The sequence below is a fragment of the Rhodococcus opacus genome, assembly GCF_012396235.1.
GTDB classification, from domain to species: Bacteria; Actinomycetota; Actinomycetes; order Mycobacteriales; family Mycobacteriaceae; genus Rhodococcus_F; species Rhodococcus_F opacus.
Window position 1 is genome coordinate 1 of the sequence record NZ_JAAXPA010000031.1, and the last position, 55,950, is coordinate 55,950.

General features: G+C 67.9%; 58 protein-coding genes (1 of these 58 only partly in view). 27 read left to right on the forward strand and 31 right to left on the reverse strand.

The window, feature by feature from the left end:
- Positions 1-545: Rv0361 family membrane protein (locus tag HGB39_RS30640; protein WP_168442980.1), on the forward strand; the 545-nt coding region annotated here is incomplete at its 5' end.
- 59 nt (positions 546-604) lie between these two features.
- Here HGB39_RS30640 and fbaA read toward each other — a convergent pair.
- Positions 605-1,639, reverse strand: a complete 1,035-nt coding sequence (gene fbaA, locus HGB39_RS30645; RefSeq protein WP_005260044.1) for a class II fructose-bisphosphate aldolase — start codon at positions 1,637-1,639, stop codon at positions 605-607.
- Between the two features lie 204 nt (positions 1,640-1,843).
- On the opposite strand from fbaA, the gene HGB39_RS30650 reads away from it, so the two are divergent.
- The gene (locus HGB39_RS30650; protein ID WP_005238431.1) at positions 1,844-2,575 is read left to right on the forward strand and encodes a VTT domain-containing protein; all 732 of its coding nucleotides are present in this window, start codon (positions 1,844-1,846) and stop codon (positions 2,573-2,575) included.
- A 24-nt stretch (positions 2,576-2,599) separates the two neighbouring features.
- Positions 2,600-3,265, forward strand: coding sequence for a DedA family protein (locus tag HGB39_RS30655; RefSeq protein WP_005570052.1), 666 nt, complete (start codon positions 2,600-2,602; stop codon positions 3,263-3,265).
- Here the strand turns inward: HGB39_RS30655 and HGB39_RS30660 are convergent.
- The 5 genes from HGB39_RS30660 to HGB39_RS30680 form a co-directional block, all read right to left on the reverse strand.
- Positions 3,262-4,398 (reverse strand): GTP-binding protein, encoded by a 1,137-nt coding sequence (locus HGB39_RS30660; RefSeq protein WP_005570054.1) that lies wholly within the window; start codon positions 4,396-4,398, stop codon positions 3,262-3,264. The two genes, HGB39_RS30655 and HGB39_RS30660, sit on opposite strands and share 4 nt — an antisense overlap.
- A gap of 117 nt (positions 4,399-4,515) precedes the next feature.
- On the reverse strand, positions 4,516-5,871 hold the full coding sequence (locus tag HGB39_RS30665) for an LLM class flavin-dependent oxidoreductase (RefSeq protein ID WP_064080713.1): 1,356 nt from the start codon (positions 5,869-5,871) through the stop codon (positions 4,516-4,518).
- A 67-nt stretch (positions 5,872-5,938) separates the two neighbouring features.
- The gene (locus tag HGB39_RS30670; protein ID WP_005571735.1) at positions 5,939-7,057 is read right to left on the reverse strand and encodes a glycoside hydrolase family 76 protein; all 1,119 of its coding nucleotides are present in this window, start codon (positions 7,055-7,057) and stop codon (positions 5,939-5,941) included.
- 34 nt (positions 7,058-7,091) lie between these two features.
- Entirely contained in the window at positions 7,092-7,778 is a 687-nt protein-coding gene (locus tag HGB39_RS30675; protein WP_005260054.1) for a TrmH family RNA methyltransferase, read from the reverse strand.
- A 4-nt stretch (positions 7,779-7,782) separates the two neighbouring features.
- Entirely contained in the window at positions 7,783-8,382 is a 600-nt protein-coding gene (locus tag HGB39_RS30680) for a hypothetical protein (protein ID WP_043792684.1), read from the reverse strand.
- Between the two features lie 113 nt (positions 8,383-8,495).
- Here HGB39_RS30680 and HGB39_RS30685 point away from each other — a divergent pair, with 113 nt between their 5' ends.
- Positions 8,496-8,942, forward strand: coding sequence for a hypothetical protein (locus HGB39_RS30685; protein ID WP_005238418.1), 447 nt, complete (start codon positions 8,496-8,498; stop codon positions 8,940-8,942).
- On the opposite strand, the gene HGB39_RS30690 is transcribed toward HGB39_RS30685, so the two are convergent.
- Positions 8,926-9,654, reverse strand: a complete 729-nt coding sequence (locus HGB39_RS30690) for a lysoplasmalogenase family protein (RefSeq protein ID WP_043792680.1) — start codon at positions 9,652-9,654, stop codon at positions 8,926-8,928. The genes HGB39_RS30685 and HGB39_RS30690 overlap by 17 nt on opposite strands.
- Before the next feature lie 102 nt (positions 9,655-9,756).
- Between HGB39_RS30690 and HGB39_RS30695 the strand changes: the two genes are divergently transcribed.
- The gene (locus HGB39_RS30695; RefSeq protein WP_005571731.1) at positions 9,757-10,398 is read left to right on the forward strand and encodes a ScbR family autoregulator-binding transcription factor; all 642 of its coding nucleotides are present in this window, start codon (positions 9,757-9,759) and stop codon (positions 10,396-10,398) included.
- Positions 10,399-10,402: 4 nt separating this feature from the next.
- On the opposite strand, the gene HGB39_RS30700 is transcribed toward HGB39_RS30695, so the two are convergent.
- Positions 10,403-10,696 carry a hypothetical protein gene (locus HGB39_RS30700; protein ID WP_005260058.1) on the reverse strand — a complete coding sequence of 98 codons (294 nt, stop codon included), beginning with the start codon at positions 10,694-10,696 and terminating at the stop codon, positions 10,403-10,405.
- Between the two features lie 244 nt (positions 10,697-10,940).
- On the opposite strand from HGB39_RS30700, the gene HGB39_RS30705 reads away from it, so the two are divergent.
- The gene (locus HGB39_RS30705) at positions 10,941-12,209 is read left to right on the forward strand and encodes a benzoate/H(+) symporter BenE family transporter (RefSeq protein WP_005571729.1); all 1,269 of its coding nucleotides are present in this window, start codon (positions 10,941-10,943) and stop codon (positions 12,207-12,209) included.
- Between the two features lie 4 nt (positions 12,210-12,213).
- Here HGB39_RS30705 and HGB39_RS30710 read toward each other — a convergent pair whose 3' ends face one another.
- Together HGB39_RS30710 and HGB39_RS30715 are read right to left on the reverse strand one after the other, a co-directional pair.
- Entirely contained in the window at positions 12,214-12,708 is a 495-nt protein-coding gene (locus HGB39_RS30710; protein ID WP_005571728.1) for a DnaJ family domain-containing protein, read from the reverse strand.
- Between the two features lie 16 nt (positions 12,709-12,724).
- Positions 12,725-12,883 (reverse strand): hypothetical protein, encoded by a 159-nt coding sequence (locus HGB39_RS30715; RefSeq protein WP_005571727.1) that lies wholly within the window; start codon positions 12,881-12,883, stop codon positions 12,725-12,727.
- Between the two features lie 85 nt (positions 12,884-12,968).
- On the opposite strand from HGB39_RS30715, the gene HGB39_RS30720 reads away from it, so the two are divergent.
- From HGB39_RS30720 to HGB39_RS30735, 4 genes are all read left to right on the forward strand, one after another.
- Positions 12,969-14,516 carry a flavin-containing monooxygenase gene (locus tag HGB39_RS30720; RefSeq protein ID WP_005571726.1) on the forward strand — a complete coding sequence of 516 codons (1,548 nt, stop codon included), beginning with the start codon at positions 12,969-12,971 and terminating at the stop codon, positions 14,514-14,516.
- Entirely contained in the window at positions 14,513-14,968 is a 456-nt protein-coding gene (locus HGB39_RS30725; protein ID WP_005571725.1) for an SRPBCC family protein, read from the forward strand. Before HGB39_RS30720 ends, HGB39_RS30725 begins: the two co-directional genes overlap by 4 nt.
- A gap of 91 nt (positions 14,969-15,059) precedes the next feature.
- A complete protein-coding gene (locus HGB39_RS30730) occupies positions 15,060-15,503 on the forward strand; it encodes a MarR family winged helix-turn-helix transcriptional regulator (protein ID WP_005571724.1) in 444 nt (147 codons plus the stop codon).
- 34 nt (positions 15,504-15,537) lie between these two features.
- Positions 15,538-16,806 carry an MFS transporter gene (locus tag HGB39_RS30735; RefSeq protein ID WP_005571723.1) on the forward strand — a complete coding sequence of 423 codons (1,269 nt, stop codon included), beginning with the start codon at positions 15,538-15,540 and terminating at the stop codon, positions 16,804-16,806.
- Positions 16,807-16,864: 58 nt separating this feature from the next.
- Here HGB39_RS30735 and pyrE read toward each other — a convergent pair whose 3' ends face one another.
- The 6 genes from pyrE to HGB39_RS30765 all read right to left on the reverse strand — a co-directional run bounded on the left by pyrE (position 16,865) and on the right by HGB39_RS30765 (position 24,011).
- A complete protein-coding gene (gene pyrE / locus HGB39_RS30740; RefSeq protein WP_005238397.1) occupies positions 16,865-17,395 on the reverse strand; it encodes an orotate phosphoribosyltransferase in 531 nt (176 codons plus the stop codon).
- Between the two features lie 20 nt (positions 17,396-17,415).
- On the reverse strand, positions 17,416-18,210 hold the full coding sequence (locus HGB39_RS30745; RefSeq protein WP_005571721.1) for an SDR family NAD(P)-dependent oxidoreductase: 795 nt from the start codon (positions 18,208-18,210) through the stop codon (positions 17,416-17,418).
- A gap of 67 nt (positions 18,211-18,277) precedes the next feature.
- Positions 18,278-19,081 (reverse strand): TtfA family protein, encoded by an 804-nt coding sequence (locus HGB39_RS30750; RefSeq protein ID WP_168442982.1) that lies wholly within the window; start codon positions 19,079-19,081, stop codon positions 18,278-18,280.
- A 94-nt stretch (positions 19,082-19,175) separates the two neighbouring features.
- Positions 19,176-20,111, reverse strand: coding sequence for a DUF5666 domain-containing protein (locus HGB39_RS30755; RefSeq protein ID WP_054248075.1), 936 nt, complete (start codon positions 20,109-20,111; stop codon positions 19,176-19,178).
- Between the two features lie 144 nt (positions 20,112-20,255).
- Positions 20,256-22,808: an ATP-dependent chaperone ClpB gene (gene clpB, locus HGB39_RS30760; RefSeq protein ID WP_005574704.1), complete on the reverse strand. Its 2,553-nt coding sequence runs from the start codon at positions 22,806-22,808 to the stop codon at positions 20,256-20,258.
- A 168-nt stretch (positions 22,809-22,976) separates the two neighbouring features.
- A complete protein-coding gene (locus HGB39_RS30765) occupies positions 22,977-24,011 on the reverse strand; it encodes an alpha/beta hydrolase (protein WP_005256809.1) in 1,035 nt (344 codons plus the stop codon).
- 191 nt (positions 24,012-24,202) lie between these two features.
- Here HGB39_RS30765 and HGB39_RS30770 point away from each other — a divergent pair, with 191 nt between their 5' ends.
- The gene (locus HGB39_RS30770) at positions 24,203-25,423 is read left to right on the forward strand and encodes a globin domain-containing protein (RefSeq protein WP_050998683.1); all 1,221 of its coding nucleotides are present in this window, start codon (positions 24,203-24,205) and stop codon (positions 25,421-25,423) included.
- 60 nt (positions 25,424-25,483) lie between these two features.
- Positions 25,484-26,236 (forward strand): FAD-binding oxidoreductase, encoded by a 753-nt coding sequence (locus tag HGB39_RS30775; protein ID WP_005574700.1) that lies wholly within the window; start codon positions 25,484-25,486, stop codon positions 26,234-26,236.
- A 10-nt stretch (positions 26,237-26,246) separates the two neighbouring features.
- Here HGB39_RS30775 and HGB39_RS30780 read toward each other — a convergent pair whose 3' ends face one another.
- Positions 26,247-27,413 (reverse strand): FAD-binding oxidoreductase, encoded by a 1,167-nt coding sequence (locus tag HGB39_RS30780; RefSeq protein WP_005574698.1) that lies wholly within the window; start codon positions 27,411-27,413, stop codon positions 26,247-26,249.
- 111 nt (positions 27,414-27,524) lie between these two features.
- A complete protein-coding gene (locus tag HGB39_RS30785; RefSeq protein WP_005574696.1) occupies positions 27,525-29,102 on the reverse strand; it encodes an AMP-binding protein in 1,578 nt (525 codons plus the stop codon).
- 175 nt (positions 29,103-29,277) lie between these two features.
- Here HGB39_RS30785 and HGB39_RS30790 point away from each other — a divergent pair, with 175 nt between their 5' ends.
- The 5 genes from HGB39_RS30790 (at position 29,278) to HGB39_RS30810 (ending at position 33,527) form a co-directional block, all read left to right on the forward strand.
- The gene (locus HGB39_RS30790) at positions 29,278-29,772 is read left to right on the forward strand and encodes a CinA family protein (RefSeq protein WP_005574694.1); all 495 of its coding nucleotides are present in this window, start codon (positions 29,278-29,280) and stop codon (positions 29,770-29,772) included.
- Positions 29,773-29,830: 58 nt separating this feature from the next.
- Entirely contained in the window at positions 29,831-30,238 is a 408-nt protein-coding gene (locus HGB39_RS30795; RefSeq protein ID WP_005574692.1) for a ChaB family protein, read from the forward strand.
- Complete coding sequence (locus HGB39_RS30800) at positions 30,235-31,416, forward strand: zinc-dependent alcohol dehydrogenase (RefSeq protein ID WP_005574690.1); 1,182 nt, start codon at positions 30,235-30,237, stop codon at positions 31,414-31,416. The genes HGB39_RS30795 and HGB39_RS30800 overlap by 4 nt, the downstream gene beginning before the upstream one ends.
- Positions 31,416-32,894 (forward strand): FAD-dependent oxidoreductase, encoded by a 1,479-nt coding sequence (locus tag HGB39_RS30805; protein WP_064080338.1) that lies wholly within the window; start codon positions 31,416-31,418, stop codon positions 32,892-32,894. Before HGB39_RS30800 ends, HGB39_RS30805 begins: the two co-directional genes overlap by 1 nt.
- A 69-nt stretch (positions 32,895-32,963) precedes the next feature.
- Complete coding sequence (locus HGB39_RS30810; protein WP_005256793.1) at positions 32,964-33,527, forward strand: type 1 glutamine amidotransferase domain-containing protein; 564 nt, start codon at positions 32,964-32,966, stop codon at positions 33,525-33,527.
- Here HGB39_RS30810 and HGB39_RS30815 read toward each other — a convergent pair whose 3' ends face one another.
- From HGB39_RS30815 to HGB39_RS30825, 3 genes are all read right to left on the reverse strand, one after another.
- Positions 33,528-34,004: a DUF4383 domain-containing protein gene (locus HGB39_RS30815; RefSeq protein ID WP_005574686.1), complete on the reverse strand. Its 477-nt coding sequence runs from the start codon at positions 34,002-34,004 to the stop codon at positions 33,528-33,530.
- Positions 34,005-34,076: 72 nt separating this feature from the next.
- Complete coding sequence (locus HGB39_RS30820; protein WP_043794002.1) at positions 34,077-35,261, reverse strand: sensor histidine kinase; 1,185 nt, start codon at positions 35,259-35,261, stop codon at positions 34,077-34,079.
- A gap of 1 nt (position 35,262) precedes the next feature.
- Positions 35,263-35,889: a response regulator gene (locus tag HGB39_RS30825; RefSeq protein WP_025432069.1), complete on the reverse strand. Its 627-nt coding sequence runs from the start codon at positions 35,887-35,889 to the stop codon at positions 35,263-35,265.
- Between the two features lie 273 nt (positions 35,890-36,162).
- Here HGB39_RS30825 and HGB39_RS30830 point away from each other — a divergent pair, with 273 nt between their 5' ends.
- Positions 36,163-36,639 carry a hypothetical protein gene (locus HGB39_RS30830; protein WP_005574681.1) on the forward strand — a complete coding sequence of 159 codons (477 nt, stop codon included), beginning with the start codon at positions 36,163-36,165 and terminating at the stop codon, positions 36,637-36,639.
- 47 nt (positions 36,640-36,686) lie between these two features.
- Positions 36,687-36,833 carry a hypothetical protein gene (locus HGB39_RS30835; protein WP_009478761.1) on the forward strand — a complete coding sequence of 49 codons (147 nt, stop codon included), beginning with the start codon at positions 36,687-36,689 and terminating at the stop codon, positions 36,831-36,833.
- Between the two features lie 86 nt (positions 36,834-36,919).
- Here the strand turns inward: HGB39_RS30835 and HGB39_RS30840 are convergent, their stop codons facing one another.
- Genes HGB39_RS30840 through dnaK form a run of 4 tightly spaced genes read right to left on the reverse strand, consistent with a single transcriptional unit; the run spans position 36,920 to position 41,025 of the window.
- Positions 36,920-37,327, reverse strand: a complete 408-nt coding sequence (locus HGB39_RS30840; RefSeq protein ID WP_005238357.1) for a heat shock protein transcriptional repressor HspR — start codon at positions 37,325-37,327, stop codon at positions 36,920-36,922.
- Entirely contained in the window at positions 37,327-38,511 is a 1,185-nt protein-coding gene (dnaJ, locus tag HGB39_RS30845; protein WP_005238348.1) for a molecular chaperone DnaJ, read from the reverse strand. Before dnaJ ends, HGB39_RS30840 begins: the two co-directional genes overlap by 1 nt.
- A 22-nt stretch (positions 38,512-38,533) precedes the next feature.
- Entirely contained in the window at positions 38,534-39,184 is a 651-nt protein-coding gene (gene grpE, locus HGB39_RS30850; RefSeq protein WP_005256786.1) for a nucleotide exchange factor GrpE, read from the reverse strand.
- Positions 39,181-41,025 (reverse strand): molecular chaperone DnaK, encoded by a 1,845-nt coding sequence (gene dnaK / locus HGB39_RS30855; protein ID WP_064080339.1) that lies wholly within the window; start codon positions 41,023-41,025, stop codon positions 39,181-39,183. Before dnaK ends, grpE begins: the two co-directional genes overlap by 4 nt.
- A 297-nt stretch (positions 41,026-41,322) precedes the next feature.
- Here dnaK and HGB39_RS30860 point away from each other — a divergent pair, with 297 nt between their 5' ends.
- The gene (locus HGB39_RS30860; RefSeq protein WP_005574325.1) at positions 41,323-41,889 is read left to right on the forward strand and encodes a hypothetical protein; all 567 of its coding nucleotides are present in this window, start codon (positions 41,323-41,325) and stop codon (positions 41,887-41,889) included.
- 6 nt (positions 41,890-41,895) lie between these two features.
- On the opposite strand, the gene HGB39_RS30865 is transcribed toward HGB39_RS30860, so the two are convergent.
- Together HGB39_RS30865 and HGB39_RS30870 are read right to left on the reverse strand one after the other, a co-directional pair.
- Positions 41,896-42,156, reverse strand: coding sequence for a hypothetical protein (locus HGB39_RS30865; RefSeq protein WP_005238337.1), 261 nt, complete (start codon positions 42,154-42,156; stop codon positions 41,896-41,898).
- A gap of 70 nt (positions 42,157-42,226) precedes the next feature.
- Positions 42,227-42,547: a hypothetical protein gene (locus HGB39_RS30870; protein WP_240960663.1), complete on the reverse strand. Its 321-nt coding sequence runs from the start codon at positions 42,545-42,547 to the stop codon at positions 42,227-42,229.
- A gap of 132 nt (positions 42,548-42,679) precedes the next feature.
- Between HGB39_RS30870 and HGB39_RS30875 the strand changes: the two genes are divergently transcribed.
- Positions 42,680-43,222: a DinB family protein gene (locus tag HGB39_RS30875; RefSeq protein WP_005256776.1), complete on the forward strand. Its 543-nt coding sequence runs from the start codon at positions 42,680-42,682 to the stop codon at positions 43,220-43,222.
- Between the two features lie 193 nt (positions 43,223-43,415).
- Here HGB39_RS30875 and HGB39_RS30880 read toward each other — a convergent pair whose 3' ends face one another.
- The 4 genes from HGB39_RS30880 to HGB39_RS30895 are packed head-to-tail and all read right to left on the reverse strand — an operon-like array spanning position 43,416 to position 48,841.
- Entirely contained in the window at positions 43,416-45,635 is a 2,220-nt protein-coding gene (locus HGB39_RS30880) for an alpha-galactosidase (RefSeq protein ID WP_005574321.1), read from the reverse strand.
- Positions 45,632-46,567, reverse strand: a complete 936-nt coding sequence (locus HGB39_RS30885; RefSeq protein ID WP_005256772.1) for a carbohydrate ABC transporter permease — start codon at positions 46,565-46,567, stop codon at positions 45,632-45,634. Before HGB39_RS30885 ends, HGB39_RS30880 begins: the two co-directional genes overlap by 4 nt.
- Positions 46,567-47,490 carry a carbohydrate ABC transporter permease gene (locus HGB39_RS30890; RefSeq protein ID WP_005574318.1) on the reverse strand — a complete coding sequence of 308 codons (924 nt, stop codon included), beginning with the start codon at positions 47,488-47,490 and terminating at the stop codon, positions 46,567-46,569. Before HGB39_RS30890 ends, HGB39_RS30885 begins: the two co-directional genes overlap by 1 nt.
- A gap of 55 nt (positions 47,491-47,545) precedes the next feature.
- On the reverse strand, positions 47,546-48,841 hold the full coding sequence (locus HGB39_RS30895) for an ABC transporter substrate-binding protein (protein ID WP_005256767.1): 1,296 nt from the start codon (positions 48,839-48,841) through the stop codon (positions 47,546-47,548).
- A gap of 231 nt (positions 48,842-49,072) precedes the next feature.
- Here HGB39_RS30895 and HGB39_RS30900 point away from each other — a divergent pair, with 231 nt between their 5' ends.
- The 6 genes in view from HGB39_RS30900 to galE are tightly spaced (at most 38 nt apart) and all read left to right on the forward strand, a layout consistent with a single transcriptional unit that may run on beyond the window.
- Positions 49,073-51,169 (forward strand): beta-galactosidase, encoded by a 2,097-nt coding sequence (locus tag HGB39_RS30900; protein WP_005574316.1) that lies wholly within the window; start codon positions 49,073-49,075, stop codon positions 51,167-51,169.
- Positions 51,166-51,972 (forward strand): DeoR/GlpR family DNA-binding transcription regulator, encoded by an 807-nt coding sequence (locus tag HGB39_RS30905; protein WP_005574314.1) that lies wholly within the window; start codon positions 51,166-51,168, stop codon positions 51,970-51,972. The genes HGB39_RS30900 and HGB39_RS30905 overlap by 4 nt, the downstream gene beginning before the upstream one ends.
- Complete coding sequence (gene galT / locus HGB39_RS30910) at positions 51,959-53,125, forward strand: galactose-1-phosphate uridylyltransferase (protein ID WP_005256763.1); 1,167 nt, start codon at positions 51,959-51,961, stop codon at positions 53,123-53,125. Before HGB39_RS30905 ends, galT begins: the two co-directional genes overlap by 14 nt.
- Positions 53,122-54,312 carry a galactokinase gene (gene galK / locus HGB39_RS30915; protein WP_005574310.1) on the forward strand — a complete coding sequence of 397 codons (1,191 nt, stop codon included), beginning with the start codon at positions 53,122-53,124 and terminating at the stop codon, positions 54,310-54,312. The genes galT and galK overlap by 4 nt, the downstream gene beginning before the upstream one ends.
- Before the next feature lie 28 nt (positions 54,313-54,340).
- On the forward strand, positions 54,341-55,423 hold the full coding sequence (locus HGB39_RS30920; RefSeq protein WP_064080340.1) for an ABC transporter ATP-binding protein: 1,083 nt from the start codon (positions 54,341-54,343) through the stop codon (positions 55,421-55,423).
- Positions 55,424-55,461: 38 nt separating this feature from the next.
- On the forward strand, positions 55,462-55,950 hold the start of the coding sequence (gene galE, locus HGB39_RS30925) for a UDP-glucose 4-epimerase GalE (protein WP_005560815.1). 504 nt of this gene lie beyond the right edge of the window; the window shows 489 of its 993 coding nt (coding positions 1-489); its start codon is at positions 55,462-55,464; its stop codon lies off the right edge, out of view.

Consider the following 55,950-nt stretch of genomic DNA (forward strand, 5'->3'; position numbering starts at 1 on the left):
CTCCCCCGCGGCCGGCGCCCGCCCCGCCGAAGGCCGCACCGCAGCGGGTGCTGCCGCCCCAGCAGAGCGCGCCGCAGCGCGTCCCCGCGGCGCAGCAGCCCACGAAGAAGCACGGCAAGGCGTGGCTGTTCGCCGCGATCGCCGCCAGCGTCATCGTCGTCGCCGCCATCGCGGTCGCCGGTGTGATCGTCTACAACAACAACCAGGCCGAGAACTCCCCCGAGGCCCAGGTGCAGGGAACGATCGACACGTTCGTCGCGGCACTCACCCAGGGCGACCTGGCGACGCTGCGCACCAGCACCTGCGGCAGCCTCGCCGAGTACTACCAGGGCCTCTCGGATCAGGATTTCGCCGAGGTCCACCAGGTCGCCGTCACGCAGCAGAACATTCCCGTGGTCGGCGGCGTCGACGCCGTGCAGATCACCGGCGACACCGCCATCGCCCAGGTGAAGGCCCACACCGCCGCCAACCCCGGCGAGCAGTCGTGGCGCACGTTCAACCTCGAGAAGGTCGACGGCACCTGGAAGATCTGCGACCCCCGATAAACGACTGTGCGCCTTTCCGGTAGCGGTGGCTACCGGAAAGGCGCACGAGCGCGAAGCGCCTATCCCGAGACGGAACGTCCCGCGGACTTGAGGTCGTTGCAGGCCTCGACGACGCGGGCAGCCATGCCGGCCTCGGCCTTCTTCAGGTAGCTGCGCGGGTCGTAGACCTTCTTGTTGCCGACCTCGCCGTCGACCTTCAGCACGCCGTCGTAGTTGCTGAACATGTGGCCCACGATCGGACGGGTGAACGCGTACTGGGTGTCGGTGTCGACGTTCATCTTGACGACGCCGTAGTTCAGCGCAGCCTCGATCTCCGACTTCAGCGAGCCCGATCCACCGTGGAAGACGAAGTCGAACGGCTGCGAGCTCTCGGGCAGCCCCAGCTTGGCGGCGGCGACCTTCTGGCCGGTCTCGAGCACCTCGGGACGCAGCTTGACGTTGCCCGGCTTGTAGACGCCGTGCACGTTGCCGAACGTCGCGGCCAGCAGGTACTTGCCGTTCTCGCCGGTGCCGAGGGCGTCGACGGTCTTCTCGAAGTCCTCGGGCGAGGTGTACAGCTTGTCGTTGATCTCGGCTTCCACGCCGTCCTCTTCGCCACCGACGACGCCGATCTCGACCTCGAGGATGATGTTGGCGGCCTTCGCCTTCGCGAGGAGTTCCTTGGCGATCTCCAGGTTCTCGTCGATCGGGACAGCCGAACCGTCCCACATGTGGGACTGGAACAGCGGGTTGCGGCCCGCCTCGACGCGCTGCCGCGAGATCTCCAGCAGCGGGCGGACGAACGTGTCGAGCTTGTCCTTGGGGCAGTGGTCGGTGTGCAGGGCGATCGTGACGTCGTACTTGGCAGCGATCACGTGCGCGAACTCGGCGAGCGCGACCGCGCCGGTCACCATGTCCTTGACGCCCAGGCCCGAACCGAACTCGGCGCCACCGGTCGAGAACTGGATGATGCCGTCACTGCCGGCGTCCGCGAAGCCCTTGATGGCGGCGTTGATGGTTTCGGAAGAAGTGCAGTTGATGGCGGGGAAGGCAAAGGAGTGCTCCTTGGCCCGACCAAGCATCTCGGCGTAGACCTCGGGAGTCGCGATTGGCACGGCGGCAGTCCTCCATTAAGAGTCGATTTCGGCGCGCGCGATCAGCGCAGCGCGCGATGTGGTCCTAGCAGTATGGCAATACCGGTAGCGTACGTCTCCCGGTGGCTGTCGCGGCACCCCGTTTCGGCAGGCCCACGACCCGGCCGAAACTCCATGACCTGCAGTATTCCGTCAGTCGGGGAATACGCCGGTACGCTGAGGGCCGTGATTGTGCAGGCAGCATCGGATTCCGTGACCAACCTCGCGTTGTTGCCGGGATTCCTCGACCCGGTGAACCTCCTCAACTCCTTCGGCACGTGGGTGCTCGTCGGACTTCTCCTGGTCGTCTTCATCGAGTCGGGATTGCTGTTCCCCCTGCTCCCCGGCGACTCGCTTCTCTTCACCGCGGGACTCATCGCGGCGTCGAAGTCGACGGAGATCGAACCGTTCGCCCCCATCTGGGCGCTACTGGTTCTGATCCCCATCGCCGCGATCCTCGGCGACCAGGTGGGCTTCTTCATCGGCAGCAAGGGCGGTACCGCCCTGTTCAAGCACGACGACGCGCGGTTCTTCAAGAAGAAGTACATCGACGAGTCGCACGCCTTCTTCGAGAAGCACGGCCCGATCACCATCATCCTGGCCCGCTTCGTTCCGATCGTGCGCACGTTCGCGCCGGTCGTCGCGGGCGCGTCACGGATGAAGTACTCGCTGTTCCTGACGTACAACATCGTGGGCGGCATCCTGTGGGGCGCCGGCGTCACGCTGCTCGGCTACCTGCTCGGTCAGATCGAGTTCATCCGCGACAACGTCGACATCATCTTCCTGCTGATCGTCTTCGTGTCCGTCCTTCCGATCATCCTCGAGGTGGGCAAGCGCGTCGTGAAGTCGCGGCAGAGCGCGGGCGCCACGACCGAGGACGCGCAGCCGGTCACCACACCCACCGATCCGACCTCCTGAAGCCGATCGAGTAGCGCACTGACGATGGTCACCACGGCAGCAGGCACCTTCGGGCCTCTCGTCTCGGCCGGCCCAGCGCTGGTCTGGATCGTCGTCCTCGCGTTCGTGTTCATCGAGTGCGCGGTGATCCTGGGCCTGTTCCTGCCCGGCGACTCGATGCTGATCACCGCCGGAATCGTGCTGGCCAACCATGCGTCGGGCGCCGGCCACGTGTGGGCGTTGTCGGTCGGCGCGATGATCGCCGCCATCTGCGGAAACCAGGTGGGCTACGTCATCGGTCACCGCACCGGCAACCGCATCCTCGCCCGCAAGGGCGGGAAGTATCTCAACTACACCAACCTGCACAAGGTCAACGTCCTGCTGGAGAAGCACGGCTTCTGGGCGGTCCTCATCGCCCGCTGGATTCCGTGGGTCCGCACCTTGTGCCCGCTGGTCGCCGGTGCGGCCAAGATGAACCACACCAAGTACACGATGGCCAGCACCATCGGCGCCATCTTCTGGGCACCCGTCCTGCTGCTCATCGGCTTCTACTTCGGCTCTTTCCTGGACCGGGTGTCGTGGCTGATGCCGGCCGTGCTCGCCGGGATGGTCGCGCTGCTGGTGATCGGCACCGTGCTCGGGGTGTGGCACTACCGGCAGGAGATGGCGCGGCCGCCCGAAGAAGTGGCCGTCGAAGAAGTTCTGGACTAATGCCGATGCACCGCGTCCCACGCGGGCAGCGGGTCGTCGAACCGAACCCAGGCCGCCGGCCCTGACGCCAGCTCGTCGTCGGTGAGAAGCGCCGGATCCAGGATGCGCCGCGGACCGTCGGGGTCGAGGCGGACACCGATGAACACGATCTCCTGCCCCGGTGTCTCGTCCGCGGACGCCCACAGCTGGGCCGGCTCGATCACCAGGTTCGGACCGGCCTGCGACCAGACGGCGGCGAGGTCGGGGCGGCTCGCGATCCAGCAGAAGCCCTTGCTCCGGAGCAGGCCGGTGAACCGTCCCAGCGCCTGCTCGAGCCTGGCCGGGTGGAACGGCCGCGACGCCCGGTAGGTGACGCTGCGGATGCCGTATTCCTCGGTCTCCGGGATGTGGCCCCCGGCCAGTTCCTCGGCCCAGCCGGGTAGCTCGGCCGCGACGTCCGGGTTGTACAGGCCGGTCCCGAGAACCTCGCCGGGATCCACGACGCCGCGCGTGGTGCGCAGCAGTGTCGCGGTGGGGTTGAGCCTGCGCACGGTCGCCTCGACGGCACCGGCGGCGCCCTCGCTCACCAGATCCGTCTTGTTCAGCAGGATGACGTCGGCGAACTCCACCTGGTCGACGAGCAGGTCGGAGATGCTGCGCTCGTCGCCCTCCCCGGCTTCGAGGTTCCGGTCGTCGAGCCGCTCGCCGTTGGCCAGCTCACCGAGGAACGTCGATGCGTCCACGACCGTCACCATCGTGTCGAGGGCGGCCACCGAACCGAGACTGAACCCGTCCTCGAACTCCCAGTCGAACGTGGCGGCGACGGGCATCGGCTCGGAGATGCCGGTGGATTCGATGACGAGGTGGTCGAACCGGCCCTCCTGCGCCAGCCGCGCGACGGCCTCGACGAGGTCTTCCCGCAGGGTGCAGCAGATGCAGCCGTTGGTGAGCTCGACGAGTTTCTCCTGCGTCCGGTCCAGGTGCCCCTGCCCGGCGACGAGGGCTGCGTCAATATTCACATCGCTCATGTCGTTGACGATGACGGCGACGCGCCTGCCGTCCCGGTTCGCGAGGAGGTGGTTGAGCAGGGTGGTCTTGCCCGCGCCGAGGAAGCCGGACAGGACGGTGACGGGGAGCGGCCGGGTGACAGTCATCCCGAAATGATAACTGTTTTCATTAAGCCCGAGGCCCCGGGCTCCCGATGTCACATCCGTCCACTCGAACTGAACGGATGCGACATCGGACGCGAGCGGGACGCCGGCGTGCGCGTCCTACAGCGCGACGGCGCCGGACGTGTCCGCGTACTGGCTCTCGGGGCGGGGCAGACCGAAGTGGTCGCGCAGTGTGGCGCCCGAGTACTCGGTGCGGAACAGCCCGCGCTCCTGCAGGATCGGGACCACCTTCTCCGCGAACACCTCGAGACCGCCCGGGTAGTACGGCGGCATGACGTTGAAACCGTCCGCCGCGCCCTGCGTGAACCATTCCTCGATGGTGTCGGCCACCTGCACCGGCGTCCCGACGACGACCCGGTGCCCGCGCGCACCGGCGAGACGGTGCAGCAATCCGCGCAGGGTCGGGTTCTCCCGCTCGACGATCCCGGCGATCACCTGCAGGCGACTCTGCTGGTTGTCCGTGACGTCGCCGGCGTCCCCGAACAGTCCGGCAGGCACGGGGGCGTCGAGATCGAGGTGGCGCACGCTCGAACCCGTGAGGCTCTCGAGCTGAGCGAGCCCGTACTCGGGCGACGTGAGTTCGTTGAACTCCCGCTCCAGGTCGCGGGCCTCGGCCTCGGTGTCGCCGAGGAACGGGCTGATGCCGGGCAGGATCTTCACGTGATCGGGGTTGCGACCGTACTGCGTCGCGCGCTGCTTGACGTCCGCGTAGAACGCCTGCCCGTCGGACAGCCGCTGGTGCGCGGTGAAGATGGCCTCGGCGTACTGGCCCGCGAACGCGCGACCCTCGTTGGACGCACCCGCCTGCACCAGCACCGGGTGTCCCTGCGGGGAGCGTGGCGCGTTGAACGGTCCCCGCACCCCGAGGTGGCGCCCCACGTAGTTGATCTCGTGGATCTTCGACGGGTCCGCGTAGATGCCTGCGGTTCTGTCGATCAGGATGGCGTCGTCTTCCCAGCTGTCCCACAGCTTGACGGTCGCGTCGACGAACTCCCGCGCCCGCGCGTAGCGGTCGGCGTGATCGGGGTGGCCGGCCAGCCCGAAGTTGGCGGCCGCCAGGTCGGTTCCGGTGGTCACGATGTTCCAGCCGGCCCGGCCACGGGAGATGTGGTCGAGGGACGCGAACAGCCGCGCCAGATTGTAGGGCTCGAAGTACGTCGTGGACGCGGTCGCGATCAGGCCGATCCGGTCGGTGGCGGTCGCGATGGCGGTCAGCAGCGTGATGGGTTCGAGTGCTCCGGCGGCGCCGTGCTCGACGTCGCTGCGCAGGGCCGGACCGTCGGCGAAGAAGATCGCGTCCAGCTTCGCCGCCTCTGCGGTCCGCGCGATGTCCTGGAAGTAGGAGACGTCGTACAGCCGCTCGGGCGTCGTGAGCGGGTGGCGCCACGCCGACTCGTGGTGCCCGGCCGGGTAGATGAACGCATTGAGACTCAGCTGCCGCTGTTGATCTGACATAACGTACTGTCTAACAGCGCCGAATCGAGGGCGATACGGTTAAGTTTCGCGTGATTCGAACCGCACCCTATCGCCGCGGATACCCCGCGGCGGAGACCATGTGCGCGGCCTCCATCAGCATCCAGCCGCCGAGTTGGACGGACATGTCGCGTTCCGGGATCCCGGACGACCGCACGGTGCCCCCGGTGAACGTGGCGATTCCCCCGCCCATCCCCGGCAGCTGCGCCTGCTTGGTCCAGTCGTGGCCGAACAGCGGCTGCCCCTCGATCTGCAGGCGGTTCTCCCAGGCCGATTCCGCGGAGGTCAGCACGAGCTGGGCGGCGATCTCCCGGGCCCGGATGTCGGCGGGCGACTCCCAGGGCAGCATCACCGCGGTCAACGCCAGATACCGCGCGAGGATCCCGTTGAACAGGCCGCCGTCTCCACCACCGCCGCCGTCGATGACGCCGTGGGGTGCGAGATGCTCGTCGATGGCGTCAACCAGCCGATGGGTCCGGTTGCGGTGCCGCGGCGAACCGAGGCGCACGGCGAGTTCGGTTTCGAGGCCGAGCACGACGCCCTGACAGTACGAGTAGACGTTCCTTTCGATTTCACCGCCCGGGTGGATGCCGTCGACGATCAGGTTGGTGTGCACGTCCCGCAGCGTGTCGTCGATCCAGTCGGCCGTGGCCTGGGCGCGCCACAGCTTTCCGGTGCGGGCCAGCATGATCCCGGCGGGTCCGTTGGCGGGCGCGTTGTAGAAGTTCGAGCCCTTCCGCCAGGGGATGCCGCCTCCGGCTTCGGGCGCCCAGGCGTCGAACAACTGGGATTCGAGCACCTGCACCGCACTTCTGTTGTCTATGAAGTGCATTCGCTGGGCGCGCTCGAGGGCGATCCCCAGCCAGGCCATGTCGTCGTAATAGTTGTTGGTCCAGCCCGACAGGTTCCGCAGACGGTGGCTGCGCGCCAGTTTCACGATGCGACGGCGACGGCGCGGCGTGGGGTCGCGTTCGAGCGCGTCCACGGCGCAGTCGAGCAGGTGTGCCTGCCACCAGTAGTGCCAGCTGAGGAACAGTCGCTCGCGCCGGACCGGCGGCCAGGCGACGACGCCCAGGGCGGTGCCCGGTAGCGCCCACAGCCGGCGAAGGTGCCTGCTCACCACCGCTTCTTCAGCGGCGTCCGCGCGCGCCGACCACGAGTCCTGCATAAGAGTTGATCTTGCCTATTCGCCGGGGGTTCCGCTACCAGGCGCGGTCGAGGTCGGCGTGCTGACGCACCCACGCGTGCATGGCGATTCCCGCGGCGACGCCCGCGTTGATGCTGCGGGTGGAACCGAACTGGGCGATCGACACCGTCATCGCCGCAACCTCTTTCGCCTGGTCCGTGACTCCCGGCCCCTCCTGGCCGAACAGGAGCACGCAGTCGCGGGGCAGACTCGCCGTCTCGAGCGGGACGGATCCGGGCGTGTTGTCGACGGCCACGATGGTGAGACCCCGCTCACGTGCGAACTCGACGAGGCCGTCGACGTCCGAATGGTGCAGGACGTGCTGGTACCGATCGGTGACCATGGCCCCGCGGCGGTTCCAGCGTCGACGTCCCACGATGTGGACCGCGGCGGCGGCGAACGCGTTGGCGGTGCGCACCACCGTCCCGATGTTGGCGTCGTGCCCGAAGTTCTCGATGGCCACGTGCAGCGGGTGGCGACGGCTGTCGATGTCCGCGACGATCGCTTCCCGCGTCCAGTACCGGTAGGCGTCGACCACGTTGCGGCGATCGCCGCCGGCCAGCAGTTCGGGGTCGTACCGCGGGTCGGCAGGGACCGGGGTGTCGTGTTCCTCGGTCCACGGACCGACGCCGTTCGGGTTGTCCCCCCATTCGGTGGGACCCGCCTCGGCGACTTCGACCTGGCCGGTCTCGACTCCGCTCACGATGTCAGAACGTCTTGTTCGAATCGGGAGCGACGGTGAAGCCGTGCGACGTCTCGTCGTTGGTGCACGTGACGGCCGTGGCCGTGGTGCTGCACGTGTAACCGAGCTTGGACAGCTTCGCTCCGGCGGGCAGGGCCGCGTCCGGTTCGTCGCCGCCCGACGTGTAGACGAGGCCACCGGCGCACATGAACGACGCCTCGCCGTCGTTCTCGACGCGAATGCCGTGTCCCCAGTCGACCATGCAGTCGGCCGGGCGCGGCGGCACCGGGCTCGTAGACCCCTGGCATCCGGCCTCGGTACGGTTCGGCAGCTTGATGATGCCGCATTGGAACCCGCCGTCCGGGGACGTGAAGAAGTACGACTCGTTGTGCTCGTAGGGGACGTCCACGAGCGTCGTGGTCGGTGCTTCCGTCGTCGTGGGCGGCGGCGCAATCGTCGTGGTGGTGGTCGTCGGCGGAACCGTGGTCGTGGTGGTGGTCACAGGAGCCGCGACAGTCGTCGTGGACGTCGGCGGAGCCACCGCGTCCGAAGACCCACCACACCCTGCGAGCATCATGGCCGAGCCAATGCTCAGACACACCAACGACACCCGACGCCACGCCATACGGCCACCTCCACACATGCTTACCTGCTGCCGACACTGCACTCTAACGGCAGTGCGGCGGCGGGGCCGCTTCGGCGAGGCCGGACGGGCTAATCTGGAGGTGGAGGCAATCGATGAATCATCAGCGCATCGTGCGGACGGTCTGCTTCGTCACGGTCGGCTACGTCATCGTCCTCGCCGTCTGGCTGGGATGGTTGATCGAGCACACCCCGCCGGCCACCATCCCGTACCAGATCATGGGATTGGTCGCCGCCTTCGGTTCGGCGCTGGGATTCGGGATGATGGCGGCCGAACGGCCCAGCCGCGCCGACCGCCAACTCGAACGGCACGGACTCGAAGGCTGGGCCCGCATCGAGCACGTCACACCGCTGCGCCGCACTCCCGACAACGGGGAGCTCACCGAACTGGACCTCCGGCTGACCGTGCCCGGATCGGAGAGTTACGCCGGACGCGTCGTCTACGAGGTGCGGCGGGAGAACGCGACACGCTTCCTGCCCGGCGAGACGATCACCATCCTCGTGGACCCGAAGGACCGGGACCACATCATGCTCTGCCCGTGATCCGGCGACGCCCGAGCGCGAGCATCCCCTCGACGAGCAGCAACTGGGCCGCCGCGTAGCTGGCGAGGACCACGCCTTCCGCCACAGCCCTCCCCCGCTCGCCCCGGATGAACAAGCGCCGCAACACGATCAGACCGTCGGAGGCGGTGAACAGCATCCCGCCCGCACCGAGCCAGCTGCGACGGTCGGTTCCCGGCACCGCCACATTCGCGACGACGTCCGCGCCGGGTGCGAGAGACGGATCGGCCGACAGGGTCGACGTGGTGCCGAGCAGCGACCCGTACGCAGTCAACGGCGCGGCGACCTCCTTCGCCCGCCCGCGCAGCAGTGCCGCCGCGCCTGCCCAACCGGCGAGCCGGGGAAGCAATGCGGGCGCGGTGGGCCGGGCGCCCCGGCGCAGCAGCAGCGCGGAATAGCCGACCTGCATGACGGCGAACGAGGACGCGCCGCGCACGAGACGGGCGTCGTCGTCGGGATCGATCATGAAGACGTCACCCACGGTCGCGGCCGTGAGACCGGCGAGGAGGAGCGCGACGTCGGCCGGATCCGTGTCTGCACGCCGCCGCAGGACACGGGCGGCGAGCGCGGGTGCGATCAGTGGTTTCGCGGCCTGCTGCAACCGTTCACGCCCGGTGACGGCCCCGACGACGGTGGCCAGCGTCGCACCGGCGAACACCGCATGCTCGACACCCCAGTTGTTCTTCGACTTCACGTCTTCCTCCCACACTTGCGGACGTGCCGAGGTTACCGGCCCGAAAAGTGGTTGACTCGAGAGTGGACGCGACGGATAATCCGCGATTGTGAGGCACAGGTGATGGCAAAACAGGCGCGCGCGGCAGCCACCCGCCATCAGGTACTCGAGGGTGCGGCACTGAGCTTCGAGAAGCTCGGGTACGGCGGCGCGAGCCTGAGCGGAATCCTCTCCTATGCCGATGTGACCAAGGGCGCCTTGTACTTTCATTTCGAGTCCAAGGAAGCGCTCGCCTGGGCGGTGATCAAGGAACAGCACGCCATGGCGATGCTGGCGGCGCAGCGAGTGCTCGCGACGGCGCAGTCACCGATGGAAGCGATCCTGTTGTGCGCCAAGGAGATGGCGCGCCAGTTGCTGACCGAGCCCATCGTGCGAGCGGGTGTGCGACTCACCCTGGAACTCGGTACGTCCCGCGGCCCGGCCACCGACCCCTACATCGACTGGACCGACACCCTCGTCGCACTCGCAGGCAAGGCGCGGGAGGCAGGAGAACTGCGCGCGACCGTCGACCCCGCGGCACTCGCCCGGTTCCTGGTCAGTTCGTTCACCGGCATGCAGTTGGTGTCCGAGGCGCTGACCGGACGTTCCGACCTGTACGAGCGCCTGGCCGACATGTGGGCGTTGCTCCTGCCCTCGATCGCGTCGCCGGACATGTTGCCCCGGCTACTCGAACTCGCGGCACTGCGCGACGACGTCGCATCCTGACGAATCAGACGCCGCCGGGAGTGGGCTCGGGAGTGTCCGGCGCCGGATGCGGCAGATCGAGAGGCTGCGACTGCGTCGGCACCGTCTGGACGACGGCGATCCGCGCGCCGTCCGGGATGGCATCGACCGAGCAGATCGTTCCGAAGATGCCGAGCCCGCCGAACAACGCGAGCAGGCCGTAGGCCAGGAACGTCGACGTCCGTTCGACGGCGGATCGCGGTTCGCGTTCCGCTGCCACCGTGGGGCGCCGCGCGTAGACGGTGCCTCGCTCTCGGGGAATTCGGGTGAGTTCAGCCATGTGGCCCTTCTTCGCATGGTTCGTCGGTGCGGGGTGGTGTCGGGTCGACGCCTTCGAGTCTGTCGCGATGGCGCCCGAGTGTCGTTCACCCCAGGGATGGAAAGCACCCCACCCAGGGTTCGACGGCCCGCCGTGCAGCCCCGGGACGCGAGTGGTTATGATCCAGACCACACCCGGAATGTACGCATTGCGGGAGCCATGTCCGCTCTGCGTACATTATGACCCCCCCGAGCAGGAAGGCCTCATGACGACCACCGAGGAACCGACCCGCAGCGAAGACGTGCAGACCCGCCCCCCTCGCTTCGAGAGACCACCGTGGCCGCCCGTGGGCCCGCGCCGCCTGATCGGCGACCTCGGCGGGACCTACGCCGCCAACGGTCTGATCGGGCTGATCTTCTCCGCGACGGGTCCCGTCGCCGTGATCCTGGCCGCCGGCTCCGCGGGCGGACTGTCGCCCCAGCAGATGGCGTCGTGGATCTTCGGTGTCTTCTTCCTCAACGGAATCCTGACCGCCCTCGCCAGCTGGCTGTACCGCCAGCCGCTCGCGTTCTTCTGGACGATCCCCGGCACGATCATCGTCGGCGGCTCGCTCACCCACCTGTCGTGGCCGGAAGTGCTCGGCGCGTTTCTGGTGACCGGGCTCCTGATCCTCGCCCTCGGCCTGACCGGGCGGGTACGTCAGGTCATGGCGATGCTCCCGATGCCGATCGTCATGGCCATGGTGGCCGGCGTCTTCCTGAAGTTCGGCACCGACCTCGTCCACGCCGTGGGAACCGATGCGGCCGTGGCCGTTCCGATGGTCGTCGTCTTCGTCGCCCTCGCGTCCCGCGCCGCGTTCGGCCGGTGGATGCCACCGATCCTCGGCGCACTGCTCGTCGGGGCGGCGGCGGTCGCGGTCACCGGCCGCTTCCACCCGACCGGTTCGAGTACATCGTGGATCGCGGCACCGATGTTCCAGGCGCCGCAGTTCACCTGGCAGGCGATCACCGAACTGGTCGTGCCGTTGGCGATCACGGTCATCGTCGTGCAGAACGGTCAGGGCGCGGCCGTGCTGACGTCTGCCGGCCACAAGCCGCCGATGAACGTCGGCACCGTGCTGTGCGGGGCCTGGTCCCTCGCCACCTCCGTCGTCGGAGCCGTCTCGACGTGCCTGACGGGCCCGACCAACGCCCTGCTGGTGGCGTCGGGGCAGCGCACCAGGCAGTACACGGCGGCCGTCGTCTGCGGGCTGCTCGCCATGGTCGTCGGCCTGTTCGCGCCGCTGTTCGTTCAGCTGATGCTGGCCACCCCGGTCGCGTTCGTCGCGACGCTCGGCGGACTCGCGATGCTCCGCGCGCTGCAGGGTTCGTTCGTCGCCGCGTTCAGCTCCCGGCACACACTCGGCGCGCTCGTGACCTTCCTCGTGACCGTGTCGAACGTGCAGTTCCTCAACGTCGGGGCTGCGTTCTGGGGGCTGCTCGCCGGACTGCTCGTGTCCCGGGTGATGGAATCGGGTGATTTCCGGAAGGGATGATCCGTCACCGTTTCCGTCGCCACCATCGTCTGCCGGCCCGGGGCGGATCGTCGGGTTCCGGGGTCGCCGTCACCGGCGGCTTCCGCGCCGGCCGGTTCTGCTGCCGCCAGGTCGCGACGACCTCGTTCGCGTCGACCGGGCTGACCGGGATCCGTGGGCCGGAGGGTGCCCGCAACCAGGCGACGATCTGCAGGTTGAGCTGGGCCACCACGTCCCGCACCGACTGCTCCGACGGCAGCCCACGGATCGTGTCGGGCAACCGCTCGATCTCCTTCCGCAGCTGCAGCGGCGTCGGGAGCAGCGAATCGGTGGGCAGATTCTCGCGCCGGAGATAGTTCTTCACCCACCACAGTTCGTCGTCGACATCGCCTGCCGGAATCGGTTTACCCGAGCCGGGGAGATCGTCGAAGTCGCCGCGCTCCTGAGCCAGCCGGATCTGCTTGTCGATCCAGCTCTCGAAGCTCACCCCGGGAGGTTTGCGCTCGGTCACGGACGCCATTCTTCCAGGACCCGGTTCAGCCCGCCCCGGTGTCGGCTCCCGTGTAGAACGCGGTCGTGCGAACGCCGGCCGCGGTCGCGGTATCCTCCGGCGCCCCGAACGCGATGCTTGCGTGCAGGTACAGCCCCATGACCCCGAGTTCCCAGCCGACACCGGCCGCGCCTTCGCTTGCCAATGTGCATTCTTCGTTTTACTGTGACACTGCGTCTCAGTTAACTGGACCGGCGACGACGGTTCCCCATCCGCGCAGGGAAGAAGCCATGACAGCGACAACCACTCAGCACGCCGCCGCACCCGACGGCAGCGGAGAGGAGCGGCACCTGCGCGTCGTCGTGGTCGGCGCCGGACTGTCCGGGATTGCCGCAGCGGTCAAGCTCGAACGCGCGGGCATCACGGACTTCGTCGTGCTGGAGAAGTCCGATCGTGTGGGGGGCGTGTGGCGCGAGAACACGTACCCCGGGTGCGGGGTCGACATCCCCGCCCCCGTGTACTCGTTCTCCTTCCACCCCAATCCGCGGTGGCGCAGCAACTTCGCCCTGCAACCGGAACTGCTGTCCTACATCGAGGACACCGTCGACACGTTCGGTCTGCAGTCCAGGATCTCGATGCAGACCGAACTCCGCGAAGCCGCCTGGTCCGACGAGCGCCGACGCTGGATCCTCGACACCAGCCGCGGCACGATCGTCGCCCAGCACGTGATCTTCGCGGCGGGCCCCATCACCGAACCGAGCACTCCTGCCGTACCCGGAATCGACGGCTTCGACGGCGACGTCTTCCACTCGGCCCGCTGGAACCACGACGTCGACCTCACCGGGAAGAGGGTCGCCGTCGTGGGCACCGGCGCGTCCGCGGTGCAGTTCATCCCCGAGATCCAGCCGGACGTCGAGGAGTTGTACGTCTTCCAGCGCACCCCGGCCTGGGTGGTGCCGCGCCTGGACTTTCCGTTCCCCCGGATCGCCCAGTGGGTGTTCGCGCGGGTGCCCGCGGTGCAGCGCGCGTTCCGGCGGCTCCTCGACGTCATCCTGCGGACGCTCACTTCGGTGATGCGCCGCGAACGGACCGCCCGGCTCCTCAACCCCATCGGCACCCGTTGGCTGGCCAGGCAGGTACCGGACCCGGCACTTCGCGCGGCCCTGACACCGAACTTCACGCTGGGATGCAAACGCCTCCTGCTGTCCAACACGTATCTCCCGGCGCTGACGAAGAGCAACGTCGAGTTGATTCCGCACGCCCTCGCCGAGGTCGACGGACGCGTGGTCGTCGGAGCGGACGGCACCCGCCGCGAGGTCGACGTCATCATCTTCGGCACCGGCTTCGACGTGAGTCATCCACCGATCGCGAACCGGATCCGCGGACGCGACGGAACACTGCTGTCGGAGAAGTGGTCGAAGAGCCCCGAGGCCTACCTGGCCACCACGACGCCCGGCGCACCGAACGCGTACATCATGCTCGGCCCGAACATTCTGGTGTACAACTCGTTTCTCGGACTGGCCGAGACCCAGCTCGACTACGTGATAGACGGACTCACCAAGGCGGAGCGGCAGGGCATCGAAGTACTCGAGGTACGCGATCGGCCGTTCCGCCGGTTCAACGACGCGGTACAGAAGGGCCTGGAGCCGACCGTCTTCAACAACGGCGGATGCAGTAGCTACTACCTCGACGCCGACGGCAGGAACTTCGCCGCGTGGCCCTGGTCCACCGGTTCCCTGCGCCGTCGCCTCGCCCGGTTCGACCTCGAGAACTACGCCATCCGCCCGTACCGGACAGCGCAGCCCCCCGCCCTCCACCCCTCAGGAAAGTCACGATGATCGAGATCCATCACACCGCCCTCGCCTGCGCACCGGTCGCGGCCGCGTTCGACTACGTGGACGACTACCGCCACGTCCCGTCCTGGATGTTCGGGATCACGAAGTTCGATCCGATCGGCGACCACGACCAGGGCCTCGGCGCGGTCTACGACGCCGCGATGAAGGTCGGCCCCAAGACCCTCGACTCCGTGGTGAAGGTCACCGGGTGGGAACGCAATTCGGTGATCGAGCTGGAATCGATCGACGGCCTGTACACCCATTCGCGGTGGCAGTTCGAGGCGGTCGGCGAAACCGAGACCCGCATGACGGTCGACTTCCGCTACGACCTGCCCGGCGGCCTCGCAGGTAAGGCGCTCGGCAAGCTCATCGAGCCGTTCGTCGCGCAGGCGATCCGCCACACCGACGCCACCCTGCGCCGCCAGGTCGAGCAGAGCGCGAAGCACTCGTCCTGATCTTCGCGGCCCGCGCCCGTCGGGGCGGATGCGGGCCGTGAAGTACTTCGTCGGGTTTACATAGTTAGTTAGCCTAGGTAATATGTTTGACATGGACGACGACACGCGGCTGCAGAGCCTGCTCGTCGACTTGGTCACGAATTCTCACCGATTCACCAGGCTCGCGAGCTCCTTCGGATCCGAGGACCACCCCCGGCCGTGGACACGTGCCCTCGCCCTGCTCGACGACCACGGCGAGCTACGCATCAGCGAGTTCGCCCGCATCGACCGCTGCTCCCAACCGTCCGCGACCGCCCTGCTCCAGAAGCTGGCCGATCGCGGATACGTTGCCCGCCGACCCGATCCGGAAGACGCCCGGGCCGTCCGAGTGTCCATCACGGACCTGGGCCGCGAATGGCTGACCGTGTCCCGCAACGAGATCGCGGGTGCACTCGCCCCGCACTTCGCGGACCTCGAGCCCGAGCAACTCGAACGACTGACGCAGGGCCTGTCGGAACTGCGTTCGATCGTCAAGTCGTCGGCCCGCTCATCCTGACAACCCATCCACACCCCGACGTACATCGAAGGAGGTGGCCGTGAGCACCACGACCGCAACCGTCACGAACAGCACACCCAGCGAGGCGCCACCGAGCCTCCTCCACCAGCCGAAATCGGTGTGGGCCGTCGCCTTCGCCAGCGTCATCGCGTTCATGGGCATCGGGCTCGTCGACCCCATCCTCAAGCCGATCGGCGAACAACTGGACGCGACGCCGTCCCAGGTGTCGCTGCTGTTCACCAGCTACATGCTGGTCACCGGTGTCGCGATGCTCATCACCGGCGTGGTGTCGAGCCGGATCGGCGCCAAGAAGACCCTCCTCACCGGCCTCGCCGTCATCGTCGTGTTCGCGGCGCTGGCAGGCAGCTCCGGCACCATCGGCCAGATCGTCGGCTTCCGTGCCGGCTGGGGACTGGGCAACGCCCTGTTCATCGCCACCGCGCTCGCCGCCATCGTCGGCGCGGCCAGCGGCGGCGTCGCGCGGGCCATCATCCTCTACGAGGCCGCGCTGGGCATCGGCATCGCCGTCGGCCCGCTGGTCGGTGGTGTCCTCGGCAACATCAGCTGGCGCGCACCGTTCTTCGGCGTCGCAGCCCTGATGGCCGTCGCGTTCATCCTCATCGTCGTGATGCTGCCGGCCGCACCCAAGCCGGAGCACCGCACATCGATCGCCGCGCCGTTCCTCGCGTTGCGCCACCGCGGTCTGCGCACCGTCGCGATCACCGCGCTGCTCTACAACTACGGCTTCTTCACCCTGCTCGCGTACACGCCGTTCCCGCTCGACATGGGCACGTACTCGATCGGATTCATCTTCTTCGGATGGGGTCTCGCGCTGGCCGTCGCGTCGGTGTTCCTCGCCCCACGGCTGCAGCGACGCTTCGGCACGCTGCCGATGATGATGGTGGCCCTCGCGCTGTTCGCCCTCGACCTCGCCATGATGGCCGCGTTCACCGACAACAAGACCGTGCTCGTCGTCGGTGTCGTGCTCGCCGGACTCTTCCTCGGTGTCAACAACACGCTCATCACCGAGACCGTGATGATCTCCGCGCCCGTCGAGCGGTCGACGGCGTCCGCGGCGTACAGCTTCGTCCGCTTCGTCGGCGGCGCCGCCGCACCGTGGGTCGCGGGCAAGCTCGGTGAGAGCAACATCCACATGCCGTTCTGGGTCGGTGCCGTGTGCACCGCCGCCGCGATCATCGTGCTCGCGACCGGACGGAAGGTCCTCGCCCACGTCGACGAGCACGATCCCGAACCGCACAGCGTCGAGGAGGCATTGGCCGTCACGGCCGCCGACGCCGACTGACCACCCCCATGTGAGTGGCGAAGTGTGCCTCCGCACACTTCGCCACTCACATGTGCGGTCAGAGGTTCAGGTCGGGGAGGCCGAGGAGCGAACGGTACTCGAGACCCTCGGCCGCGATCACCTCGTCGGCACCGGTCGCGCGGTCGACGACGGTCGCGACACCGACGACGATCGCCCCGACGTCGCGCAACGCCTTCACCGCGGTGAGCGGAGAGTTGCCCGTGGTGGTGGTGTCCTCGACGACGAGGACACGCTTGCCGACGACGTCCGGTCCCTCGATCTGCCGCTGCATGCCGTGCGCCTTCGCGGCCTTGCGCACCACGAACGAATCGATCGGCCTGCCCGGGGCGTGCATCACGGCCATCGCCACCGGGTCGGCGCCCATCGTCAGTCCGCCGACGGCGTCGAAATCCCAGTCCGCCACCAGCTCACGCAGCAACTTCCCGATGAGCGGGCCCGCCTCGTGATGCAGCGTGGCGCGGCGAAGGTCCACGTAGTAGTCGGCTTCCTTGCCCGAAGACAACGTCACCTTGCCGTGCACAACTGCCAGCTCACGCACCAACGCGGCCAGATCCTCGCGATCGCTCATGCCCGAAACCCTACCCACCTCTACGTGCGAGCACGCCCCCGGCCGAACACGTTGGTCAGCCGCCGGACCAGACTCTTCGGGACGAGGCGACCGGCCGTGGTCAGTACCTTGTACTGAAGTCCGGGAATGCTCACGACCTTGCCGTCCTCGAGATCGGACAGCGACGCCGCGACCACCTGGTCGACGCTCAACCACATCGGCTTCGGAATCGAACTCATCTCGATGCCCGCGCGCTCGTGGAACTCGGTGCGGATGAAGCCCGGGCACAGCGCCTGGATCCGCACACCCGTGCCGCCCAGCCCGTTCGCCAGTCCCTCGGAGAACGAGATGACATACGCCTTGCTCGCCGAATAGGTCGATCCGCGCCCGGACAGCAGGCCGGCGACGCTCGCCACGTTGATGACGGTGCCGTTCGCCGACGCGATCATGGTGGGCAACGCCGCGCGGGTCAGTTGCATGACGGCGGTGACGTTCACGTCCAGCTGGGACTGCAACAGCTCCGGCGTCGCCGTCCAGAATTCGCCCGAAGTGCCGAATCCGGCGTTGTTGACCAGCACCTCGACACCCTTCCCGAGGCGCTGCGCCACTTCCTCGCGCCCGGATGCCGTGGCCAGATCGGCCTGCAGGATCTCGGACTCGGTGTCGAACAACGCCTTCATCTCGTCGGCGAGGGCCTGCAAGCGGGTTTCGTCACGCGCGACGAGCACGAGGTCGTAACCGAGAGACGCGAATTTCCTCGCGAAACCGGCACCGAGCCCCGACGTCGGGCCGGTGACGAGAGCAACGGGTCGGGCGGAACTGGAGGGCGTCGACATACCGGTGACGGTAGCAAGGCGCTGCGCGCCTGTGCGCGGTTAGCGAGTCCCAGGACTCGTCACGCACTCACGGGCGCGGAGCGCCGGGGGCCGGCGGCCGGGGAGCGCCGGGGGCCGGCGGGCGGGGAACGCCGGAGGTCTGCTGCCGGGGAGCGCCGGGAGCCGGCGGTCGGGGAGACGTCGGACGCTCGGGACGCGCCTCGGCGGGAGCGCCTTCGCGTAGTCGCGGGCGGCTCGGGTCGTGGTGGCCGCGGTCGAGTCCGCGCGGTTCGGTGACCGGGGGCAGGACGTGCAGGATGCCGGACAGCCGGGCGACGGCCTCGATGGCCGAATCCCATTCACGGCCGCTGCTGCCGATGGGCAGCGAACCGAGGGTCCACTCGCCTTCGCTCCACAGCATGTTCACATGCGGCGGCACCGACTCGGTGAACGCCACCATGCGCTGATCGCAGACCCTGCGGGCGATTTCGAGGTCGGTGGCGAACACGACTCGCGGTCCGATGGCACCGAGGAGTTCGAGATCCGAATCCTTCGGCGGCGGGGTCGACTTGAGGCGCAGGTCGATGTCGACGTCCGAGCCCACCCGTCGGCGCACGGCGACGATGGTCGCGGTCTCCTCGAGGTCGAACAGAATGAACGACTCGCCCCGGCGTTCGCCCTTCACCACATCGATGGCGCTGAGGTACTCCTGCTTGGCCAGCGCGGCCCGATGGAACTGGCCGGGCAGCTTCTCTTCGACGTTGTCGTACGTGTAGCCCTGGGCCTTGGCCCAGATCTGCCGCACACGACCCGTCTGATCACGACGCGAGCGATCGAAATAGAGCAGCGCGCACGCGCCTGCGAGTGCGATCAACGCCAGTACGAACCACATTCCCGTCATCGGTGATCAGCCTAGCGAGTCGACGCCGTTACGAGGCGAAGCGGTACCCGGACACCCCGTGTCGGTTTTGCCCGGACCCATCGTCTCAGTTACCGCCGAGCTTCGGCAGCTCGGTGCTGATGATCGTCTCGGCCATCATCGTGCCGTTCTCGACCTTCGTTCCCTGCACCATCACGGTGAACCCGGGCTTCAGATCGGCGACCGTGGTGCCGTCGAGTGCGATCACATTGGTCTGCGCGTTGGTCTGGACCGTCAACTGGGAACCGCCGAGGGCGTCGAGGGTCAGAGTGGAGCCGTCGTTGGCGCTGATCGTTCCGAACGCGGCGCCGGCAGCGCCGATGGCCTCGCCGATTCCGCCGGGGAGTTGATCGAGCGGCGACTCCGACGTGGTGGACGGCGGCGGGGTCGTCGTCTTCGGCGGCGCGGTGGCGGGCGGACGGGACGTGGTGGGGCCCGCCGCCGTGGTGCTCGAGGAATTGTTCGGCGCGGATGTGAAGAGGGCGACACCGAAGCCGATGACGGCGATCAGCAGCAGCGCGGCCGCGGTCGCGGCGATCCACGTGCCGATCCGGCGGGGTTTCTTCTCCTCGGGACTCTCGGCGACCGGCGCCTGGTACTGCGAGCCCGGGTACTGGGCGTTCGGGTACTGCCCCGTCGGATACCCGCCCTGGTACTGCTGGGCGTCGTACGTCGGATACGCCTGTGTGGCGTTCGGCGGCGGAGCCTGCGGGTCGTACCGCGGATCGTAGGTCGGGTAGGCCTGCGTCGGATTGGGCTGGTTCCGCCCGTACGCCGCGGTCGGATCGGACGTGTAGAACTGCTCGGTCGGTGTGCCTGCGGGGCCCATGTGCTCGGTGCGCTGCTCGGGCGATCCGAGATGCTCGGTCGGCTGGTCCCGCCGCGACCACGCCTGGGTGGGGTCCTCGTCACCAGCCCTCGACGCGGAATCGTCGGTGGTCCACGACTCCGTTCCGTCGTACGCGCGTTCCTGCGGGGTGCGCGGGTCGTCGGGGTTCGTCATGATCGGCCCCTCCCTCGGGTTCGTCCGGCCGGTGTCCTGCGGCTACGGACGGTCCAGGGTAACGACGAAACTTAAGACGTCGCTGTGAAAACACAGGTGAGTGGCACGGCGTGCGGGAGCACACCGTGCCACTCACCCGAGGGGTCAGCCGAGGACGAGCGCGTCCCCGGTCTCGGAAACCTTCACGGGGACGGTGTCACCGTCCTTGACGTCACCGGCGAGGAGCAGCTTCGCGAGCTGGTCGCCGATGGCCTGCTGGATCAGCCGGCGCAGCGGCCTGGCCCCGTACATGGGGTCGTAGCCGCGGACGGCCAGCCAGAAGCGGGCCGACTCGGACACGTCCAGCGTCAGTCGCCGCGCCGCGAGCCGGCGGGACAGCTGGGTGAGCTGGATGTCGACGATGGACTCGAGCTGCCCTTCCGTGAGCGACTCGAAGATCACGACGTCGTCGAGCCGGTTGATGAACTCCGGCTTGAACGCGTGCCGGACCGCATCCATCACCTGCTCCCGTGATCCACCCGCACCGAGATTGGACGTGAGGATCAGGATGGTGTTGCGGAAGTCGACCGTGCGTCCCTGACCGTCCGTCAGCCTGCCTTCGTCGAGGACGGCGAGCAGGATGTCGAACACGTCGGGGTGCGCCTTCTCCACCTCGTCGAACAGCACGACCGTGTACGGACGCCGCCGCACGGCCTCGGTGAGCTGGCCGCCCGCCTCGTACCCGACGTATCCGGGCGGGGCGCCGACGAGCCGGGCCACCGAATGCTTCTCGCTGTACTCGGACATGTCGATGCGGACCATGGCGCGCTCGTCGTCGAACAGGAAGTCCGCGAGGGACTTCGCGAGCTCCGTCTTACCGACGCCGGTCGGTCCGAGGAACAGGAACGACCCGGTGGGCCGGTTGGGGTCGGCGACTCCGGCGCGGGCGCGGCGAACCGCATCCGAGACGGCGACGACGGCCGCTTCCTGGCCGACGACCCGCTTGCCGAGTTCGGACTCCATCCGCAGCAGCTTGGCGGTCTCGCCCTCCATCATGCGGCCGGCGGGGATGCCGGTCCATGCTGCGACCACGTCTGCGACGTCGTCGGGACCCACTTCCTCCTTGAGCATGACGTCGCCGTCGGCGGCGGCACCGGACTCGCGGGCCGCCTGCTCGAGTTCCTTCTCGAGCTGCGGGATGCGGCCGTACCGCAGCTCCGCGGCCCGGCCGAGGTCGCCGTCGCGTTCGGCGCGTTCCTCCTCGCCGCGCAGCGTCTCGAGCTGTTCCTTGACCCCGCGCACGGAGTCGATGGCCTGCTTCTCGTTCTGCCAGCGGGTGGTCAGCTGATTGAGCTTCTCCCGTTCGTCCGCCAGTTCCTGACGCAGCTTCTCGAGCCGGTCCTTCGACGCCGCGTCGGATTCCTTCTGCAGCGCCATCTCCTCGATCTCGAGGCGGCGGACGATGCGTTCGACGGAGTCGATCTCCTCGGGTCGCGAGTCGATCTCCATCCGCAGCCGGGACGCGGCCTCGTCCACGAGGTCGATCGCCTTGTCCGGGAGGAACCGGGACGTGATGTACCGGTCGCTGAGCGTGGCGGCGGCGACGAGCGCGGAGTCGGTGATGCGCACGCCGTGGTGCACCTCGTACCGCTCCTTGAGCCCGCGCAGGATGCCGACGGTGTCCTCGACGGAGGGTTCCCCCACCAGCACCTGCTGGAAGCGGCGTTCGAGGGCCGCGTCCTTCTCGATGTACTTGCGGTACTCGTCGAGCGTGGTCGCGCCGACGAGCCGCAGCTCGCCGCGGGCGAGCATCGGCTTGATCATGTTGCCCGCGTCCATCGCGGACTCACCGGTGGCACCCGCACCGACGATGGTGTGGAGCTCGTCGATGAACGTGATGACCTGACCGGCCGAGTTCTTGATGTCGTCGAGGACGGCCTTGAGTCGCTCCTCGAACTCGCCGCGGTACTTGGCGCCCGCGACCATCGATCCGAGGTCGAGGGAGATCACCGACTTGCCGCGCAGCGATTCGGGAACGTCGCCTGCAACGATGCGCTGAGCGAGCCCCTCGACAATGGCGGTCTTGCCGACGCCGGGCTCACCGATCAGCACCGGGTTGTTCTTGGTCCGGCGGCTGAGTACCTGCACGACGCGGCGGATCTCGTTGTCGCGGCCGATCACCGGGTCGAGCTTGCCGTTGCGGGCCGCCGCGGTGAGATCGGTGGAGTACTTCTCGAGCGCCTGGTACGTCCCTTCCGGGTCCGGGCTGGTGACGCGCGCACTGCCGCGGACGGTGGTGAACGCGTCACGCAGCGCCTCGGGGGTGGCGCCGTGCCGCTTCAGCAGTCCGGTCACGTCCGACTCACCCGAGGCGAGTCCGACCATCAGGTGTTCCGTCGACACGTACTCGTCGTCGAGTTCGGTGGCGAGGTGCTGTGCTGCGGTGAGTGCGGCGAGGGCCTCGCGGCCGAGCTGCGGTGTGGTCGTGGCGCCCGTCGTCTTGGGGAGCCGGTCGACGAGATCCTGCGCTTCACGATGGACCACGGTGGGATCGACGCCGATCGCCTTGAGCAGCGGGGCGGCGATGCCGTCGGTCTGGTCGAGCAGGGCCACGAGCAGATGCGCGGGCCTGATGTCGGGATTACCGGCCGACGACGCCGACTGGAGCGCAGCGGTCATCGCGGCCTGGGTCTTGGTGGTCGGATTGAACGAGTCCACTGTTCACCTCTTCTGGCGTTGTAGAGCGGTCCGCCGCCCGGGGCCGAGTGGCACGTGGCGACGCTGTCATCTTCTTAACGCGCGAAGGGTTGAGTCTGTTCCGCTCAACTTTGGAAATTTTCCGCTACACCCATTCTCTCGCCCCGCGACGGTTCGCGGGGCGAGATGTCAGGCCCCGATCGCGGCCGCCATCGTCGGCCAGGATGCGGACAGGTCGTCGCGCCAGTACCCCCACGAGTGTGTGCCGACCGGCCGGAGATCGACCGTGGCCGGAATGTCCAGGGCGCGGAGTTTCTCCGCCAGCCGTATCGTGCAGTCGTTGGTGACGGCCTCGATGACACCACCCACCACGACCTGCGTCGCGAGGTTGCGACGGTCGCCGCCGACGGTCCGGGCGTCGAGGGTGTCGTACGGTCCCGGCAGCCCGCTGCCATTGGAGATGTAGAGGGTGGTCCCCCGGAGCTTCTCCGCGTTGACGTACGGATCGTTCGCGGCCCACAGCGGATCGTTGGCCGCACCCCACATGTTCTCGGGGTTGCCGCCGAAGTCCGACACCGTGATCTCGACGAACCGCCGCGCCACCGGGTCGCTCGTCATCGCGCACCCGCTGTACGCCCCGACGCTCTGATACAGCCCCGGCTTGGAGATCGCGAGGTTGAGGACGCTGGTGGCCGACATGGACAGCCCGGCGATGGCGTTCTTCCCGGTCGTCTCGAGCGCGGAATCGACGATGGGTGACAGTTCCTTCGTCAGGAACGTCTGCCACTTGTTCCGCCCGAGCTCGGGGTCGTCCTGCTTCCAGTCCGCGTAGTAACTGGACTGGCCACCGAACGGGATGACCACGTTGACGTCCTTGTCGGAGAAGAACTTCTCGACGTCCGCCTTCTGCTCCCAGCCGAACTGCTCGGAGTTCCCCTCGACGCCGCCGAGCATGTAGACGGTGGGACGCTTCTCCGACGCGGCCCGGATGACCCGGACGGTGATGTCCTTGTCCATGGCGGTCGAGTGGACGGTGAAGTTCATCTGCGATTCGCCCACCGTGGTGACCTCGACCAACCGCGAACCGTCGGGCGCCTCGTCGGCCGAGATCGACTCGATCGTCGTCCGGGGTTCGGCGGAGACGACGCCTCCGCCGCCGATCGCCGTCAGCGTCACGGCCGCCACGACAGCGGCGGCTCGGCGAACCCGGGCCGAACTGGGCATCCCCGGACGAAACCGACCCCGATCCCGCGCACCGCCAACTCTCATGGGCCCCCCTCGGTAACACTGCCTGTTAACTGGATGCATCGTGCCTTGCCGGTGGTCACAGCTCAATAGCGACCCACCGAAATACCGGGGGCACACGCCGAACCGGCCGTTGCCGTAACCCGGGGTCCGCCCGCGGGACGGCTAGAATGCGGGTGTTCGAATCAGCAGGCACGGAGGCAGGGGACGGCTTGACACGAGATTGCCTCGATCCGCTCGTGATTTCGCGTCTGCGCGCCAGCTTTTCGTCGATCGTGTCCACCGAACACGGACGCAACCGGCTCACCACCACGTTCTACGCCACCCTGTTCGCCGAACACCCCGAATTCCGCGCGCTCTTCCCGCCTGCGCTGGATCAGCAGGGTCACCGCCTGTTCCAGGCACTGCAGTTCGTCATCGACAACCTCGACGACGAGGGCCGGGTCCTCGGTTTCCTCAGCCAGCTCGGCCGCGACCACCGCAAGTACGGCGTCGAGGGCAGGCACTACTTCGCGTCGGGCAATGCGCTGCTGGTCGCCGTGCAGAGTTCCTTCACCCAGGCCATCTGGACGCCCTCGCTGACCGCGGCCTGGACGGAACTGCTCGACCTCCTCCTCCACACGATGGCCGACGCCGCGGACACCGACGACCTGCCCGCCGCGTGGGGCGCCACCGTGGTCGATCACGAACGCCGCCTCGACGACCTCGCGATCGTCCGTCTCGAGACCGACTCCCCCATCCCCTACGGTGCGGGCCAGTACCTCAGCGTCCAGATCCCGCAGCGACCCCGGATGTGGCGGTACCTGTCGGCTGCCATCCCCGCCAACCCGTACGGCCAGCTCGAGTTCCACGTCCGCCGCGTGTCGGGTGGGTGGGTGAGCCCCGCCATCGTGAACGAGACGCAAGTGGGCGACCGCTGGCTGCTCAGCTCCCCGCTGGGCGGTCTCGAGGTCGACCGCGACAGCGGGCAGGACGTCCTGATGATCGGTTCGGGGACCGGCATCGCGCCGCTGCGCGCCCAGGTGATGGAAATGGCGATGCGGTCGAACAATCCGCGGGTCCACATGTTCGTGGGCGGCAAGTATCCGTGCGATCTGTACGACATCGAGACTCTGTGGCACCTGTCGCTGAGCAATCCGTGGCTGACCGTGGTTCCCGTGTCCGAGGAGGACGAGGACCCGTGGTGGCACACGATTCCCGCCCCGGAGGCGCCGCCGGGATTGCATCAACGACTCCAGGGGCAGCTCGGCCGCGTCGTCGCCCGGTTCGGGTCGTGGGCGGACCGGCAGATCCAGATCTCCGGTTCTCCGGCGATGATCAAGACCACCGTGTACGCGTTGCAGCGCGGCGGTACACCGCCCGAACTGATCCGGCACGACCCCCTGATCTAGTCGCGCAGCCCGTCCCTGCCCATCCGCTATCCGGTTCGACCGTCGGGAGAGCATCACGCCATGCAAGCCACGCAGACCACCTGGACCAGCACTGTCGTCGAACATCACCGCCTGCGGCACGACCTCGCCGTGGTCCGCCTCGTCGGTGACTACGTCCCGTTCGCGCCGGGGCAATACGTGGACGTGAGCGTGCCCCAGAACCCGCGGCTGCTGCGCAGACTCTCCCCCGCCCTGCCGCCGTCACTGGACGGCAAGCTTGAATTCCACGTCCGGACGGTGCCCGGTGGCTGGGTCAGCGGTGACATCATCACGGGGACCTCGCCCGGCGACCAGTGGCAGATTCTCGAACCGCGCGGCACGATGTCCGTCGACGAGGACGGGCCGGATGTCATCATGGTCGCCGGCGGCACCGGCCTGGCCCCGTTCCGGTCGATCCTGCTGGACCTGTCGCGCAAGCCGAATCCGCCGCGGGTGTTCCTGTTCACGGGCGATCGGACTCCGCGCGATCTGTATGCGTCCGACATGCTCTACCTGCTGCTGCAGGATCTGCCGTGGCTCACCGTCATTCCGGTGGTGGAGAACGTCGTGAATCCGGACTGGACCGACGAATGGTACGAGCGCACCAGAGTGGACGTGGGGTTCACCGAGGACGACCTCATCGAGGGCTCGCTACCCGACGTCGTGACGTCCTACGGCGCGTTCACCGAGCACCAGGTGCTGGTGTGCGGTTCGGCGGCGATGGTCCGCGCCACCCTCGACCGTCTCCGGGACACCGGGACCCCCACGGAGAACATTCAGTTCGACCCGTACTGAGCCGTTCGGATCAGTAGGACGGGTCGTGCCGGATGTTCTCCGGCGGAGTGCCCGCCGCGTGCAGCCGGAACTTGGTGGTGTTGATCATCGCCTCGGAGCCGACGAGCTGGATGTCGCGCTCGGCCCACGTCCCGAAGTCGGCGACGACCTGCCCGACCTTGCCGGTCAACCGGCGGTGCATGCCGGGCAACGCGGCGCTGCTCGGGCCGGTGTACCACCACGGGTCCTCGTCCTCCTCGGTGACCGGGACGACGGTCAGCCACGGATTCTGCTCCGCGAGTGCCCACAGGGTGCCCAGGTCGTAGAGGTCGCAGGGGTACCGCCCGGCGAAGAAGACGTGGACGCGGCGGTCCTGGCCGCGCTGCGACATCTGCAGGATTTGTGCTCGGAGCGGCGCGATTCCCGTCCCCGATCCGATCATGAGGATGTCGCGACCGTTGTCGTAGCGGACTCCCAGGTCGCCGAGCGGGGACCCGATCACCCACCGCTCGCCCACGAGTGTCTGGCTGACGATGGCGGGGCTGACCCAGCCGCCCGACACCCGTCGGACATGGAACTCGATGATGCCCTGGTCGTTGGCGGGGTTCGCCGGCGACAGGTACCGCCACATCCGGGGACGCGACGGCACCTGCACGCTCACGTACTGACCGGCGGTGTAGGTCATCGGCTCGTCGAGTTGCAGGCGGACGATCGACACGTCCTTGCGGACCTGGAGGTGCTCGATCACGGTCGCGCCCCACGCCGGCGGGCCGCTTGCGGCGTTGGCCGCGTCCATCATGGTGGCGGCGACGACCGAGAGGACGTCGCGCCAGGCCTGCTCGAGTTCGTCGGTCCACGGCTCGGTCGAGGGGAACTGCTCCACCGCGGCGATCAGGGAGTTGCCGACGGCGACGTAGTGCGCGTCCTCGATTCCGTACTTACGGTGGTCGCGGCCGAGCTGGGCGAGGTAGGCGAGGATCTGCCCGGATTCCTCCTCGAGCCGTTCGATCACGTACTGGACGGCGGAGATCAACCGGTCGCGTTGCACGTCCATGGCCGCGGGGAAGAAGTCCCGGGCGTCGGGATACCGCGCGAACAGCAGGGCATAGAAGGACCGCGACAGAGTCTGGGGCCCGTCCGGCACCGCCGCGATAGCCTTGAAACTCGACCGGACCAGCGATATTGCCTGTGAATCCACCGCGCATCCTCGTCACCGACTGAACGCGGCCTCGCCGCGAAGTACTTGGGCAGACTATAGGCGCGGGCGCCACGCCGCAGACCAGGTCCCTTGTTTTCCGCCCTGGTCGTGCTATCCGACCGCTCGGTCTGCACTTTCCCAGTACCGGGAGCGCAGCGCCTTCTTGTCCAGTTTGCCGAGCGGGGTGAGCGGCAGCGTGTCGACGAAGTCGATCGATTTGGGGGCGTGCACCGATCCCTTCGCGGCCCGCACCCGTTCGACGAGTTCGGCGGCGTCGACCGTCTGCCCGGCCCGCAATACCACGCACGCCTTCACGGCCTCGCCCCACTTCTCGTCCGGAACGCCGACCACCGCGACCGAGCCGACGGCCGGATGCGCCGAGATGACGTCCTCGATCTCCCGGGGGAACACGTTGAATCCGCCGGTGACGATCATGTCCTTCTTTCGGTCGACGATCGTCATGAATCCGTCTTTGTCCTTGCGTGCGACGTCGCCTGTGTGCAGCCATCCCCCGCGGAAGGCCTCGGCGGTCTCGGCGGGCTTCTTCCAGTACCCCTTCATGACCAGCGGGCCGCGGACGCAGATCTCACCGAGCTCACCCTGGGGGACCTCGTTCAGGTCGTCGTCGAGCAGGGCGACGTTCAGCCAGGGCACGGGACGCCCGCACGTCGCGAGCCGGCTGGGATCGTCCGCCAGGTGCTCTTCCTTCCGCAGCACCGCGATGGTCATTCCGCATTCGGTCTGGCCGTAGAATTGGAAGAAGATCTGGCCGAACTTCTCGATGCCCTCCTTCAACCGGGCCGGCGACATCGCCGAGGCGCCGTAGAAAAGGGTCTGCAGGCTGGACACGTCCCGCTTCGGCAGGTCGGGGTGATCCATCAGCAGGTAGATCATGGTGGGGACGAGCATCGTGGCCGAGATCTTGTGCTTCTCGATCGCCTCGAGGACGGCACCGGGCTCGAACGCGGGCAACACGATCAGCGCGCCGCCACGCAGCAGGGTCGGGATGAAGAAGGCGGCGCCGGCGTGCGACAGCGGCGTGCAGATGAGGAAACGCGGTTCGTCGGGCCACTGCCACTCGGCCATCTGAATCTGGTTGAGCGTCGCGCCGGACTGGTAGGAGCCGACGACGCCCTTCGGCTTGCCGGTGGTGCCGCCGGTGTAGACCATGCTGCTGTTGTCGTCGGCGGCCACGTCCGCCGCCCGCAGGCGTTGCGGGGTGAAGTTCTCGGCGAGGGCGAGAATGTCGGTACCCACTTCGGACGGCCCCAACGACAACACGTTCTCGATCGACGGCGACTGCGCCACCAGTTCGGCGGCGCGCTCCTCGAAGGCGGTGGGATCGAAGATCAACGTCTGAATCTCGGCGTCCCCAACGATGTACAGATGGTCGTCGAGCGAGCCCATCGGGTTCAGCGCGCTGGCGCGGCATCCGGAGATCATGGTGGCGCCCATGCTGATGAGCACTTCGGGCCTGTTCTTGGACAGCATGGCGGTGCTCGTGCCTTTACCGATTCCGAGTGAAGCCAGTGCCTGCGCAAAGCAACTGATCTGATCGCGCATCTCACCGCCGGTGAGGACGACGTCGCCGAGGTAGAGCGCCGGCTTGTCGGAGTTGCGTTCCAGTGCAGTGATGAGGAGGTCTGCAGCGAAGGCGGGTCGATGCAGATCTGCGAACTCGTCGGTCATCTGTAATCCTTCTACTCCCGCGACGCCGAGGCGCATTGGTCCGGCGGCCTGGATTTCCTGTGTCCTGGGTCACCGACACCCTAACCGGAAACCGGAAAAACTGAAACCTGTTCCACCTGGCTCGCGGGTGGCGACGGCAACTCCGCGCCGGAACACGTCCGATATCGTGAGGTCCATGAGTCCGCAGGACCGAATCGCAAAACGGATCTCGACCGCGGCGCAGAGCGCGCACGTCTTCCTCGCCACGGCGGAATCCCTCACCGGCGGGCAGATCTCATGCATTCTCGGCGCCGCGCCCGCGTCCTCCGACTGGTACCGGGGCAGCGTGGTCGCGTATTCCAGCGAAGTGAAACACCGGGTGCTGAAGGTGCCGGACGGTCCCGTCGTCAGTGAGGCCAGTGCCCGCGCGATGGCAAGTGCGGTCGCGGAACTGCTCGGAGCCGACATCGCCGTCGCAGTGACCGGTGCGGGCGGCCCCGACCCCCAGGACGGGCAACCGCCGGGGACCGTCTGGTTCGGACTCTTCACCCACGGCCGCATCGACACCGAGATGCACCGATTCGACGGTGAACCGCAGGACGTCGTGACCGCAACGACCGACCGTGCCCTGGAACTGCTCGAGCAGGCGCTGACCTCCGCGCCCGGTCGAGTTCCTCCCCCTCTCGCATAGATCTCCGAGAGTCGGGTAATCGTCCGTGCGGGCACCTCTACACCCGAGGAGGATTTCCGTGCCGAAGACCACCGACAGCGGCAAGCCGAAGAAGCGCGAGCTCCCCGGGACGCTGAAGAAGTCGTCCGAGAAGGCGCAGCGCACGTTCGCCAAGGTGTACGACTCCGCAATGGACCAGTACGGGGACGAGGAACGGGCGCATCGCGTCGCGTACGACGCCCTCAAACACAGCTACGAGAAGGTCGGGGACCACTGGGAGGCCAAGGACGAGAAGGGCCCCTCGGACGAGCGCGCGAAGAGCGGCGGCCCGAACGCGTCCGGTGAGACGGCAGAGGGCGTCGACGCCAACGCGAGCAAGGACCACCTCATGCACATCGCGCAGCGACTCGATCTACACGGCCGGTCCACCATGACCAAGGACGAACTCGTCGACGCGATCGAGAAGGCGAACCGGAGAGCCCGATGAGAGCCGTGACGTGGCAGGGCAAACGGAAGGTCAGCGTCGACACCGTTCCCGACCCGGTGATCGAACAGAAGACCGACGCTGTCGTCGAGATCACCACCACCAACATCTGCGGCTCCGACCTGCACCTGTACGAACTGCTCGGTGCGTTCATGAACGAGGGCGACATCCTCGGCCACGAACCGATGGGCATCGTCCGCGAGGTGGGGTCCGAGGTGACCGACGTGAAGGTCGGCGACCGGGTGGTCATCCCGTTCCAGATATCCTGCGGCAGCTGCCACATGTGCGATCGGAAGCTGTTCACCCAGTGCGAGATCACCCAGATCCGGGACGAGGGCATGGGCGCGGCGCTGTTCGGCTATTCGAAACTGTACGGGAGCGTTCCCGGCGGCCAGGCCGAGTATCTTCGGGTGCCGCACGTGAAGAACACCCACATCACGGTTCCGGAGGGTCCACCGGATTCGCGCTTCGTGTATCTGTCCGACGTGCTGCCGACGGCATGGCAGGCCGTCGAGTACGCGGAGATACCCGACGGCGGTTCCGCCGTCGTTCTCGGGCTCGGACCGATCGGCGACATGGCGGCACGCATCGCCACGCACAAGGGTTTTCGGGTCATCGGCGTCGATCTCGTGCCCGAGCGGCTCGCCCGAGCGCGGGCGCGGCAGATCGAGACGGTCGACCTGAACGACGCCGAGGGTGAACTCGGCGACGTGATCCGGGAGATGACCGACGGCCGCGGACCCGATTCCGTCATCGACGCCGTCGGCATGGAAGCGCACGGCTCCCCCGGCGCGAAACTCCTGCAGCAGATCACGTCGTACCTGCCCGATGCCATCGCGGCCCCGTTGATGTCGACGGCGGGAATCGACCGGCTGCACGCGCTGTACTCGGCCATCGACATCGTGCGGCGCGGCGGCACCCTCTCGCTCATCGGGGTGTACGGAGGAATGGCGGACCCGATACCGATGCTCACCCTGTTCGACAAGCAGATTCAGCTGCGGATGGGGCAAGCCAACGTGAAGCGGTGGGTGCCGGACATCCTGCCGTTGCTCACCGACGCCGACCCCCTGGGTGTCGACACGTTCGCCACTCACGAACTGCCACTGGACCACGCGCCGCACGCGTACGAGATCTTCCAGAAGAAGGAAGACGGCGCTGTGAAGATTCTCCTGAAGCCGTGATGTCTTCCCTCTGGCTCGATCACGTCGCCGGTCACCGCGGCGCGGTAACGGGGCGATCGTGGGACGAACGCGGACGGTACGACACCGTGGTGGTGGGCGCGGGGGTGACCGGGCTGATCACCGGGTTACTGCTCGCCCGTGCGGGACAGCACGTCGCCGTCGTCGAAGCGCGAACCATCGGGGCCGTCACGACAGGGAACACCACGGGCAAGGTCAGTGTGCTACAAGGTACCCGGCTCGCCGAGATCGGCCGACGCCACGCGTCGCACATCCTGCGCTCGTATGTCGAGGGAAACCTGGAAGGCCAGCAGTGGCTGCTCCGGTACTGCCACGACCGCGAGATTCCCGTCGGCACGGCACCGGATTTCACGTTCGCGCAGACCGAGTCCGGCGTCGACGCGGTGCGCGCCCAGTACACGGCCGCGCGATCGGCGGGCCTGCCCGTGCGACTCGTGCCCGAACTCGAGATACCGGTGCCCCACGTCGACGCCGTCACACTCGACGACCAGGCGTTCCTGGACCCGATGCCCGTTCTCCATGCGGTGGCCCGCGACCTGATCACACACGGCGGCGACGTGTTCGAGCACCGTCGTGTGACGTCGGTCCGGACGCTGGTGCGATTCCAGGTCCTGTCGACGCCGGACGGCGACATCGAAGCCCGCCGCGTGGTTCTCGCGACGGGAACTCCGATCCTCGATCGCGGAGGATTCTTCGCCCGGCTGAAGGCGGAACGATCGTATGCGGCGGCGTTCCGGGTGCCGGGCGGTGCACCCGGGGGCATGTACCTGACCGCCGATCAGCCCACCCGGTCGCTGCGCCCAGCCGAGGCCGGTCGTGTTCTGGTCGTCGGCGGCAACGGTCACGATGTCGGGCGAAGCACGTCGCCGCAGGCAGCGGTCGACGATCTACTGGCCTGGACCGGTCGTCATTTTCCCGGGGCGACGCCGACCCACCGCTGGTCGGCGCAGGACTACTCCTCGCTGAACGCGCTCCCCTACGTCGGCCCACTGGTTCCCGGCAGTGACGGCATTCTCATCGCCACCGGCTACGGCAAGTGGGGTCTCTCGAACGGCGTCGCCGCCGGTCTCGTGCTCGCCGGACGCATTCTGGGTGGCCACATGCGGTGGGGTGAGGCATTCCAGAGCTATTCGCCGACGCAGCTTTTCGACCTTCCGGCGGCGGTGAAGGCGAACGGCGAGGTGGCGGTGGAGATGGTCGCGGGCTGGGGTGACGCGCTCGTGGGGCGGCAACGCGGGCAGGGCCGGGCACGCATCGTGCGAGAGGGACTGCTGCCCGTCGGCGAATACACCTCGGACGGTCACACCGAGCGTGTCTGCGCCGTCTGCCCGCACCTCGGTGGCGTGCTCCGCTGGAACGATGCGGAGGCTTCGTGGGACTGCCCGCTGCACGGGTCCCGATTCACTGCCGGCGGAACACTTCTCGAGGGCCCCGCAACCACCGATCTCCGACGACTCTGATTCCCACCCGATTGGCTTCGGGCCGACCGGGTACCCGTCGCTTGTGTTCACCAGAGGAAGGAAGTGCCCATGACATCGGCAGACACACTGCGCGGCCGGAAGGTCGCGATCCTGGCCACCGACGGGGTCGAGGAAGTCGAACTCGTCGAACCACGAAAGGCCGTGGAGGACGCCGGCGCGGAGGTTCGGCTGATCTCGTTGTCCCCCGGCAAGATCCAGGCCATGAACGCGGACGTGAACGCGGCAGGCACCTACGCCGTCGACGCCGTGGTCGGCGACGTGTCGGTCGCCGACTTCGACGCACTGATCCTGCCCGGCGGCACCACGAACCCCGACCACCTTCGGATGGACGAGTCAGCCGTCGCCTTCGTCCGCGACTTCGTCGCTTCGGGCAAACCGGTGGGCGTGATCTGCCACGGACCGTGGACGTTGGTCGAGGCCGACGTCGTCCGCGGCCGCACTCTCACGTCGTATCCGAGCGTGCGCACCGACATCCGCAACGCCGGCGGAACCGTGGTCGACGAGGAAGTGGTGGTCGACAACGGATTGGTGTCGAGCCGCAACCCCGACGACCTGCCCGCGTTCTGCGCGAAGATCGTCGAGGAATTCGCCGAGGGCCGTCACCCGCAGTGACTAGTCCATCGGCGAGTGTGGTCGGGTCGGGTCCGTTGCGGGCGTCGACCCGACCCGCGCCGTGAAGAATCCGAGCGCGACCATTCCGGCGCCGAGTGCGAAGTGCAGCCAATTGTCGGCCGTGTTGACCGGCACGAAGTTCGCCGCACTGGCCTGGTCGATCACCAGTCCGTAGATCCACAGAACGAGATAGACCACACCGCCGACGATCAGGTACAGGCGCGCAGTCTGTACGGTCCGGGCGAATGCGATGCCGGCGACGCCGAAAATCAGGTGAACGAGGTTGTGCAGCACCGAAACCTGGAATATTCCCAGCAGTTTCGCACCCGAATGGTGCCCGGCGCCGCCGAGCAGATCGTAGTCGGTCGTGATGCCGGGAACGAAGCCCAGGATCCCGACCAGGAGGAATACCGCACCCACGACGAGCGCGGCGATCTGAACCGGCGACTTCGTCCGGGATGACTCGCGCGTACCCATTGCTCTGCCCTTCCTTCGCGATCGACTGGTCCCCGATTACCCGTCAGCGAACACGTCAACCGCCCAGCGCCGTCAGCGGGAGTCCGGCACCGTCACCACCACGCGGGTGCCCGATCCGGGTGAGGACGTGACGTCGAAGGTGCCGCCGAGGTTTTCGACCCGCACGATGTGCGACGCCAGCCCGATGTGCCCCTGCGCCACCCGTTCCGGGACGACGGCCGGATCGAAACCGGCGCCGTCGTCGGCGACCGTCAGCGTGGTCCGCCCGTCGGCGCGGGTGAGTGCGAATTCGATCGTCGTGGCACGGGCGTGTCTGGTCACGTTGGTGAGCAGTTCCCGCGCCACCCGGTAGAGCAGCTCCTGGCAGTCGGGGTGACCGACGTCGTCGAGGCTCACCGACATCTCGAACCCCCGCCGGGCGTAGAGATCGGTGAGCTCGAGCAGCGCCGCGGTGAGGCCCAGCTGCGCGAGGACCTGCGGATGCAGTGTGGTGACCGTGGACCGCAGTTGCGCCGCGGTCTCGCGGAGGGCGGACTCGGCGGCGACGAGCATGTCGTCCGGGTTTCGCTCCAGGGCCTCCTCCACGTCCAGCCGGGCGGCCAGGACATTCTGCAGGGGCCCGTCGTGAAGGTCTTCGGCCAGTTGCCGTCGCTCGCGTTCCTCGGCGCCCATCGATTCGGCGATCAGCTGCCTGCGCACATCCATCAGCGAGATCACCGTCGCAGAGCGCCGGACCAGCACGTACGACAACGCCGTCGTCGCGGCCGCGAGCCACAACAGAAACCCGAAGTAGAGGTACACCTCGTCGGGGAAACCGACTGCGTCGTCGCGCTTGGAGTAGATGATCCACACCACCTGGTACCCGACGGCGGTACAAACCCCGACGATCGCCGTCAGACGCGGCCGGTACTGGAACGCCACCGAGATCGGCAGCAGGAAGAACACCGGCAGCAGCACCGACGTCGCGCCGCCCGAGGCGATACACAACGCCACCACCGCGGTGACGTCCGCCGCGGTGGACACCCAGCCCGCCCACGGTCCGACGTCCCGCACCAGAACGAAGATCAGCCAGCCGAGCGCCAGAGCCGCATACCCGATCAGCAGCCCGGCGAAGACGTCGGGTTTCCAGTGCACCACGCGGATCACCGGCCCGAGCAGCGCCATCAGCCCGATCAGCGGTAACCGGAGAATGGCGGTCACCCGGACGGCCTCGGTGCTGTAGCGACGGACTACGCGACTCTGGGACGGAAGCGGCACGTCACTCCAGCAAGCCGCGTCGCATCGCCTCGGCCACCGCGGCCGCGCGGTCGCTCACCCCGAGCTTCTCGTAGAGGCGCTGGACATGGGTCTTGACCGTCGACGGTGCCAGATACAGCTCACCGGCGATCGTGGGAATGCTCTGGCCGCGCGCAATGAGCGCCAGCACTTCCTTCTCCCGGCCGCTCAGCGCCGGCCCGACCGGTTCACTGCGACGACGCACCTCGCCGGCCAGTCCGACGGCGAGGGAGGCGGGGAGGACGTCGCGGCCCTGAGCGCAGTCCAGGACGGCTTTCACGATCTCCGCCCGAGTGGACTCCTTGGGCAGGAACCCCGCCGCCCCCTCCTGCAACGCGTGGTAGACGATCGCGGACTCGTCGTGCGCCGACAGCAGCAACACCCGCGTGGCGAGTTCGGCTCGCCGGACGGCCGCCGCCACCTGGGAACCGTCCAGCTCCGGCATCCGATAGTCGAGCAGTGCGACGTCGGGGGCGAGTTCGCGGATCAGGGCGAGCGCCGCCGCACCGTCGTCCGCCTCGCCGACCACCTCGATGTCGCCACTCGCCAGGAGCGCACGGACGACACCGTCCCGAAAGATCGGGTGGTCGTCGCCCACCACCACACGCACGGCGCTCACGGCGCGGTCCGATGCGAAGCGACTCCGGCGAAGTCCATTGCTCACTTTCTCACGAGAGCAGGCCCGCGCGGAGCACTTCGCGGCGCCGGTGTCCCCCGATCGGTGGACACCGAATTCATCCCGCCCTCGGTCCTGTCGGTGGACAGACGACGGCGCACATTCGCGACATAGTTGGTGCACACCGGAAAACGGGGAGATCGGAAACCGAAACCCCCACGGCCCCAGACGTTCCCCCCGAAGTGTCACAACTCAGGAGAAGCCATCATGCGCACCCTCGCCCGCCGCCGCGTCGCACTCTTCATCGCACTGCCCGCCACCGCAGTGGCCGTCACCGGATTCGCCATCGCCGCAGCCGGTGTTGCCACCGCGGGCACGATGCCGACATCGGGACCCACGATCGCGATGACGATCAGCAACGACACCGACCTGCCGATGGTCCTCGCGGGCTCGTCGAACCCCTACGGGCAGTGGATTCAGGCGCCGTCGGACTACCTCGCCCCGCACAGCAGCCAGATCGTGAAGGCATTCTCCACCGATCCGAACGGCGTCGAGGTGGACGCCACCTACTCGCTCCCCGGTGGTGCCCAGGCCGTGTTCCGCGCCGACAACTACAGCAACACCACCGACGTGGACGGCACCCGCGTCGACGCCGACTACGGCCACGCCTACGGCATCAGCAGCTGGATCGACTCGGGCTACCCGAACATGAACGCCGGCTACCACCTGTACGGACACCCCTGACAGACGATCCCGACCATCCACCGAACACTCGAAGAAAGCCGGAGAACATGATCATGCACGTCACCGAGACCCCCACCCCCACCGTCTCCCGCACGATGTGGACCACCGAGGAGATCAAGGCACGTCTCGAGGAGATGAACATTCCGCGATCACGCACCCGCCGCGGGCCCCGCTGGGGCAACCGCGACCGATGAGCCGGGGGTTGGGACCCGATGTCGCACTGGTTCACTCCGACAGGACCAGTGCGACATCGGTTCGGTTCACCCGAGAGATCGCCGGGTCAGCGCTGGTGTCGCGGCTTCCACACGACGAGCGCATTGCTCCGCGGGATCGGCACCAGGTCGCGCCGGTAGCCGGCGTGAATCTTGGCGATCTCCTCGGCCAGCTCGCGAACCCGGTGCTGTAGAGCCTCCACCTGGTTGGTGAGTTCGATGATCCGCTTGATCCCGGCGAGGTTGACGCCCTCGTCCTGCGAGAGGCGCTGCACCTCACGGAGCAGCGCCACATCCCGCGGCGAGTACCGTCGCCCGCCACCGGACGTGCGGTGCGGGGTGACGAGACCGAGCCGGTCGTAGTTGCGCAACGTCTGGGCGTGCATGCCGGCGAGTTCCGCGGCCACCGAGATCACGAAGATCTGGGCGTCCGGATCAACGGCGGTCTCGCGTGGATCCTGGGTCGTATCGCTCATCAGGCACCTGCCCACCCGGCCCTGGGATCGAATCCGCTGGCCTTCTCTGCTTCCAGATAGGTCTTCAGTGCTTCGGTGGCGGGGTCGTCGAGCTTCTGCGGAACGGCGACCTTGACCGTGACCAGCAGGTCACCGGCGCCACCCGCGCGCTTGGGAACGCCTCGGCCGCGTACCCGCAGAACCCGGCCGTCGGCTGTGCCCGCCGGAATCTTCACACCGACGCGCCCCTCCAACGTGGGGACGGAGACCGTGGTTCCGAGCACGAGCTCACCGTAGCTGACGGGGACGACGAGGGTGAGGTCGTCGCCGTTGCGGCCGAACACCTTGTCGGGACGCACCCGGACCGTGACGAACAGGTCGCCGGACGGCGCGCCGCGCAGGCCCGCCTCCCCCTGGCCTGCCAGCCGGATCTTCTGTCCGTCGCTGACACCTGCGGGAACGCGGACGGTGATGGTGCGGGTCCGGTTGGTGACGCCGTTGCCGTGGCACACCTCGCACGGCGAGTCGATGATCGAGCCGGTACCGCGGCAGTCGTCGCACGGCTCACTGAACCCGAACGCGCCCTGGTTTCGGCTGACGATTCCGGTCCCGTTGCAGCGCGGGCAGACTCGCGGGCTGGTTCCCGGCTTGGCACCGCTGCCGTGGCAGGTGGTGCACGGCGACGGACTGGTCAGCCGCAGCGGAACGGTGACGCCCAGCGTGGCTTCACGGAATTCGAGGGTCGTCTCCGTCTCGACGTCGCTGCCACGACGGGGACGGTTGGTCGTGCGGGTCGCGCCGCCACCACCGGCGCCGCGATTGAACAGGCCACCGAAGATGTCGCCGAGGCCGCCGTCACCGGCCGCCGCGCCGCCGCCACCGAACAGGTCGTTGATGTCGAATCCGCCCTGGCCGAAACCGCCGGCTCCGGGGTTGAATCCGCCGCCGCCCTGACCGAAACCGCCGCTCGCGAACAGTCGCCGGGCCTCGTCGTATTCCTTGCGCTTGGCAGGGTCCGAGAGCACGGCGTGTGCTTCGCTGACGGACTTGAAACGCTCCTCGGCCTTCGTGTCGCCGGGGTTCGCGTCGGGGTGAAGGTCGCGGGCGAGTTTGCGGTACGCCTTCTTGATCTCGTCCGCGGATGCGTGGGACGAGACGCCCAGCTCCTTGTAGAAGTCCTTTTCGATCCACTCCCGTTGGCTCACTGGGCGTCTCCTCCTCTCGCTCTTACTCTTGTTCCGACTCGGCGGGCTTCGCCGCCTCGTCGGAGGTGTTCGCGCCGGCATCGCCGGCGCGATCGATCACAGCTACCATCGCATGCCGCAGGACGCGATCACCGAATTTGTAGCCCTTTCGCATCACCGTGCCGAGAACGGGGTCGTGACCCTCGCCCTCGTGCTGCACTGCCTCGTGCAGCGCCGGATCGAATGCGTCGCCCTCGGCACCGAACTCGCTCAGCCCGAGCGAGGTGAGGGTGCCGGTGAGCTTGTCTGCCACACCCTTCAGCGGCCCCGAGTCGAGGTCGCCGTGGCTGCGTGCACGGTCGAGGTCGTCCAGCACCGCGATGAGTTCACCGACGACGGACGCCTTGGCGTTCGCGATGTCGGCCTGCTTGTCGCGCTGGACGCGGCGGCGGTAATTGGCGTATTCCGCCTGCAGTCGCTGCAGGTCAGCGGTGCGCTCCGCCAACTCGTCCGTCTCCGGAGCTGCCGTGTCCGGCAGGTCCCCTTCGTCCACCGAGCCGGGCTGCGGGGCGGCAGCGGTGCCCGCGAGGGGCTCCACTACCGGCTCCGCGTCCCGTGTCCGACCGGTCTCGGGGTCGATCTTCCGCTTGTCCACGAAAGTGACCGGTTCCTGCTCGGTGTTGTCGGACGTCACTTCTTCTCCGAGTCGGACGGCTCGTCCACGACCTCGGCGTCGACGACGTCGTCGGCACCACTCGCGCCGGAACCGTCGGTGTTGGCGGCTTCCTCGGCGGCACTGGCCTCGTAGATCGCCTGGCCGAGGGCCTGCGACTCGGTGGCCAGCTTCTCGACCGCGGTCTTGACGGCCGCGATGTCGGTGCCTGCGAGAGCCTCGTTGGCTTCCTTGATGGCAGCCTCGACCTTCTCCTTGACGTCGGCGGGCACCTTGTCCTCGTTGTCCTTGATGAACTTCTCGGTCTGGTGCACGAGCGACTCGGCCTGGTTGCGCACCTCGGCCTCCTCGCGGCGGGCCTTGTCTTCCTCGGCGTGAGCCTCGGCGTCCTTGACCATCCGCTCGATCTCTTCCTTGGACAGACCGGAGCCGTCCTGGATCTTGATCGTGTTCTCCTTGCCGGTGCCCTTGTCCTTGGCGGTCACGTGCACGATGCCGTTGGCGTCGATGTCGAAGGTGACCTCGATCTGCGGCACGCCACGCGGGGCGGGCGGCAGGTCGGCCAGCTCGAACGAGCCGAGCAGCTTGTTGTGCGAGGCGATTTCGCGCTCACCCTGGAACACCTGGATCTGCACCGAGGGCTGGTTGTCGTCAGCGGTGGTGAAGGTCTCGGAACGCTTGGTCGGGATGGTGGTGTTGCGCTCGATGAGCTTGGTCATCACGCCACCCTTGGTCTCGATGCCGAGGGACAGCGGGGTGACGTCGAGGAGCAGCACGTCCTTGACCTCGCCCTTGAGGACGCCGGCCTGCAGGGCGGCGCCGACGGCGACGACCTCGTCCGGGTTGACGCCCTTGTTGGGCTCACGGCCACCGGTCAGCTCGCGCACCAGATCGGAGACGGCGGGCATACGGGTGGAACCACCGACGAGCACGACGTGGTCGATGTCCTTGACGGCGATGCCGCTGTCCTTGATCACGGCCTGGAACGGCGCGCGGGTGCGGTCGAGGAGATCGGACGTGATCTTCTGGAACTCGCTGCGGGACAGCTGCTCGTCGAGGAACAGCGGGTTCTTGTCCGCGTCGACGGTGATGTAGGGCAGGTTGATCGACGTGCTCTGCGAGGAGCTCAGTTCGATCTTGGCCTTCTCGGCGGCCTCGCGGAGACGCTGCAGAGCCATCTTGTCCTTGGTCAGATCGATGCCGTTCTGAGCCTTGAACTTGTCGACGAGCCACGTGACGATGCGCTCGTCCCAGTCGTCACCACCGAGGTGGTTGTCGCCGGACGTGGCGCGAACCTCGACGACGCCGTCGCCGATTTCGAGCAGCGAGACGTCGAAGGTGCCGCCACCGAGGTCGAAGACCAGGATGGTCTGTTCCTTGTCGCCCTTGTCCAGGCCGTAGGCCAGTGCGGCCGCGGTGGGCTCGTTGACGATGCGCAGGACGTTGAGACCGGCGATCTGGCCGGCTTCCTTCGTGGCCTGACGCTGGGCGTCCTCGAAGTACGCGGGGACGGTGATCACGGCGTCGGTGATGTCCTCACCCAGGTACGCCTCGGCGTCGCGCTTCAGCTTCATGAGCGTGCGCGCGCTGATCTCCTGGGGCGTGTACTTCTTGCCGTCGATCTCCACGTTCCAGTCGGTGCCGATGTGGCGCTTGACGGAGCGGATGGTGCGATCGACGTTGGTGACGGCCTGGTTCTTCGCGGGCTGGCCGACCAGCACCTCACCGTTCTTGGCGAAGGCGACGATCGACGGGGTGGTGCGTGAACCTTCGGCGTTGGCGACCACTACGGGCTCGCCGCCTTCCAGCACAGACACGACCGAGTTCGTTGTACCGAGGTCGATACCGACGGCACGAGCCATAGTGTTCCTCACTTTCGTTTTGCAGTCCTGTGGGCAGGTTTTTCATTACTGAACTGCGATGTTGGCGCTTAGTGAGCGCCCTCCGCTCAAGTTTGCACTCCGACACCGTCGGGAGTCAATTCGAACTTGAGTCTTGCACGCTCATGTTGTCGTAAGGCTCAACGGAGGGGTGCGGAGATTTGTTCCCGGATGCCCGCATTTTGTTCGGGCGCCGTGTTTCGGCGGCGTGCTTCGGGGCCGCCGACACGGACCCGCGCGTCGGCCCGCCACGGTACGGCAGGTCGATAGGATCGCAGCGTGACGACACCCGAACAGCCGCGACGCCGGCCGGAACCGCCGCGACCCGTACCGCCGCGTCCGGAGTTCGCGGTCACCCCGCTGCGCGCCACCCCCACCGATGCCACCCCGAAGGCGGTCGCGGTGTCACTGTCCGCCTGGGTGGGATCGTTCGTCGTTCTCGCCGGAATCGCCGGGGCCATCGCGCTCGACCTCGGCGCGGTCCGCGACGCCCTCGAGGCCTCGGTCGCCGCGGACAATCCCGGGGACTCCGCGACAGACATCACCGACACGGTGAACCTGACGCTGATCGGCAGCGGCGCCATCGCCGTCGTCCTGATCCTCCTCGGACTGCTGGGGATACAACTTCTGCGCGCCCGGAAACCGGCGGGCCAGATCACCCTCGCCGTCGTCGGCGTCCTCAGCGCCGCCGGCGGGGTGGGCCTGTGGACCCTGCTGTCCGACGCCGGTGACGCGACCGCCGGTGTGCTGCAATGGGCGCCGCTCGCCTACAGCGCCCTCGTCGCGGTGGGAGTGCTCGCCCTGTTCGCCCCCGGTGTGTCTCCGTGGCTGCGCCGGAACCGCTGACCGGACTCACACCTGGCACGGATCGGTGCTGCCGTGGAACTCCGGGTCGGGGTCGTATTCTCGGTTGGACGTGCCCGAATACTCGGGATCGGGGTCGTACTCGTCGTTGGTCGTCCCCGTGAAGTCGGGGTCCGGGTCGTACTCGTCGTTGGTCGTGCCCTCGTAGGAGGAGTTGCAGGCCGGGTGGGCGGCAGCGGTCTGGGTCACGGACGCGGCGCCGAACACGAGAGCCACGGCTGCCAGTGCGGTCATCGTCGTGCGGATCATGATGATTCCTTTCATCGGTGGGCTGATCATCGGTGGGCTGGGCGGACCCAGAAGAGAGAACCGAGCGGGGTCACCCGTGTGCGGGCTGGTGGGGCATCGCGGGTTCGCCCGCGCCGATCCGGCTCGACCCGGCGACATCGGCGTGACGCGTCACCGTGGGGGTACCCAATTCGGGGCGCGCGACACCCGGCGCGAGCGGCGGAATCGTCAGGGCTCGCCGGAATTCCATCTGCCCGCCGGTGTCGCTCTCGGCGGCGGTCGAGGCGTACGCGAACGTGCCGACTCCCACCGTGACGGCGACGAGGACGGGCGACACCATGCCCCCGAGAACGCGAAGCCATACGCGTCGGCGGGAGGGCCGGGGTGCCGGTCCCGGAGAATCGAAGTTCATACCGAGAATCCTTCGCGGCGCGCGCTTTCCACACATCCAGGAAGGCACCCAACTTGGACCCCGAGAAAAACCCTGAGAAGGCCTTCCTAATGAGGACCGTTTCTGACCTCAATCGCTTCTACTCTTCTTCTCATGACCACTTCGCAGAAGTCCCCCGCCACCGGTGAGCGCGCCGACCTCCTCCAGATCCTGCAGGAGCAGCGAGCCACCCTGTTGATCACGGTCCGCGGCATCGACGACGAACAGGCACGGCAGCGCTCGACCGTCAGCGACCTGACGCTCGGCGGACTGATCAAGCACGTGTCCCACACGGAAAAGCACTGGGTCGAAACCATTCTCGAACCCGACGAGAACGCGGAGTTCGACATGGAGTGGGCGATGGAGAAGTACTACATGCGCGACGACGAAACCCTCGAGGGACTGCTCGCCGAGTACGCCGAGGTGGCCCGCGCGACGGAGGCCGCCGTGGCCGGCCTCGACGACCTGGACGTGCTCGTCCCACTGCCCACCGCACCCTGGGCACCCGAGCGGCAGTGGTGGACGATCCGCCGCACCCTGCTCCACATCATCCGGGAGACCGGCCACCATTCCGGTCACGCCGACATCATCCGGGAATCCCTCGACGGCGGAAACACCACCATGCAGATGGGCGCCGACGCGGGCATGGAGTTCTGACCCGCCCGGCGGAACAGACGAAAACACCTCACCGGGTTCGGGTTCCGGTGAGGTGTTCTCTTCATGTGGCGTTTTCGAGTGTTGACTTACCTCCTGCGGTTCAACTTTTGCCGACTGGTGAAGACCATGGTGCCGCGCTGCGGGGGCACCGGCTACCTACCCCAGGGTGAATCCTGCCCACCTGGTGCTGCGGCTACGCCTCCGCGGTGACCGAGAGCACGACCACGTCGTCGGGAAAGGACGCGGGTGTCTGCAGACCCACGACCGCGAGGGCCCGGCCCGTCATCGAGACGCCGAGTACCTCGCTCCCCGCGGACAGTCCGTCGGCTCGTCCACCCGGTGGCTGTACGTCGAACCACGCGGGCGGTTTCAGGCCCTCGTCCGGTGCACCGGCGAAGACGGGACGCACCCGATAGCGCCGGTCGGGGTCGAGCCCGGGCAGCGTGAACCTGCCCCGCGGTGACACCTCGGAGCGCCCCACGTACGCGAGGAAGAACAGCGCCTCCGCCCGGTCCGCTGCGACCGCACCGTAGACGAGCAGGGTCGGGTCGATCTCGTCGGCCCGCACCATCGTTCCGGTGTGCAGGAGTTCCCGGTGCCGCTTGTACAGGTCGATCCACACCGCGAGCTGTGCGTTCTCGTCGTCGGTGGCGGTCGCGAGATCCCACTCGATCCCGAGGTGCCCGTACAGCGCCGTCCCCGCCCGGAACGACAGGCGGTGGTACCGGCCCGTCGTATGGGAGATTCCGGACGCGATGTGCGAGCCCAGCAGTTCGGGGGGAAGCAGCTGCATCGTCCACCGGTTCATCTGCTGACGCTCGAGCGGATCGATGCAGTCCGAGACCCAGACGCGGTCGGTGCGCTCGAGGATGCCGAGGTCCACCCGCGCTCCGCCCGACGAGCAGGATTCGATCTCCAGTCCGGGGAAGCGGCGCTTCAGTTCGTCCATCAGCCGGTACGTCGCAAGGGTCTGGTCGTGGACGCCGGCGCGGCCGTGCGGTGCGGTACCGGCGTCGATCAGGTCGCGGTTGTGGTCCCACTTGATGTAGGCGATGTCGTACTCGGTGAGAATCGCGGACATCCGCTCGAGGATGTGGTCGTACGCCTCGGGGATCCCCAGATTGAGCACCTGCTGGTTCCGCGACGGCACGGGCGTGCGCCCGCCGGTCGCCATGACCCACTCGGGATGCTCCCGGGCGAGGTCGGAATCGAGGTTGATCATCTCCGGTTCGAACCACAGGCCGAACTCCATGCCGAGGGAACGCACGTGATCGACGAGCGGATGCAGGCCGTTCGGCCACACCGTTTCGTCGACGTGCCAGTCCCCGAGGCCCGCCAGATCGTTGCGCCGGTACCTGAACCAGCCGTCGTCGAGCACGTAACGCTCGACGCCGAGCTTCGCCGCGCGATCCGCCAGGTCCGTCAACCGGGCCAGGTCGTGGTCGAAGTAGACGGCCTCCCACACGTTGATCGTGACCGGGCGCGCGCGCCGCGGGTGCGTGGGGCGGGACCGGAGGTAGTCGTGGAAGCGATGCGCCTGGTCGTCGAGGCCGTCGCCGTAGGCGCCGTAGACCCAGGGCGTTTCGTAGCTCTCGCCGTCCGCGAGCCGTACCTCGCCCGGCAGGAGTAGTTCTCCGCCGCCGACCACCTGGAAACCGGTGAAGAGACGTTCGGCGTAGTGCCGGTGGTTGCCGCTGAACGCGACGTGGGTGCCCCACACTTCGCCGCGGCCGAACCCGAATCCGGGCACGCCGACGGAGAGCACCGTCGCGGCGTCCGGGCCGGTGCGTCCCTTCCGTCCTTCGCGTTCGTGGATGCCGACGGTCAGTTCACGGCGCTGCGGGATCCGTTCCTTCCCCCACCGGCCCGCGAAGTCGAGGATCTCGCGGGCCTGCGGTGGGACCGGGAACGCGAGCTGGAGGTCGTCGAGGACGTAGAAGGAGTCGCCCTCGTTCGTGACCTCGGCGCGCGTCCTCAGGAGGCCGCTCGGCAGCAGTTCGATGTCGAGGACCAGACCGAGATCGGCCACCGTGTCCTGCGCGGCGACCCGGACCGCGCCGGCACCGACCGCGACGAGTCCCGACCGGTGCTCGGCTCCGTCGACCGTGAGCGTGGTGGTCGTGAACAGCGGCGACCAGTCGGCGCCGTCCCGGTGCCCGGCGATCCCGGGCTTCCCCACCCACCCGGTGTGGTGTTCGGGGAGTATCGACAGCCGCACCGGGAGATCGACCACGTTGCCCGCCGGGGGCTCGATGTTCGCCTGCGCCAGGGCTTCGACGTCGGCGAGGGCGAGGTCGCCGAGCGCCGCACCCCAGTGCACGATCGCCGGCAACCGTCCCCCGGTGAGGTCCAGCACGATGGACACGCCGCCTGCGGTGAGGTGGACGTACGCGTGCGGTGGAGTTGCACTCACTTGTTGGCTCCCATCGTCAGTCCGGAAACGAAATGCCGCTGCAGCGCCACGAATACGAGCACCGTCGGCAATGCGACGAGCACCGATCCGGCGGCGAGCAGGTTGGTGTCGGTGAAGAAGCTGCCCTGCAGATTCTGCAGCGCGGTGGTGACCGGCAGCTTGTCGCCGCTGACCATCAGCGCCAGTGCCCAGAAGAAGTCGTTGTAGATCCAGGTGATCATGAGCGTCGCGAGCGCGGCCAGGGCCGGACGGCACAGTGGGAGCACCACCTGCCAGTACTGGCGGAACAGCCCGGCGCCGTCCACCGTCGCCGCCTCGAGCAGTTCCGGCGGGACCGTCTTCATGTAGTTGCTCAGCACGAACACGCAGAACCCGGTCTGGAACGCGACGTGCACCAGGATCAGTCCCCAGTAGCTGTCGTAGAGCGAGCCCGACGAACTCATCCAGTACGGCAACGGAATCGCGTTGTACAGCCGGAACAACGGGGTCAGCAGCGTCTGCTGCGGCAGCAGATTGCCCGCGATGAACACCGCCAGCATGATCACGTTGAACTTCCACGGGAACCGGGCGAGCACGAACGCCGCCATCGACCCGATGAACAGGATCAGCAGCACCGCCGGGATGGTGATGAGCATCGAGTTGAGGAAGTAGTGCGGGATTCCGCCGACCTCCCACGACTCGGTGTAATTGCTGAGCGTGAAACCGCCGACCGACAGGTAGCCGTGGGTGAGGACGTAGTCGTAGTCGCGGAACGAGTTGTAGAGCGCCCACAGCAGCGGGAAGATCCACAGCAACGCCAGCGCCGTGAGAAGGAGATATATCGCCGCGTGCGCGGTACTCAGCCGGCGCCGGTTGGCCACCGCGGCCTTGTTGCGGGGCCCGGGCCGGTCGACGGGCGCACTGTGGTCGGCGAGGGGTGTCGTCATGGTCATCAGTCGTCGCTCCGCATCACGATCCAGAGATAGAGGGCAATGAACACCAGCGAGATCACGAGCATGATCGTCGCCAGGGCCGAACCGAATCCGACCCGGCCCGCTTCGCCCACGACGTTGGCGGTGACGAGGGCGGAGATGAGTTCGAGTCCGTTGCGGCCCTTGTTGATCACCCACACGAGGTCGAAGGCGCGCAGGGCCTCGATGACGGTGATGACGATGATCAGCAGGTTGGTCGGCTTCATCAGGGGGAACACGATCCGGAAGAACGTGCGGATCGGGCCGGCGCCGTCCATGAGGGCTGCTTCGCGTACCGACGGGTCGATGGCTTTGAGACCGGCCAAGTACAGCAACATGATGTAGCCGGTGTGCCGCCAGCTCGCGGCGACCATGACGGCCCAGATGTTGACGTCGGGGTTGCCGAGCCAGTCGACGTCCGTACCCAGGATGGTGTTGAGCACGCCGCCGTCGGTGGAGTAGATCAGCTGCCACACGAATCCGACGAGTGCCATCGACAACACCACGGGGATGTAGAAGATGCTCTGGTACAGCCGGCTTCCCTTCAGGCCCCGGTCGAGCAGGACGGCGAGGAAGATGCCGAGGATCGTCGGGAAGACGAACAGGAACGCCAGCCAGAGGACGTTGTTGTGGAGGGCCTGCTGGAACGGTGGGTACGCCTGGACGGCGTCGACGTAGTTCTGCGGGCCGATCCACTCGATGGTGGACGTGCCGCCGATGCCGTCCCAGCGTGCGAACGACAGGATCACCGTGAACACGGTGGGAATCCACACCAGCCCGATCACGATCGCGGCGGGTAGCCCGAGCATGACGGCGATGGTCCACCGGTCACCCCGGCTGCGCCGGACCTTCGGCGCCGGGATCCTGGGTTCGGCTCCGGCCTGGGGAGGAACTGTGCTGGTCATGAATTCACCTGACCTGTCGGGACCGTGATGGTGGTCGTTGTCTTCTCGTGTGCTCTCATTGCCCGAACACCGCCGCCTTCTGACGCTCGATGCTGCGGACCAGGCCGTCGACGTCGTTCGGGTTGCCCAGGAACTGCTGCATCGCCGGAATCATCACGACGGACGCGAAGTCGGGGCGGGTGTCCCGGTCGAGGAACTGGGTGATGGACCCCGCACCCTGGACGAGGGCGGCCGACTTCTGCACGAGCGGAGGGAAACTCGACAGATCGGCGTCACGGTGCGCGGGTATCGCCTGAGGGTCCTGCTTCGCGTACGCGACCGCGGCGTCGGCGCCGGTGAGGAAGGAGAGGAACTGCTGCGCGCCACCGAGGTTGCGCGGGTCCTTGCGCATCATGAATCCGTCCATGGGCGCCTCCACCGCCGAAGTGCCGACGGCGGAGTCGAGTTCGGGGAACGCGAAGAAGTCCAGATCCTCGCGGTCTGGCCCCGCGGGGAAGCTCTGTGCGACGAACATGCCGGCCACCAGCATGCCGACCTCCTTGTTGAGGAGTGCCTGCTGCGCCTCGGACATCTTGCGGCCCAGCGGTTGCGGCTGGTGGAACGGCAGGATCTCGCGCCACGTGTCGAACACCGACCGGACGCGGTTGTCGGTCCAGCTCACGTCGCCCGCGAGGAGGGAGCGGTGGAAGTCGACACCGTTGAGGCGCAGGTCGAGGTAGTCGAACGTGCCGAACGGCGGCCAGCCGTCGCGGACGCCGAATCCGATCGGGGTGAGTCCGTCGGCCTGCATGCGCTTGGACAGGGTCACCCATTCGTCGAACGTCTTCGGCGGCGCGTAGCCGCGCTGCTGCCAGAGGCTGGGACGGTAGAACACGGCCCACGGGTAGTAGAAGAACGGGATCAGGTACTGCCGGCCGTCGGTTCCGGTGGACGCCTCGCGGAAACTGTCGCTGAAGCCGCTGCCGTGCGCTTGCCACACCGAGCTGACGTCGTCGACGAGTCCCTTGTCGGCGAAGTACTTCATGCGGTACCCCGACATCCAGGTGAAGACGTCGTCCGGGGTGCCCTGCAGGTAGTTGTTGACGTTCTCCTGGAACGAGGTGGAGTCGACGGAGTTGATCCGCACGGCGCCGCCGGTTTGCTGCTGGAACATCCCGACGACGTCCTGGACGCCGAGTTTGGCGTTCTTGTCCGACAGCCGCGATCCGAGGGTGATCACGTGGGGGTCGACACCGCTCGTGCACCCGGACAGCAGGCCCGCCGTCGACAGGGCGCCCGCGGCGCCGAGCGCGGCCTTGAGAAAGGTGCGCCGGGAGGGTTGCCACGGGTGCGGCAGCTCGTTTCGGTTCATGGTGCCCTTTTCGATTGAGTACCGGGGTGGTCGGAGTCGCTCACCACCTGATCGAAAATCGAACAACTTCGATCACTTTCGGGTGCTGTCGCCTCACGCACTTACGTGATGCAGGTTACAAAATCACGCCGCACCGCGCATTGTCAACCAACCAGAAGCGCTTTCACCTGCGTAAGTGCAGAAATGTTCATTCGTGTTGACTTTTGAACAGGGATCGGACAGATTGTGAGTATGCACACAGCGAGCGATTCCGGCGGGCGGCACCTGCGGTGGCCGACCCGGGGCATTTCCTTCGGCGGTGACTACAACCCCGAGCAGTGGCCGGAAGAGGTCTGGCAACGCGACGTCGAACTCATGCGCGAGGCTTGTGTCGACTTCGCCACCGTCGGCGTCTTCTCCTGGGCCCGGCTCCAGCCCACTCCGGACACGTGGGATTTCGGCTGGCTCGACCGCGTCCTCGACCTCCTGCACGACGGCGGCGTCCGCGTCGACCTGGCCACCGCGACCGCGTCCCCACCGCCGTGGCTCACGACCGCGCATCCCGAGGTCCGGCCCGTGGACGAGCGTGGCTACCGGTACGAGATCGGCAGCAGGCAGACGTGGAGCCCGAGTTCCCCGATCTACCGCGACCGCTCCCTCGTCCTCGTCGAGAAGATGGCCACCCGATACGGCGGCCACCCCGCACTCGCGCTCTGGCACGTGTCGAACGAACTCGGCTGCCACAACTCACGCTGCTACTCCCCCGACAGCGCGCGGGCGTTCCGGCGGTGGCTGCAACGTCGCTACGGCGACCTCACCGAACTCAACCGGGCGTGGGGCACGACGTTCTGGAGCCAGCACTACAGCGACTGGAACGAAGTGGTGCCGCCCGCCGCGAGCACGACGTTCGGCAATCCCACGCATCTGCTGGACTGGCGCCGGTTCTGCTCGGACGCCCTCCTCGACCAGTACCTCGCCGAGCGGGAGGTGCTGCGGCGCATCACCCCCGACATCCCGGTCACCACCAACTTCATGGTGGGCATGGGCTCACCGCAGTCGCTCGCCGGCGACATGAACTACGCGCAGTGGGCACCCGAACAGGACCTGGTGTCCACCGACCACTACCTGGTGGGGCCGGCGACGGGCGACGGCGCCACCCACCACCGGCTGTCGTTCTCGGCCGACCTGACGCGCGGTATCGCCGGCTCACGGCCGTGGCTGCTGATGGAACATTCGACGAGCGCCGTCAACTGGCAGCCGGTCAACCGGGCGAAGACACCCGGAGAGATGCTGCGCAACTCTCTCGCCCACGTCGCCCGCGGCGCGGACGGTATCGCCTTCTTCCAGTTCCGCGCATCCGACGCGGGTGCGGAGAAGTTCCATTCCGCCCTGGTTCCGCACGCGGGCACCGACTCCGCGCGATGGCGGGAAGTCGTCCAGCTCGGCGCCGTGCTGCGCCGCCTCGAACCGGTGGCCGGCAGCCGCGTCGAGGCCCCGGTGGGTGTGTTGTTCGACTGGGAGTCGCAGTGGGCGTGCGAGCAGGACGGGCACCCGTCCCGGTTGATGCAGCCCATGGCGATCGCCGAACGCGCCCACCACGCCTTCTCCGGCGTCACGTGTGACGTGATCCCCGCGGACGCCGACCTGAGCCGGTACGCCGACCTGAGCCGGTACGCCGTGGTGGTCGTTCCGGCCGTGTACCTGTGCAGCGACGAGGACGCCGCGCGCATCGAGGCCGCGGCCCGCGCCGGCGCCCAGGTGCTGGTCACCGCATTCTCCGGGATCGCGGACCGCGACGATCACATCCGGCTCGGCGGCTACCCCGGGGCGTTCCGCGACCTGCTGGGTGTCCGCACCGAGGAGTTCTTCCCGCTCGGCGCGGACGAGACCGTCGCCCTCGACGACGGCACTGCGGCCCGCATCTGGACCGAGTATCTGACGGTGTCCGAGGACGTGGAGGTACTCGCCCGCCACACCGAGGGGCACCTCCAGGGTGTGCCCGCCCTCACCCGGCGTCCGGTCGGCGACGGCGCCGCCTGGTATCTCGCCACCGTCCCCGACACGCAGAGCTGGACGAGGATCGCCGAAGCGATCTGCGCCGCAGCCGGTCTCGACCTCCACGCTGGGCAGCACGCCGACGTGGAGATCGTGCGCAGGCGGGGCGAGAACGGGTCGTGGCTGTTCGTCCTCAACCACACGACCGAGAAGGTGACCGTCGAGGTGTCCGGCACCGACCTCGTCACCGAACGGGTGGTCGACGGACCGCTCACGCTGGAACCCGGCAGCTGTGCTGTGATTCGCGAAGACAGCGCCGACACCGGCGCCCGGACCCGAAAGGCGGACGCATGATGCTCGCTCGTCAGCGCCAGCAGGTGATCCTCGACGAGGTCACCTCCCGCGGTGCGGTGAAGGTCGTCGACCTCGGCGCGACACTCGGGGTCTCCGACATGACCATCCGGCGCGACATCAACGAACTCGTCGAGCAGGGTCTCGTCGAGCGGGTGCACGGCGGGGTCACCCTGCCGCGGTCGGCGAGTGTGCACGAACCGGGGTTCTCGGCGAAGTCCGAACTCGACCGCGAGGCCAAGCAGGCCATCGCCCGCGCCGCCGCCCGGCTGGTGCGCCCGGGCACGTCGGTGGGCATCTCCGGCGGCACCACCACGCACGCCCTCGCCCGCGAACTCCTCGACGTCCCCGACATCACCGTCGTCACCAATTCGCTGCCCGTCGCCGACGCGTTCCACGAGGGTGGCCGCGACGACCAGACCATCCTCCTGACCGGTGGTCAGCGCACGCCGTCCTTCGCTCTGGTCGGGCCGCTCACGGTCGCCGCGCTGCGCGGCATCCACGTGGACATGCTGTTCCTGGGGACGCACGGGATGGGGATCGACTCGGGACTTACCTGCCCCAATTTGATGGAAGCACAGACCAATCAGGCGCTCGTCGCGTCGTCGCGGCGGGTCGTGGTGCTCGCCGACCACACGAAGTGGGGTGTGACCGCGTTGGCGAACACGATCCCGCTGTCCGACGTCGACATCCTCATCACCGACGCCGGGCTCGAGCGCGCCGCCCAGGAATCTCTTGCCGACCACGTCGGCGATCTCGTGGTGACACGGGAGAACCGGGAAGGACTCGTCGATGACCGTGCGTGACGAACAGGAGGCGCGGGAGACCGGCACACGGCTCCGGATGCGCAAGACCCGGACGACCCTCGCGGACGGCCGCGAACTGATCTACTTCGACGACTCCGAGCCGTATGTGTCGGGCGGCGCCACCCGCGAGTTGGTGGATTCACGGCCGCTGCCGCCGGCGGTGTCGCAGTCGCAGATGCGCTTCGACGTGCTCACCGGGGAGTGGGTGGTCATCGCCGCCCAGCGGATGGACCGCACGTTCCTGCCGCCGCCGGACGCGTCGCCGCTCGCCCCGAGCATGCCGGGCAAGGCGCCCACGGAGATTCCGGCCGACGACTACGACGTGGTGGTGTTCGAGAACCGCTTCCCGTCGCTGGCGACGGGCGCCGCCGAGCAGGACCTTCCGGACTGCGTCGACGGAGAAGCGTTGTGGCCGTTGGCACCGGGGGCGGGCAGGTGCGAGGTCGTGTGCTTCACCAGCAACCCGGATGCCGCGTTCTCCACCCTGAACGTCGACCGGGTCCGCACCGTCGTCGACGTCTGGGCCGACCGCACCGCCGACCTGTCGGCGCTGCCGGGGGTCCGGCAGGTGTTCTGCTTCGAGAACCGGGGCAAGGAAATCGGCGTCACCCTGACCCATCCGCACGGGCAGATCTACGCCTACCCGTACCTGCCGCCCCGCACGGACGCGCTGATCCGGCGCTCCCGCGAGCACTTCGAGAGCACCGGGCGACTACTGCTCGCCGATGTCCTCGACGCCGAAACACGATCCGGCAGGCGCGTGGTCCTGGCCGCCGAGCACTGGACCGCATACGTTCCCGCCGCCTCGCGCTGGCCGCTGGAGGTGCATCTCGCACCGCACCGCGACGTCCGTGACCTCACCGAACTGTCCGACGACGAGCGCGACGAACTCGCCCACGTCTATCTCGAACTGCTGCGCCGGGTCGACCGGTTCTTCGACGGCGTCGACGCCGTGCCCTACATCGCCGCGTGGCACCAGGCGCCCGTCGGAGAGGACCGTCCGCTCGGACGCCTGCACCTGCAACTGTTCTCGATGATGCGTTCCCCCGGCCGGATGAAGTACCTGGCGGGATCCGAGTCCGGGATGGGGGCGTGGGTCAACGACACCACCCCCGAGCGCATCGCCGACCGGCTGCGGGAGGTGGCGTCGTGAGTGCGCCGCAGTGGGTCACCCCCGTCGACCCCGACGCGGTCGCAGGTACCGCCGAGGCGATGTTCCGCAGCACGTTCGGCGGCGCCGCGGACGGCGTCTGGACTGCACCAGGCCGGGTCAACCTCATCGGTGAGCACGTCGACTACGCCGGCGGACTGGTACTGCCGTTCGCCCTCCCCTACGTGACCGTCGTCGCCGTCCGAGTACGCGACGACGGGATCCTGCACGCCGTGTCCACGCACACCGGCGAGTCCTGGCACGGTCCGCTCGACGACGTCGCCCCGGGCCACCCGGCCGGCTGGGCCGCGTACGTCGCCGGGGTGGTGTGGGCGCTACGCCGGTCCGGACATCTCACGGCGGGAACCGGTTTCGACGTGGCGGTGCATTCGACGGTCCCCGTCGGCTCCGGGCTGTCGAGTTCGGCCGCGCTCGAGTGCGCGTTCGCGCTCGCCGTCGCCGACCTCGCCGGCCTGCCCACGGACGACTCCGGCCGCCGACAACTGATCACCGCGTCCATCCTCGCGGAGAACGAGATCGCCGGCGCGTCCACCGGCGGCATGGACCAGTCGGTCGCGATGCTCGCCCGCCCCGGCCACGCCCTGCTCCTCGACTGCCGCGGCGGCGCGACCCGGCACGTTCCACTCGACTTCGACGCCGCAGGCGCCCGACTGGTCGTCATCGACACCAACGCGCCGCACCGGCTGGTCGACGGCCAGTACGGCAACCGGCGCGCCACCGTCGAGAAGGCCTGCGCCGACCTCGGCGTCGCCACCCTGCGCGACGTCGCCGACGTCGACGCGGCCGTCGCGGCGCTGAGTTCCCCGGCAGCGCAGCGGGTCCGGCACGTGCTCGGCGAGATCCATCGCGTCCGGGAGGTCGCCGACCTGCTCGACCGCGGCCGGATCACCGACATCGGCGACGCCCTGAACCGCTCGCACGCCTCGTTGCGCGACGACTACGAGGTCAGCTCCGTCGAACTCGACTCCGCCGTCGAGGCCGCCCTCGAGGCCGGCGCCTGGGGTGCGCGGATGACCGGTGGCGGCTTCGGCGGCTCCGCGATCGCCCTCGTTCCGGCCGACCGGATCGACGCCGTCGTCGAGAACGTCGCCCGACGCGCCGACACCGCCGGCCTGCCGGTCCCCCAGTTCCTGCACGCCGAGCCGTCGGGCTCGGCACACCGACTCTGAGATCCCCTTCCACGACCAGGAGAACACCATGGCACGAGTCACGTACGACGCAGCCACCAAGATGTACCCCGGTTCCGATGTGCCGGCCGTCGATTCGCTGAACCTCGACATCGAGGACGGCGAATTCCTCGTCCTCGTCGGCCCCTCCGGGTGCGGCAAGTCGACGTCGCTGCGGATGCTGGCCGGTCTCGAGAACGTCGACTACGGTGCCATCCGCATCGGCGAACGCGACGTCACCGCCCTCGCACCGAAGGAACGGGACATCGCGATGGTGTTCCAGAACTACGCGCTGTACCCCCACATGACGGTCGCGAAGAACATGGGCTTCGCCCTCGAGATCGCCGGCATGGACAAGAGTGAGATCGGCCGCCGCGTCGAGGAGGCCGCGAAGATCCTCGATCTCGGCGACTACCTGAACCGCAAGCCGAAGGCACTCTCCGGTGGGCAGCGCCAGCGTGTCGCGATGGGCCGGGCGATCGTCCGCGACCCGCAGGTGTTCCTCATGGACGAACCGCTGTCGAACCTCGACGCGAAACTGCGGGTGCAGACCCGCACCCAGATCTCGCTGTTGCAGCGCCGGCTGGGCACCACCACCGTGTACGTCACCCACGATCAGGTGGAGGCCATGACCATGGGCGACCGTGTGGCGGTCATGAAAGCGGGCATCCTGCAGCAGTGCGCGAGCCCGAAGACGCTGTACGAGAAGCCGGTCAACAGCTTCGTCGCCGGGTTCATCGGGTCGCCGGCCATGAACCTGTTCGAGGTCGACGTCGTGAACAGCGCCGCCCGGATCGGTTCGCTGTCGACGCCGATCGAGCGGTCGGTGCTGGGCGCCCTGGACACCGGCCGGGTCGTCGTCGGTGTCCGCCCGGAGGCGTGGACCGTGTCCGACCAGGGCACCACGGTGAAGGTCGATGTGGTCGAGGAACTCGGCGCGGACGCCTACATCTACGGGCGCATCGTCCGCGACGGCGAACTCGGCGGACACGACATCGTCGCGCGCGTCGGCGACTCCGTCTCCCCGGCCAAGGGCGAGGTGATCCGGCTGGCACCGGACCGGGCTCGCCTGCACTACTTCTCGCCCACGACAGGTGCGCGACTCGGCGACTGAGCGAACCGAGCCCCCACCGCCGAACCGAAGGAACAACAGTGAAACTTCTCGTCACCGGCGGCGCCGGTTACGTCGGCAGCGTCTGCGCCCAGCGGCTGCTCGAGTGCGGCCACACGGTCGTGATTGTCGACGACCTGTCGACCGGTAACGCCGACGCGGTGCCGGCAGGAGCGGAGTTCGTCGAGGAGGACGTCGCGAGCGCAGCCGAACGGGTTCTCGGCGGCGCGGAGTTCGACGGCGTGCTGCATTTCGCCGCCCGCTCCCTCGTCGGCGAGTCGGTGGTGACGCCGGAGACGTACTGGAACGCCAACGTCGTCAAGACCCTGACCCTGCTCGAGGCGATGCGCTCGTCCGGTACCGGCCGGCTGGTGTTCTCCTCCACCGCAGCGACGTACGGCTCTCCGGAGTCCGTGCCGATCACCGAGGACGCACCGACCCGGCCGACCAACCCGTACGGTGCCACCAAACTGGCGATCGACCACGCGATCACGTCGTACGCGGTCGCGCACGGGCTGGCGGCGTGCAGC

Excerpts from the sequence above, each read along its gene's own strand:
- HGB39_RS30655 (WP_005570052.1), top strand. The coding sequence starts at position 2,600 with ATGGTCACCACGGCAGCAGGCACCTTCGGGCCTCTCGTCTCGGCCGGC.
- HGB39_RS30660 (WP_005570054.1), bottom strand. The coding sequence starts at position 4,398 with ATGACTGTCACCCGGCCGCTCCCCGTCACCGTCCTGTCCGGCTTCCTC.
- HGB39_RS30665 (WP_064080713.1), bottom strand. The coding sequence starts at position 5,871 with ATGTCAGATCAACAGCGGCAGCTGAGTCTCAATGCGTTCATCTACCCG.
- HGB39_RS30670 (WP_005571735.1), bottom strand. The coding sequence starts at position 7,057 with ATGCAGGACTCGTGGTCGGCGCGCGCGGACGCCGCTGAAGAAGCGGTG.
- HGB39_RS30680 (WP_043792684.1), bottom strand. The coding sequence starts at position 8,382 with ATGGCGTGGCGTCGGGTGTCGTTGGTGTGTCTGAGCATTGGCTCGGCC.
- HGB39_RS30685 (WP_005238418.1), top strand. The coding sequence starts at position 8,496 with ATGAATCATCAGCGCATCGTGCGGACGGTCTGCTTCGTCACGGTCGGC.
- HGB39_RS30695 (WP_005571731.1), top strand. The coding sequence starts at position 9,757 with ATGGCAAAACAGGCGCGCGCGGCAGCCACCCGCCATCAGGTACTCGAG.
- HGB39_RS30700 (WP_005260058.1), bottom strand. The coding sequence starts at position 10,696 with ATGGCTGAACTCACCCGAATTCCCCGAGAGCGAGGCACCGTCTACGCG.
- HGB39_RS30705 (WP_005571729.1), top strand. The coding sequence starts at position 10,941 with ATGACGACCACCGAGGAACCGACCCGCAGCGAAGACGTGCAGACCCGC.
- HGB39_RS30710 (WP_005571728.1), bottom strand. The coding sequence starts at position 12,708 with ATGGCGTCCGTGACCGAGCGCAAACCTCCCGGGGTGAGCTTCGAGAGC.
- HGB39_RS30720 (WP_005571726.1), top strand. The coding sequence starts at position 12,969 with ATGACAGCGACAACCACTCAGCACGCCGCCGCACCCGACGGCAGCGGA.
- HGB39_RS30725 (WP_005571725.1), top strand. The coding sequence starts at position 14,513 with ATGATCGAGATCCATCACACCGCCCTCGCCTGCGCACCGGTCGCGGCC.
- HGB39_RS30730 (WP_005571724.1), top strand. The coding sequence starts at position 15,060 with ATGGACGACGACACGCGGCTGCAGAGCCTGCTCGTCGACTTGGTCACG.
- pyrE (WP_005238397.1), bottom strand. The coding sequence starts at position 17,395 with ATGAGCGATCGCGAGGATCTGGCCGCGTTGGTGCGTGAGCTGGCAGTT.
- HGB39_RS30745 (WP_005571721.1), bottom strand. The coding sequence starts at position 18,210 with ATGTCGACGCCCTCCAGTTCCGCCCGACCCGTTGCTCTCGTCACCGGC.
- HGB39_RS30750 (WP_168442982.1), bottom strand. The coding sequence starts at position 19,081 with ATGTGGTTCGTACTGGCGTTGATCGCACTCGCAGGCGCGTGCGCGCTG.
- HGB39_RS30755 (WP_054248075.1), bottom strand. The coding sequence starts at position 20,111 with ATGACGAACCCCGACGACCCGCGCACCCCGCAGGAACGCGCGTACGAC.
- HGB39_RS30765 (WP_005256809.1), bottom strand. The coding sequence starts at position 24,011 with ATGCCCAGTTCGGCCCGGGTTCGCCGAGCCGCCGCTGTCGTGGCGGCC.
- HGB39_RS30770 (WP_050998683.1), top strand. The coding sequence starts at position 24,203 with ATGCGGGTGTTCGAATCAGCAGGCACGGAGGCAGGGGACGGCTTGACA.
- HGB39_RS30775 (WP_005574700.1), top strand. The coding sequence starts at position 25,484 with ATGCAAGCCACGCAGACCACCTGGACCAGCACTGTCGTCGAACATCAC.
- HGB39_RS30785 (WP_005574696.1), bottom strand. The coding sequence starts at position 29,102 with ATGACCGACGAGTTCGCAGATCTGCATCGACCCGCCTTCGCTGCAGAC.
- HGB39_RS30790 (WP_005574694.1), top strand. The coding sequence starts at position 29,278 with ATGAGTCCGCAGGACCGAATCGCAAAACGGATCTCGACCGCGGCGCAG.
- HGB39_RS30800 (WP_005574690.1), top strand. The coding sequence starts at position 30,235 with ATGAGAGCCGTGACGTGGCAGGGCAAACGGAAGGTCAGCGTCGACACC.
- HGB39_RS30805 (WP_064080338.1), top strand. The coding sequence starts at position 31,416 with ATGTCTTCCCTCTGGCTCGATCACGTCGCCGGTCACCGCGGCGCGGTA.
- HGB39_RS30810 (WP_005256793.1), top strand. The coding sequence starts at position 32,964 with ATGACATCGGCAGACACACTGCGCGGCCGGAAGGTCGCGATCCTGGCC.
- HGB39_RS30815 (WP_005574686.1), bottom strand. The coding sequence starts at position 34,004 with ATGGGTACGCGCGAGTCATCCCGGACGAAGTCGCCGGTTCAGATCGCC.
- HGB39_RS30830 (WP_005574681.1), top strand. The coding sequence starts at position 36,163 with ATGCGCACCCTCGCCCGCCGCCGCGTCGCACTCTTCATCGCACTGCCC.
- HGB39_RS30835 (WP_009478761.1), top strand. The coding sequence starts at position 36,687 with ATGATCATGCACGTCACCGAGACCCCCACCCCCACCGTCTCCCGCACG.
- HGB39_RS30840 (WP_005238357.1), bottom strand. The coding sequence starts at position 37,327 with ATGAGCGATACGACCCAGGATCCACGCGAGACCGCCGTTGATCCGGAC.
- dnaK (WP_064080339.1), bottom strand. The coding sequence starts at position 41,025 with ATGGCTCGTGCCGTCGGTATCGACCTCGGTACAACGAACTCGGTCGTG.
- HGB39_RS30865 (WP_005238337.1), bottom strand. The coding sequence starts at position 42,156 with ATGATCCGCACGACGATGACCGCACTGGCAGCCGTGGCTCTCGTGTTC.
- HGB39_RS30870 (WP_240960663.1), bottom strand. The coding sequence starts at position 42,547 with ATGAACTTCGATTCTCCGGGACCGGCACCCCGGCCCTCCCGCCGACGC.
- HGB39_RS30875 (WP_005256776.1), top strand. The coding sequence starts at position 42,680 with ATGACCACTTCGCAGAAGTCCCCCGCCACCGGTGAGCGCGCCGACCTC.
- HGB39_RS30885 (WP_005256772.1), bottom strand. The coding sequence starts at position 46,567 with ATGACCATGACGACACCCCTCGCCGACCACAGTGCGCCCGTCGACCGG.
- HGB39_RS30890 (WP_005574318.1), bottom strand. The coding sequence starts at position 47,490 with ATGACCAGCACAGTTCCTCCCCAGGCCGGAGCCGAACCCAGGATCCCG.
- HGB39_RS30895 (WP_005256767.1), bottom strand. The coding sequence starts at position 48,841 with ATGAACCGAAACGAGCTGCCGCACCCGTGGCAACCCTCCCGGCGCACC.
- HGB39_RS30900 (WP_005574316.1), top strand. The coding sequence starts at position 49,073 with ATGCACACAGCGAGCGATTCCGGCGGGCGGCACCTGCGGTGGCCGACC.
- HGB39_RS30905 (WP_005574314.1), top strand. The coding sequence starts at position 51,166 with ATGATGCTCGCTCGTCAGCGCCAGCAGGTGATCCTCGACGAGGTCACC.
- galT (WP_005256763.1), top strand. The coding sequence starts at position 51,959 with ATGACCGTGCGTGACGAACAGGAGGCGCGGGAGACCGGCACACGGCTC.
- HGB39_RS30920 (WP_064080340.1), top strand. The coding sequence starts at position 54,341 with ATGGCACGAGTCACGTACGACGCAGCCACCAAGATGTACCCCGGTTCC.